We start from the raw sequence: 49,792 nt of genomic DNA, 5'->3' as shown, positions 1-49,792 counted from the left end.
CACCGGGCGGCGGCTGATGAACTCGCCGTCGGCGCGGCTGATGCGCAGCCCGCGCCCGGCCACCTGGGTGGTGCGCAGCTTGCTGAGCAGCTCGTCCGGGAGGTCGGCGGGCAGTTCGATCAGGGTGTGCTCGTTGCGGATGTCGATGTGCCCGATGTACTTGCTGGGCACCCCGCCCTCGTTTGCCAGCGCCCCGACCAGCGCGCGCGGGGTGACCCGGTTGCGGCGGCCGACCTCGACCCGGTAGGTCTCGGTGTCCGAGCTGCTCGGGTGGAACGACGGGCCCTCGCGGCGCGGCGGCTCCGGTTCGGCCTCCAGCAGCAGCGGGCGGTCGCCCTGGGCCATGGCGGCCAGCGCGGCGGCGATCTCCGCGGCCGGGACGTCGTGGGTCTGCTCGTACTCCCGCACCAGCTCCTGGAACACCTCCAGGCCACCCTTGGCCAGGGTGTCGGTGATGCTCTGCGCGAACTTGGCCAGCCGGCGGTCGTTGACCGCGTCGATGGTGGGCAGGTCCATCTGCTGGATCTGCTGGCGGGTGGCCCGCTCGATGGCGCGCAGCAGGTGCCGCTCGCGCGGCGAGACGAACAGGATCGCCTCCCCGCTGCGCCCGGCCCGACCGGTGCGGCCGACGCGGTGCACGTACGACTCGGTGTCGTGCGGGATGTCGTAGTTGAGCACGTGCGAGATGCGCTCGACGTCCAGGCCGCGGGCGGCGACGTCGGTGGCCACCAGGATGTCGATCTTGCCGTCCCGGAGGTGGCCGATGGTGCGCTCCCGCTGCGCCTGCGCGATGTCGCCGTTGATCGCCGCCGCGCTGAAGCCGCGGGCCTGCAGCTTCTCCGCAAGCTCCTCGGTGAGCTGCTTGGTGCGCACGAACACGATCATCGCGTCGAACGGCTCGACCTCGAGGATGCGGGTCAGCGCGTCCAGCTTGCTCGCGCCGCGCACCGGCACGTACCGCTGGTTGATGTTGGTGGCGGTGCTGGTCTTGGTCTTGACCGAGATCTCGGCGGGCTCGTTGAGGTAGTTCTGGCTGATCTTGCGGATCGCGCCGGGCATGGTGGCGGAGAACAGCGCCACCTGGCGGCTGGCCGGCACGGACTGCAGGATCCGCTCCACGTCCTCGATGAAGCCCATCCGCAGCATCTCGTCGGCCTCGTCGAGCACCAGGTTCTTCAGGCCGGACAGGTCCAGCGAGCCCTTCTCCAGGTGGTCGATCAACCGGCCGGGGGTGCCGACGACCACGTGCGCGCCGCGGCGCAGCCCGGCCAGCTGCGGGCCGTAGCCGGTGCCGCCGTAGATCGGCAGGACGTGGAAGCCGGGCAGGTGCGCGGCGTAGCGCTGGAACGCCTCGGAGACCTGGATGGCCAGCTCCCGGGTCGGCGCGAGCACCATGGCCTGCGGGCCCTTGGCGTCGAGGTCCAGGCGGGACAGGATGGGCAGCGCGAACGCCGCGGTCTTGCCGGTGCCGGTCTGCGCCAGGCCGAGCACGTCGCGCCCCTCCAGCAGCAGCGGGATGGTCTGCGCCTGGATCGGGGACGGGGTTTCGTAGCCGATCTCGGTGAGCGCCTGGCGGACGCGCGGGTCGAGGTCGAGCTCGTCGAAGGTCTGCATGCTGATAGCGGGTCTCCTAGGTGGGGTCGACAGGGGGCTGATGGATCGCGGAAACGGCCCGGAACTGCCCGCCAGGTGCGGGCTAGGGGTCGGCGCGGTGGTTCGCCCGACCACGGGGCTGTCGCTTGCGCTTGTCGAACCGCGCGCTCCGCTGGACGCACACCCTGTTGCCAGTCACCCGCAGCTCGATGATTCTCAGCCAGGTGCGGCGACCTCCAGGCCGCAGCACCAGCAATCCAGCCTAGCGATCGAGATCCGCGCCCGCCGCGCCGCCCCGCCTCAACGGGACGCACATCACGCCCGGACGGCCAGCCGGAGCCCGGCGGCGACGTCCTCGCGGGTCAGCAGGTGCACCTGCTGCCAGCCGCGCGGCACCACGCCGTCGAGCAGCCTGCGGTACATCCGGTCCGAGCGCTGCACGTGCCGCTGGAACGACGTGCCGCGGATCAACCGGCCGCGCTGCTGCTGCCCGGCCAGCGCGTCGCGCGGGTCGGCGTGCAGCCACACCAGGACCAGCTGCCGCCCGCTCAGCCAGCCGAAGGCCACCAGCAGGGCGCGGGTGGTGGCGCGGGTGGCGGGTTCGTGCGCGACGACCGGCCCGGGCTCGGTCAGGCAGTACCAGGCGATGCGGGTCCGGTGCGCCAGGTGCACCAGCGGTCGGTAGTAGCGGTAGTCGAGCCGGTCCGGCAGGACCTCGCGCAGGCGCGCGCGGACCTGCTCGGAGTCCAGCGTCGAGGTGGCGGCGTCGGAGCGCAGCTTGGCCAGCGCCGTGCTCTTGCCGGCGCCGGGCAGCCCGGCCAGGACGACGAGGGATCGGCGGTCGACGCGCACCGTCGGCGGGGGGTTGGCGGCCACTGGTGATGAGTCCGTTATGTCCACGACGGGGACCAGATTACGCGTCGGTGGATCTTGTCCAGCGGGGTCCGGACCGCTTCCGTCGCTGTTGAGCGGGGTTTTGATGAAGGCGTTCTCATGATGGCTGGTGGCCGCCGATGTGGCGAAGGGAGGCGGCTCGCCCTCCCCCGCGCGAGCCGCCTCCGCACCAACCCCCTGGTGCACTTCGCAGTCCGCCCGGGTGGCCCTTCCCCTGCCACCCGCGCGGGTTCCCCCCGTTGCGACCGCCAGGCCCGGAATCACCCGCCCGACCCCCAGTGCGGGCGGGTGCCCCCTCCGGTTCCCCCTGTTGTCCGCGTCGCACCTAGGAGTCTGCCGCCCGGCGGGCTCCGGCGAGACCGTGAAGCCCCCTGAGTGCGGCTGCGTAGTGCTACTCAACTCGCCCCCGCTTCCGGTCCGGAAACCACTCACGAACGCCGCGAGGGCGCCCCCGACCAGCGGCCGGGGACGCCCTCGCGGGAACTCAGGTCGTCAGATCGCTGCGGGACCGGTCTCGCCGGTGCGGACGCGGACCACCGTGTCCACCGCGGTGACCCACACCTTGCCGTCGCCGACCTGGCCGGTGCGCACGGCGTGCACGACGCCGTCCACCACCCGGTCCACGTTGGACTCCTCGACCAGCACCTCGACGCGCAGCTTCTCGATGAAGTCCACCGGGTACTCGGCCCCCCGGTAGACCTCGGTGCGGCCCTTCTGGCGACCGTAGCCCTGGGCCTGGCTGACCGTCATGCCCAGCACCCCGAGCCGCCCCAGCGCCTCCTTCAGATCGTCCAACTTGGACGGTTGCACGATCGCGGTCACCAGCTTCATGCCCGGCTGCCCTCCAGCTCGCGCGCCACCTCGTCGGCCGCCGGGGCGCGGCGCGTGGAGCCGCTGTCCCCGAAGTGGTAGGCCGCCTCGGCGTGCTCGGTCTCGTCGATGCCCACGGCCTCGTCCTCGGCGCTGGCCCGGAAGCCCACGACGGCCTTGACCAGCAGCGCCAGCACCAGGCTGAGCACGAACGAGTACACCAGCACCGCGACCGCGCCGACAGCCTGCCGCCACAGCTGGTCCAGCCCGCCGCCGTAGAACAGGCCGTCGACCCCGGCTGGGGCGGCCGAGGACGCGAACAGCCCGACCAGCAGGGTGCCCAGCAGCCCGCCGACCAGGTGCACGCCCACCACGTCGAGGGAGTCGTCGTAGCCGAACCGGAACTTGAGGCTGACCGACAGCGCGCAGACCGCCCCGGTGATGGCGCCGACCGCGATGGCGCCCAGCGGGGTCACCGAGGAGCAGGCCGGGGTGATCGCGACCAGCCCGGCGACGATGCCCGAGGCCGCGCCGAGGGTGGTGGCGTGGCCGTCGCGGATGCGCTCCACCAGCAGCCAGCCGAGCATCGCGGCGCTGGTCGCCACCAGCGTGTTGACCAGCACGACCGCGGCGGTGGTGTCGGCGGCCAGCGCCGAACCGGCGTTGAACCCGAACCAGCCGAACCACAGCAGCCCGGCGCCGAGCACCACGAACGGCAGGTTGTGCGGCTTGCCCGGGTCCTTCGGCCAGCTCGCCCGCCTGCCCAGCACCAGCGCGAGCGCCAGCGCCGCGGCACCGGCGTTGATGTGCACCGCGGTGCCGCCGGCGAAGTCGATCGCGGCGATCCGGTTGGCGATCCAGCCACCGACCGCGGTCACGGTGCCCGCCTCGTCGGTCGAGTCGAAGGCGAACACCCAGTGCGCGACCGGGAAGTACACCACGACCGCCCACAGCGCGGCGAACAGCAGCCAGGGGCCGAAGCGCGCGCGGTCGGCGATCGCACCGGAGATCAGGGCCACCGTGAGGATCGCGAACATGGCCTGGAAGCCGACGAACGCCAGGGTGGGGATCGAGCCGGAGAGCTGGTCCTCCCCGAGCAGCGAGCTGAGCCCGAAGAACTCGGCGGGGTTGCCGAGCAGGCCGACGCCTCCCACGTCGGAGCCGAACGCCGTGGAGTAGCCGACCAGCACCCACAGCACACCCACCACACCGATGCTGCCGAGGCTCATCATCAGCATGTTGAGCACGCCGCGGGAGCGGACCATGCCACCGTAGAAGAACGCCAGACCGGGGGTCATGAGCAGGACCAGGGCCGCGCTCACGAGCACCCACGCGGTGTCGCCTGAATTCACATCGCCTCCCGTGCGGACCGAGTTGCGCCGCATCATCGGGAATGCCTGTTTCAGCCGACCCGTCCTGCTGTTTCACCGCGGTGAAATTGAGCTCACCGGGTGTTAAGACCGCGTTGTGAGGTCACCACCGCGTTGCACGGACGGCACCTGGCGGTGGCGGCCGGCGAGCAGCCCGGCGACCAACCAGGCGGCGCAGCAGGCCATCAGCAGGACCAGCGGGACGGACCAGCCGCCCGACAGGTCGTGCAGGAGCCCGATCAGCAGCGGACCGGTCGCGGCGATGAGGTACCCGCCGCCCTGCGCCATCCCGGACAGCGCGGCCGTGGTGTCGCTGTCCGGCGAGCGGAGCCCGATCACGGTCAGCGCCAGGCCGAACGCCGCGCCCTGCGCGACACCGAGCAGGACCACCGCGGGCCACACGCCCGAGACCGGCCCGACCAGGATCCCGGCGAAGCCCAGCGCGATGCACACCGCCAGCGCGGTGGAGATCGGCCGCTGGTCGCGGAACCGGCGGCACAGCACCGGCACCGTGAGCGATCCGACGGCCTGCACCGCCGCCTGCACGCCGAGTGCCAGCCCGGCCAGTTCGGCGCTCATGCCCCGGCCCTGCAGCATGGTCGGCAACCAGCCGAACACGACGTAGGCCATCGCCGACTGCAAGCCCATGAACGCGGTGACCTGCCAGGCCAGCGGGCTGCGCCACAGCGCCCCGGGCCGCGACGGCTGCGGCGGCTCGCTGGCACCGCGGCGCAGCACGAAGGCGCTGATCACCAGGGCCACCAGCACCGGAACCGCGAGCAGCCCGAGCGGGGCCTGCCAGGCAGAGCCCAGCGCGGCGCCGACCGGCACCACGACGCTGGCCGCGAAGGCGCCGCCCAGCGTCAGGCAGACCGTGTACACGGCGGTGATCACCGGGATGTTGTGCGGGAAGTCGCGCTTGATCAGCCCGGGCAGCGCGACGTTCGCCACCGCGATGGCGGCCCCGACCACGACCGTCCCGGCCAGCAGGGTCCAGGTCGACCCCACGGCCCGCAGCGAGTTGCCGACCAGCAGCACGACCAGGCAGCCGACGACCACCTTCTCGTCGCCGAACCGCTGCCGCAGCACCGGCGCGACGAACGCGAACACGCCCAGGCACACCACCGGCAACGTGGTCAGCACCCCGCCGAAGGTGCCCGACACCCCGAGGTCCTGCTGGATCCGCTCCAGCAACGGTGCCACCGCGGTGAACGGCGGCCGCAGCGCCAGCGCGACCAGCACGATCAGGACCATGGTGGCCACCGCGGCCCTGCCCGCAGCACGCGTCGGCGCTTGCTGGACTCCGGTGCTCACTGCGCAGTTCCCCCCTCGGCGACGACGCCCTGCAGCGACGTCAGACACGGTTCGATCACGGCCTGAGCGGCCTTCGCGGCGGCTTCGGGATCGCGGTTGGCGATCGCGTCGAACAGCGCCCGGTGGGCTTCCGGACCGCCTTCGGCCAGCGCGCTGTCCGCGCGCAGCGCCACCAGGCTCTCCCGCAGCCGTTCGCTCAGGTAGCGGTACATCTCGGTGAGCAGCGGGTTGCGCGCGGCGTCGACCACGGCGGAGTGGAACTCGACGTCGGTGGCGCCGAACTCCTCCGGCGAGGCAGCCCGGTCACGCCGGTCCAGCAGGTCCCGCAACCGCTCGACGTCGGCGTCCTCGCGCCGCTGCGCGGCCAACCGCGCGGCCTGCACGTCGTGGGCCAGCTGCACCTCGAAGACGTCCCGCAGCTCGGCCAACCGCAGCTGCCGCAGCATCGGCGTCGGGTCGGCCGCGGACACCACGAAGGTCCCGGCACCCTGCCGGGCCTCCAAGCATCCGAGCTGCACCAAAGCGCGAACGGCCTCCCGGACCACGGCCCGGCTCACACCGAGCTCAGCAACCAACTCCTGCTCGGTGGGTATCCGCTCGCCCGGTGCCCAAGCTCCCTGCGCCAACTGCTCGTTCAACGCAGCGATGACCTCGTCGACGGAAGACCGCCGCCCCACAACCCGCATCCCGAAACCTCCCACCAGACGCTATGCGACAGGTCAGTCGTCAGACAAATTCTGCCCCGGTGAGAACCACCACTACCGCGATCCGCCGGGCTCGTGATGGCGCTTCGCGCAAACCGGGAGTCCTGCCTCCCCAACCGAAGTTAGTCGCCGACCGGAGTGCCCGGATTCGGGGCAGAACCGGTGGGCGCGTGATCGTTGCCGATCAATGGGAGTGCAGTCATCTCGTCGTGAGCAGTCGCTGGTCTCCTTCCGACACGCCCGGGCGCAGTGGCGGTTTTCGGTTCCATGGAAGTCGGACGTCTGATTTCCATGGGAACCGCGTGCGAACGGCCGGAGTGGCAGACGCGGATGAGGAACCAGCGTGGGCGGGGTGCGGGAAGCAGCAGGCCCCCGCACCGAGGTGCGGGGGCCTGCTGGGGTGGTGTCAGTCGAGGAGGGCGTCCACGAAGGCGCCTGGTTCGAAGGGGGCCAGGTCGTCGGAGCCCTCGCCGAGGCCGACCAGCTTGACCGGGACGCCGAGTTCCCGCTGGACCTGGAAGACGATGCCGCCCTTGGCCGTGCCGTCGAGCTTGGTCAGGACGATGCCCGTCACGTCCACCACCTCGGAGAAGACGCGGGCCTGGATCAGACCGTTCTGGCCCGTGGTGGCGTCCAGGACCAGCAGGACCTCGTCCACCTGGGCCTTCTTCTCCACCACGCGCTTGACCTTGCCCAGCTCGTCCATCAGGCCCGTCTTGGTGTGCAGGCGGCCCGCCGTGTCGACCAGGACCGCGTCCACCGCGGTGTCCGAGCCTCGACTGACCGCCTCGAACGCCACGCTCGCCGGGTCCGCGCCCTCCTTGCCGCGGACGACCTCGGCGCCCACCCGGTGGCCCCAGGTGGCCAGCTGCTCGACCGCCGCCGCGCGGAAGGTGTCCGCCGCGCCGAGCAGGACGGTCCGGCCGTCGGCGACCAGGACCCGGGCCAGCTTGCCGGTCGTCGTGGTCTTGCCGGTGCCGTTGACGCCGACCACCAGCACCACGGCGGGCTTGCCACCGTCGGCCGGGTCGCCGTGCGGCAGCGCGCGCACCGCGCGCTCCATGTCCGGGCCGAGGGCGTCCACCAGCACCTCGCGCAGCAGGGCGCGCGCCTGCTCCGGGGTGCGGACGCCCCGCGAGGCGATCTCGGTGCGCAGGCGTTCGGTGATCTCGGTGGTGGTGGCCGCACCCAGGTCGGCCAGCAGCAGGGTGTCCTCGATCTCCTCCCAGGAGTCCTCGTCGAGGTCACCCGCGCCGAGCAGTCCCAGCAAGCCCTGGCCGAAGGTCGACCGGGAGCGAGACAGGCGACCGCGCAGCCGCTCCAGGCGGCCCGCCGTCGGCTCGATCTCCTCGATCTCCTCGGCCGCCGCCAGCTCCGCCGGGGTCGGCTCGGGTACCGGCTCGACGCGCTCCTGCACCGGCACCTCGGGCTCGGCCGGGGCTTCGGGCGCGGCAGGCTTCTCGGGAGCCGAGGGCGCCTCGGGTTCCTCCGGGGCCTCAGGCGCCGAAGGCTTCTCCGGCGCGGCGGGCTCCTCCGGCTCCTCCGGGGCCTCGGGCTTCGGGGGAGCTGGCGGCTCCTCGGTCGTCGTGCCGCCGTCCGGGAGCGGGACGTCGACGATGCCTCGGCGCTCGGTGTCGCGCGGCACCGCCGCGTCGTCACCGACCCCGGGCTGGCCCTCCACCTCGGTGCGCTCGCCCGCGGGGTGTTCCGGCGGGGCGGCCGTGGTGGGGCCACCGCTGGAGAGGCTGATGCCGCCGCCCGCGCGGTAGCCGCCGCCCTTGACGGGCTCGGTCGGCGCGGCGCTGTCGTCCCGTTCGCTCAGGCTGATCCGGCGCCGACGGTTCAGCACCACACCGGCGATCACGGCGATCGCCAGCACCAGCACCACGGCGACGATGATCAAGATCACGGTAGAGGTGGTCACCCGCCCATCCTCCCACCTGCTGATTCCGGCACCGGCACGCGCCCCGGGCCACCTCACCCCACCCGCTCGTGCACTGAAGCGATGTAGTGAGCAAATAACCAACAAAAGGAGTTCGACGCTTGCATTTGTCGACTGTTGTGCAATAGACCACATACGTGGACTGGTGGCGGGTGCTCGGGCTGATCTCCGGCACGTCGATGGACGGCGTCGACGTGGCGGCGGCCGAGCTGCGGTTGGACGGCGAGGTGCTCGAGCTGCGCGCGCTCGGCAGCACGACGGTGCCCTACCCCGCGGAGCTGCACCGGGACCTGCTGGCCGCGCTGCCGCCCGGCGGGTGCAGCGCCGCGGAGCTGTGCCGCCTGGACACCCTGGTCGGCCAGCACTTCGCCACCGCTGCGGGCGTCGGCCTGGACCTCGCGGACGGCCGCGCGGACCTCGTCGCCTCGCTGGGCCAGACGCTCTACCACTGGGTCGAGGACGGCCGGGCGCGCGGCACGCTGCAGATCGGTCAGCCCGCGTGGATCGCCGAGGCGACCGGCCTGCCCGTGGTGTCCGACCTGCGCGCCCGCGACGTCGCGGCCGGTGGGCACGGCGCGCCGCTGGCCGGGGTGCTGGACGCGCTCTGGCTGGCCGACGAACCCGGCCCGGGCGTCGCGCTGAACATCGGCGGCATCGCCAACATCACCGTGGTCGGCGGTGAGCGCCCGCTGGCCTACGACACCGGTCCCGGCAACGCGCTGATCGACCTCGCCGCCGCCCGCGTGACCGGGCGACCGCAGGACACCGACGGCGCGATCGCCGCCAGCGGCACCGTGCGGCCGGACCTGCTCGGTGTCCTGCTCGTCGACGACCACTACCGGCAGGCCCCACCGAAGTCGACCGGCAAGGAGCGGTTCAACGCCGCCTACCTGGACCGCGCGCTGGCCCAGCTCGGCACCGACGTCGCCGACGCCGACCTGCTCGCCACGCTGACCGAGCTCACCGCGCGCACCGTCGCCGACGCCTGCCGCGCGGAGGGGGCCGTGCGGGTCGTCGCCTCCGGCGGGGGCGTGCGCAACCCCGTCCTGCTCGCTGCGCTGCGCCGCCAACTGGATGATGTCCCAGTGCTGGTCAGCGACGAGCTCGGGCTCCCGGCCGACAGCAAGGAAGCACTGCTCACCGCACTGCTCGGGTTCCTCACCTGGCACGGGGCATCCGGCAACACGCCGGGCACCACAGGTGCCGCCGGACCCCGGTTGTTGGGCAGCATCACACCTGGCGCCGGACCGCTGCGGATGCCCGCACCGGCCGACCGCCAGCCGACCCGGCTGCGCGTGCAGCCCGGCAACACCGCGTAGGAGGCAGCATGCGATCGCTCGACCTGGCCGTGATCGGTCTGTACCTGGTCGCCATGCCGGTGCTGGGGCTGCTGCTGAGCGGTCGGCAGCGCAGTTCCCAGGACTACTTCGTCGGCAGCCGCCAGCTGCCCTGGTGGGCGGTGTGCTTCTCGGTGGTGGCCACCGAGACCTCCACGCTGACCGTGATCAGCGTGCCGACGGTGGCCTACCTCGGCAGCTTCACCTACCTGCAGCTGGCCATCGGCTACCTGATCGGCCGCGTCGTGGTGGCGTTCGTGCTGCTGCCGAAGTACTACGCCGGGAACCTGGTCAGCGCCTACGAGTTCCTCGGGAAGCGGTTCGGGCCCGGGTTGCAGGGCACCGCGTCGGTGACGTTCCTGGTGACCCGGCTGCTGGCCGACGGGCTGCGGCTGTTCGCCACCGCGATCCCGGTCAAGGTGATGCTGGCGGCCTTCGGCATCGACCTGGCGTACTGGCAGATCGTGCTGGTCCTGGCGGCGCTGACGGTGGTCTACACCTACCTGGGCGGGATCAAGGCGGTGGTGTGGGTCGACGCGATCCAGATGGTCGTCTACGTCGGCGGCGCGATCCTGGCCGCGGTGGTGCTGGCCGGGCAGCTGCCGTCGGACTGGTTCAGCACCGCGCTGGAGGCCGGCAAGCTCGAGGTGCTGGACTTCTCCTCGTCGATCGTCACCGACCAGTACGCCTTCCTCACCGCGGTGCTCGGCGGTGCGGTGTTCGCGATGGCCTCGCACGGTGCCGACCAGCTCATGGTGCAGCGGCTGCTGGCCTGCCGGAACGTGCGGGACAGCCAGAAGGCGCTGATCGCCAGCGGGGTCGTGGTGGCCCTGCAGTTCGCGCTGTTCCTGCTGATCGGCGCCATGCTGTGGTCGTTCTTCCGCGGCGCGGACCCGACCGACATGGGCATGGCCAGCAACGACGAGCTGTTCCCGACGTTCATCGTGAACGATCTGCCGCCGGGGCTGTCCGGGTTGCTCATCGCCGGGATCCTGGCCGCCGCGATGAGCACCCTGGCCTCGTCGCTGAACTCGCTGTCCACCTCCACCGTCAGCGACCTGGTCCAGCGGTTCGGCAAGCGGAAGCTGGACGACGCTGCGGTGCTGCGGATGGGCAAGCTCTGGACGCTGGTCTGGGCCGTGGTGTTCGTGGTGTTCGCGTCGATGTTCAGCAGCACCGACAACCCGGTGGTGGAGGTCGGGCTCAGCATCGCCAGCTACACCTACGGGGCGCTGCTCGGCGCGTTCCTGCTGGGACTGCTGAACAAGCGGGCCCGGCAGGCCGACGCCACGATCGCCTTCTGCGCCACGATCGGCGTGGTGCTCGCCTTCGTGCTCTGGGTGCAGTTCCCGGACGGCGAGGGCGGCGAGGCGTCCTTGGCGTTCCCCTGGTACACCCCGCTGGGCGTGGTCGTGACGCTGGTGGTGGGCGGTCTGCTGTCGCTGCGGCAGAGCCGGTCGGCCACCGAGCAGCCGGTCGAGCGCGCCGACGACAACGCCTGAGCCGCGGGGTCGGTCCGGCCGGAACCGACCCCCGGCCGGGGCGTCACAGGGTGGCGAGCGTGATGATCGTGATCAGCAGCGCCAGCACGGACAGGCCGATGCTGCCGAAGAAGAGGCCCAGGCCGATGCCCAGCCCTGGCGGGTCCTGCGGCACCGGGCCGATCGCACCTTCCACGAAGGGGAACGCCGGCGCCTTGTAGTAGACGTCCAGCTGCTGGCCCGCCGACACCGGGATCACCGCGGTCGCGTGGCCGAGCTTCCACAGGTAGTTGACGTGCACCGAGATCTGGTGCTGGCCGGGCGGCAGGTCGACGGGGTTCTTGCCCCACACCAGCTTCGCCCCCGGGTAGCCGTTGATGGTGACCTGCGGCTTGAAGAGCATCAGGATCCAGACCACCCAGTGGTGCGAGCAGTCGATCAGCACGCGGGCCATGCCGGGCGGGGGCGGCGCCATCGGCTGCGGCATCGGCGCCTGCGGGTAGCCCTGCTGCTGCGGATATCCCTGCGGTGCCACCGGCATCGGGCCGGACTGGGGGTAGCCCTGCGGGACCGGGGGCTGCTGCGCCGGCATCGGGCCGGACTGCGGGTAGCCCTGCTGCGGATACCCCTGCGGGGGGTACGGCTGCTGGCCTGGCGGCGGGCCGTAGGGGTTGGTCATGGTCTCCTCCTGGTTTCCGGTGGACGCCGCGCGCGGTGCCGGTCCGTCGAACATCCTCCCGTACGGGGATGTCCACCCCGAAACCGACCGGCCCACCCCTTCAGCTGCCGTGCCACCAGGACGATGATCCACAGGTGAAGCACTGGGGACGGGGGTCATTCGGGTGCACGAGGTCGATCACGCGGAATTCCGCGCCATGCTCAACTCGTACTCGGCGGGCGGACTCGACGACGTCGAGTGGCTCGTGATGCGCACGCACCTGGCGGAGTGCGAGCTCTGCCGCGACGAGCTCGGCCGACCGGAGCCGGTGAATCGCGCCGCACCGCGGCGGATCCCACCCGCGCCGCGGCGGCGGGAGCGCCCCGGCTGGCCGGTGGTGGTCGGCGCGTCCGCGGTGGCGGCGCTGATCGCCTTCGGCGTCGGCTACGCCCTGGGCATCACCGGCTGAGTGCTCAGTCCAGCACCGCGGCGACGTCGCCTTCGGCCGGGGCGTCCGGGGCCGGGTCCTTCTCCGATTCGCCGCGCAGGCGCTGGGAGATCACCTGCGTGATGCCGTCGCCGCGCATGGTCACGCCGTAGAGCGCGTCGGCGATCTCCATGGTCGGCTTCTGGTGCGTGATGATGATCAGCTGCGAGGTGGTGCGCAGCTGGTCGAGCAGGGTGATCAGGCGGCGCAGGTTGGTGTCGTCCAGAGCCGCTTCGACCTCGTCCATCACGTAGAACGGCGAGGGGCGGGCGCGGAAGATCGACACCAGCATGGCCACCGCGGTCAGCGACTTCTCGCCACCGGACAGCAGCGACAGCCGCTTGACCTTCTTGCCCGGCGGGCGCGCTTCGACCTCGACACCGGTGGTCAGCATGTCCTCGGCGTCGGTGAGCGTCAGCCGCCCCTCGCCGCCCGGGAACAGGACCTTGAAGACGGTTTCGAACTCCCGCGCCACGTCCTCGAAGGCCGAGGAGAACACCTCGAGGATCTTCTCGTCGACCTCCTTGACCACGCTGAGCAGGTCGCGGCGGCTGTCCTTGAGGTCCTCCAGCTGCGTGGACAGGAACTTGTAGCGCTCCTCCAGGGCGGCGAACTCCTCCAGCGCGAGCGGGTTCACCTTGCCCAGCAGGGAGAGGTCCTTCTCCGCGCGCTTGGCGCGGCGCTCCTGGGTGGCGCGGTCGAACGGCACCGGCGGCGGGGCGCTGACGTCCTCGCCGCGCTCCTTCGCCGCCTCGTACTCGGCGAGCTCGGCCGGTCCGGGCGGGATCGGCACGGTGGGCCCGTACTCGTCCACCAGGTCGTCCAGGCCGATCCCGAAGTCCTCGATGATCTTGGTCTCGAGCTGCTCGATCCGCAACCGCTGCTCGGCGCGCACGACCTCGTCGCGGTGCACCGCGTCGGTCAGCTTCTCCAGCTCGCCGCTGAGCTCCCGCACCCGCGCCCGGATCGCGCCGAGCGCCTGCTCGTGCTCGCTCTGCTTGGCCTGCGCGACATCCCGCTCCTCCGTCGCGGCGCGCAGCGACAGCGCGATGCGCTCCAACGCCGTCTCGCAGCCCTCGACCACGGCCTGCGTCACGCGCGCTGCGCGCTCCCGCGCCTTGCGCGCCGCCTCCGCGCGGGCCCGCGCTTCGCGCTCGTGCCGCGCTGCGCGGCGCAACTGGTCCGCGCGCCCTTGCACGGCGCGGGCGCGTTCTTCGGCCGTGCGCTGGGTGAGGCGGGCGTCCATCTCCTGCTGGCGGATGGTGGTGAGCTCGGCGCTGAGCCGGTCGCGCTCGCCGGTGTCGGGTTCGGCGGCTTCGTCCTGCTCGGTCTTGACGATGCGCAGCCGCTCTTCGAGTTCGGCGAGCTTGACCAGGGACTGCTCGCGGGACTGCTCGACCTTCACCCGCTGGTCGCGGGCGCGGTCGACGTCGGCCGCGGCGGTGCGGGCCGCGCGCTGGAGGCTGGAGAGCCGTTCCGTGCTGCGGGCGCGCTGGACCTTCGCGTCGTTGATCTCCTCCTGGATGGCGCGGACCTCGGCGCGGCGGGATTCCTCTTCCGCCCTGGCGCCTTCCAGCGCGGCGGAGTGCTGTTCGGCGCGGCGCTGCGCGGCGGCGAGCTCGCGTTCGGCTTCGTCGACCGCGGCCTGCACCTCGATGGCGCTCTGGCGGTCGTCGGAACCGCCGATCGCCCAGTGCGCGCCGAGCACGTCGCCGTCCCTGGTGACCGCGCGGACTTCCGGGTGGCGCTGGACGACTTCCCGCGCCTCGCCGAGCGAACCGACCACGGCGACCCGGTCGAGCGCCCTGGTCACCGCGGCGCGGAGGCCGTCCGGCGCGCTGACCAGGTCGGCGGCCCAGCGCGCCGAACCGGGCAGCTGCGGCCAACCGGACCGGTCGAGGTCCACCTGGGTCCCGATGAGCAGGCCCGCCTGGCCCGCTTCGTCAGCGCGGAGCAGTTCCAGCGCGGTCACCGCGTCGGTCACGCCGCGCACCGCGACCGCGTCCGCCACCGCGCCCAGCGCCGCCGCCAGCGCGGCTTCCGCACCGGGTTCGACGCTCAGCAGCGCCGCGACCGAGCCGAGCAGCCCGGGCACCCGGTCCCCGGCCGCCATGAGCGCGCCCGCGCCGTCCTTGCGCTGCAAGCCCATCGACAGGGCTTCGACGCGGGCCTTCCACGACGCGATCTCGCGCTCGGCGGTGCGTTCCGCCTTGACCAGCTCCTCCACCCGCGCCCGCGCGGCGTCGCGCGCTTCGGCGGCGGACTCGCGCCGCTCCTGCAGGCCCGCGTCGTCGGAGTCGTAGCCGCCGCTCTCCTCCTCGGCGTCGGCCAGCGCGCGCTCGGCCTCCTCGGCGCGGGCGGTGGCCTCCTCCAGCGCCTCGGACAGCCGCTCGATCTCGTCGGAAGTGTCGTTGACCTTGCTGCGCAGCGACTCGACCTGACCGGACAGCCGCGCCGCACCCTCCCGGCGGTCGGCGATCGCCCGCACCGCGGCCAGGTGCGCCTGCTCGGCCTGCTTGAGCTCCGATTCCAGCTCGGAGCGGCGCTGCACCACCTCGTGCAGGGCTTCGCGCGCCTCCTCCAGCTGCTCGCGCAGCTCGATCTCCTGCTCGGCGGCCTCCTCGGCCTCCGCCTCCAGCTCCTCGGGGTCGCGGCCCGACCGCTGCTCGTCGGTCTGCGTGGTCAGGTGCCGGTGCCGCTCGGCGGCCAGCCGCAGCGTGCCGCGCAACCGCTCTTCCAGCGCGGACAGGCGGTACCAGGTGTCCTGCGCGCGGTTGAGCCGCGGCGCGTCCGCGGCGACCTGCTCCTCAAGGGTCTTCTCCTCGGACTGCGCGAACTGCAGCGCCCGCTCCACCTCGGCGCGCTTGGCCCGGGCGGCTTCCTGGTCGGCCTCGTCGCGGGCCAGGTCGGCGCGCGCGGTGACCAGGTCGTCGGCGATGAGGCGCAGCCGGGCGTCGCGCAGGTCGGCCTGCACGGTCTGGGCCTTGCGGGCGATCTCGGCCTGCTTGCCCAGCGGCTTGAGCTGACGGCGCAGCTCGCCGGTGAGGTCGGTCAACCGGGTCAGGTTGGCCTGCATCGCGTCGAGCTTGCGCAGCGCCTTCTCCTTGCGCTTGCGGTGCTTGAGCACGCCCGCCGCCTCTTCGATGAGCCGCCGGTTCTCCTCCGGCTTGGCCTGCAGGATGGAGGCCAGCTGCCCCTGCCCGACGATGACGTGCATCTCGCGGCCGATGCCGGAGTCCGACAGCAGTTCCTGCACGTCCATCAACCGGCACGAGTTGCCGTTGATCTCGTACTCGCTGGCCCCGTCGCGGAACATCCGGCGGGTGATGGAGACCTCGGTGTAGTCGATCGGCAGCGCGCCGTCGGTGTTGTCGATGGTCAGCGTGACCTCGGCGCGGCCGAGCGGGGCGCGGCCCGCGGTGCCCGCGAAGATCACGTCCTCCATCTTGCCGCCGCGCAGGTCCTTGGCGCCCTGCTCGCCCATCACCCAGCGCAGCGCGTCGAGCACGTTGGACTTGCCGGATCCGTTCGGCCCGACGACGCAGGTGATGCCGGGCTCGAAGCGCAGCGTGGTGGCCGAGGCGAAGGACTTGAACCCCTTCAGCGTCAGGCTCTTCAGGTGCACGGCTGCGAACGACCTTCCCGTGGTTGGCTACCCCTGGTCACGTCCGGCCGAGCCTACCTCCGCCGACTCCCCCGACCGCGCAGAACCGCGGATCGCACCGGGGCTCAGCGCTCGACGAAGCCGGTGAGCCCGCCCTTGGCATCGGACCACTGCTCGGCGACGAAGTCGACCCGGCCCGGCGTCCCGCCCGAGCGCAGGGCCGCCAACAGCTTCTCGCAGTCCTCGCGGGGCCCTTCGGCCACCACCTCCACCCGGTTGGCCGGGAGGTTCGTGGCACTGCCGACCAGCCCCAGTTCCAACGCCCGAGATCGCGTCCACCAGCGAAAACCCACGCCCTGCACGTGTCCGTGCACCCAGGCGGTCAACCGCGCAGCTCCGGAATCCGTCACGCCCGGCATGATGCCGCACCCGCCCCGGCACCGCCCCAGCACGTCCACCGGGTCGGTGCGGGCCGGTATGATCCGCCGCGATTCGGCGGGGGCCGGGTGTTCCGCGCATCCCGCGCACGACCGCGCGAAGCGCCGACGAGTGGGGCACCGATGGACCCGTTGCAGGTGGAAGACCCGGATGCGCGGCCGAAGCGCCTGGTGGTGCTGGCCGCAGCGGGCATCGTGGTGGCCACCGCGTTCGCCACGACGGCCGCGGTGGTCGCTGGCACCCAGCAGCAGACCGAGGCCACCCCGGACTTCTCGCTGAAACCGACCGCCACCTCCCGCCCGGCGACCACCACGACCTCCGTGCCATCGCTGCTGCCTCCCCCACCGCCCACCAGCGGGGAGTCCTCGGCGGAGACCACCACCAGCAGCGCCACCACGGAAACGACCTCGTCCAGCGACGGGGCGCCGACGCCGACGTGGTCCCCGCCGCCGCTGCCGCCGGACCCGGGTCCGGACCCGACGCCCGACCCGACCCCGACGCACACCTCCACGCCGACCAGCCGGCCGACGACACCGACGAAGCCCCCGACGACCAGCCTCCCCACCCCGACCACCGACACCACCGACTGGGCGACCTCGGAGGACCCGGAATGACGCTGGCCGTGCACGCCTGCCGGTCGCTGTGCTCCTGGCACCGGACCCGCAAGCAGCTCAACGGCCTGCCGCTGCTGGCCTGCCGGGGTTGCGGGTCGCAGTGGGTGCGCAGCGAACCGTGGACGCCGATCGACCACACCGGGCGCATCCCGGACGACGTGCGCGCCGAGCTCGCCGAGCGGGCCTGACTCAGCGCGGGTCGCCGAAGACGACCAGGTCGGCGCGGGCGCGGGTGGGTGCGATGCGGGCCGCGTTGGCCTCGTCGCTGCGCCGCACCCACTCCGCCGCCTCCGCCGGTGTCCGGCCGTGCGCGACGTGCCGGTCGATGAGCCGCCGCACCCGTGCTTCGTCGTCGGGGGCGAGGAACCAGCACTCGTCCAGCAGGTCCCGGACCGCCGACCACGGCGGGGTGTCCAGCAGCAGGTAGTTGCCCTCGGTGATGACCAGCGGGACGTCCGGTGGCACGGCGATCTCCGCGGCGTAGGACTCCTCGACCTCGCGGTGGAACTCCGGCGCGTACACCGTCTCCTCGGCGGCCCGGATGCGGCGCAGCAGCGCCACGTACCCGGCGGCGTCGAAGGTGTCGGGCGCGCCCTTGCGGTCCTGCCGCCCCAAGCGGCGCAGCTGCGCGTTGGCCAGGTGGAACCCGTCCATCGGCACCACCACGGCGGCGTCGCCGATTTCCTGGAGGACCTTCGCGGCGACGGTCCCCTTCCCCGCCCCGGGCGCACCGGTGATCCCCAGGACCCGGCGCTGCCCGCTGCCGGCCAGCGCTCGTGCGCGCTCCACCAGCTCCCCGTACCCGACCAAGCTGACACCTCCCGTGACCGCCGCCAGGCTACGAGGGGAGCGCCTAGTCCGCCCAGACCTCGGTGAGCAGTTCCCGGGTGTACTCGGCGATCCGGGCGTTGTCCGCCGGGGCGATGGTGCTCCAGCGGCGGCCGTCCCCGCTGGGCCGGACCACGTGCAGGTAGCGGCCCTGGTCGGTGTCGTGGAAGGCCACCACCCGGTCGGCCCGCTCCGGGCGGCCGCGGTTCCGGCTGGCCTCCACGCCGAACTGGCCACGGATGCCCATGCCGTTGGCCATGTGGGCGACGTCGGCCGCGTCGTCCGGCGGGATGCCCAGCACGCGCAGCTCGTCGCTGAACCCCAGCGGGTTGTTCGGGCCCGCGTGGTCGCTGGCCTCGCGCAGGACGTCGTTGGGCAGGCTCACCGCCCGCCCGGTCCCGGCGGGCATGTCCCCGGCGACGGACACCGCCGCCTCGGCCAGCGCACCGCCCCGGATCGGGGTCAGCTCCACCACGTCGGCGTCGACGATGGTCAGCAGCCCAGTCGAACCGTTCGCCGAGGCCAGCGCGCGGATCGACCGGTCGGCCCAGATTCGCACGTCCACGCTGCGCTGCGGGCGGTCGAGCAGGCCGACCAGGTCGGCGAAGTCGACGTCCAGCCGGTCGCGGTTGGGCTCGGCGAGGCGCTTGGCACGCAGCGACGCCCACACCTCGGCCACCAGCTCGGCGCGCTCGGTGTAGGTCGCCCCCGGGCTGGGCACGTCCAGCACGATGTGCCGGTGCTCGGTGAGCTTCTCCGCCTCGCAGACCACATCGAACTCCAATGTGGACAGCACGATCGGGTCGGCTTCGGCTCCAGGTCGCACGTCAGTCCTGCTTCTTCGGCTCGGCCTCGGCGGGCGGCTCGTCCTCGCGCTCGGCGGCACCGCCCAGCACCGGGGGTGCCACCAGCCGCTCGTCGTCGAAGGGGGTTTCCTCCGCGACGTACTTGTTCTCGTGCTCGGCGTCCTCGCTGCGCTTCTCGCCGCGGGTCGCGGCCGGTCCCATCATCGAACCCGCCGCCGGGCGGCTGCCCGGGGAGTTGCCCGCGGCCTTGCCCGCGGTGGTGTCACCGGGGCCACCGCCCACGGTCCCGCCGCGCGCAACCGATCCACCGGGTGCCGGGCCGCCCGCGGGCGCCGGAGCAGCCCGCCCGCCCAGCACGCGGCTCGCCGCGTACGCGCCGACACCCACGACAGCCGCACCACCGGCGGCGATCCCGAGCACAGTCCCGGCGCTGATGCCACCGCTGTCGCCGGTCGCCTCCGGCGTCGGGTCCGCCTCGCCGCCCAGGTCGACCTCGGCCTTCTTCTTGTCGGCCGGGCGGTCGCCGGGCCGCGGCGCGACCCCGCGCTCACCGGGACGCCCGTCACCGTCACCAGGCACCGACCCGCCACCGGGCACGAACCCGCCACCGGGCACCGCCGTGCCCAGCGAACCCCCGCCCGGGGTGCCGACACCGGGCTGCGCCGAACCGCCGATGGTGCCCGCCCCGGCGACCCCCGAGCCGATCCCGGAACTGGCCATACCGCTGGACGAAGCCGACTGCGCCGACACGGTCGCGGGCGGCATCTCCGGCAGCGGCTGGTAGGTCTCCGCCTGGTTCACCGAGGTGTCGCGGTAGCCCGCCAGCGCGGCCTGGGCGGCCTTCTTGTTGGCGTCGATCTGCTTGGCTTCCTGGTCGTAGTCGCTCTCGTAGCCGAACGCGCCACCGGACCACTCGAGCACGTTCTCCGACTGCTTGTGCCGCAGCTCGTCGGAGTTCGGCAAGGTGTGGCGCGCGGACTCGTAACCGCGGCCCTGCGCGTCGACGCTCTGCGCGGAGGCCTTCAGCGGGTCCGGGGCGTCGGCCATGAACACCGAGTGCTGCTTGGTCGCGGCGGCGGCGAGCTCGCCCGCGTTGCCCTCCCAGGCGATCTGCAGCTTGCCGAGCTCCCGGCGCAGCGTCTCGTCCAGCTCGACGACGACCTTCACGCACTCGTCCAGCGCCCGCACCGCGGACTGCATCGACTCCGTGCCGCGCCCCTGCTTGACCTGCGTGATCCACTCCTGCAGCTGGGGGATGTCCATCCCCTCGAACCGGATGTCGCGGATCGGATCGATGCTCGTCACAAGGTCCCCCTAGCCCTGGGCCTGCAAGGTCGTCACCGCCGCGGTGGCAGCCTGCCCGGCCTTCTCGCACATCTGCTGGTCGTCCATGGCGCCCGGCGTGGTGAGGGTCAGGTCGACGTAGAGCGTCTGCCCCTCAGCGGCGTCGACGAACACCGCGCACCCGAGGCCCTCGGCGCCCGGCACCTGGCTGCGCACCGCCCCGAAACCGCCGACCTGGTCCTGCTCCGGCGCGGAGTCGGCGAGCTTCTGGGCGAAGGCGTCGAGCCCTTCCGGCACGACCCGCAGCGAGATCCCGTACTGCGCGGGACCGGACTGGCCGAGGAAGGTGCAACCGTTGTAGTTGTTCCCGCTCTTGACCACCGGACGGCCGCCGCCGACCTCCAGCTGCTGCTTCTGCTCCGAGGCCAGCCAGGTGCACGCGTCCGCGTCCTGCTTGCCCGCGATGGGGAGTTCGGCGGGGCGCGCCGGGAAGTCGAACGACGCCGCTCCCGCGCTCGATGTCGGTGTCGTGCCACCAGGTTCGGGTGCGGGGTCGGGTCCGTTGACCGTGCACCCGGTCAGCGGGACCGCCGCCGCGGCCACCATGACCAACCCGCACCGGAGTCGCGCTCGCAACAGGGCCCCCTCACACCTGGTTCTGCTGCACGGAGAACGATGCAGCGATCTCGTCGTCGGAGTAGCCGTACTGCTTGGCGGCCTCTTCCAGCTGCATCCCGAGGTCGAAGACGTTGGACACGTACTGCATGAGGCGCGCGTAGTGGGAGTCCTCGTTGCCGACCAGGTTCCCGGTCCACACCTCGGCCGCGGTCCTGCTGACCTCGTCCTCGCCCGGGGACCGGACGACCAGGTTCGGTGCCAGGCTCGACAGCTTGATCCGGGCGTCCTCGGCCGCGGCGAGGATGACCTTGCGCACCTCGAGGACGTTGTCCTTGTTGACGGTGAGGGTCTGGCCGCCACCCGGAGCGGGCGGCGGTGGCGGCGGTGCTGGCGTCGTCATCGCGGAGAACCCCCCAGTCAGCGGCTTCTGATCACCAAGTCGTCCGCGACCTTAGCAGCGGCGTTCACCGCACGTCAGCAACTCGCGTGAACTTCACAGCAATCCCACGGCACTGTGCGCGATCGCGAATGCGGCACTTCGGCGAACCACCCGCGACAGCGGAATCCGGAAACCGGCAAAAACCCCGCCGGGACCGCTTCGCTCCAGCTCGCCGGGGGTTCGGGCAGCTCGCTTTCCCGGTTCGACCAGTTTCCGCCCGGCGGCTCCCCGGCCTTCCGCCAGTGGTGCGGAGAACCCGTTCCCACCGACGAGTTCTCGAATCCTGGAAACCGGTGCCGAGCTCCCGCAATTGATTCCACGGCGGCGGAACCCGCGCGATCCCGAAAATGAGGAGGAGTTCATTCCCACCGCTCCTTCACCGCCAGAAGGAGCAATAAGCGCGGTGATTCAACCGACACGGGGAGCAAGTTCAATCCCAGCGCCGCCGATGGGTCCACTCGATACGGTTCTGCCCCGGTTGATCTTCCTCGTCCACGCTGTGGAGGCGTGACACCATGACGCTCGCACAACCACGCCCGGGTACCGGGTTCCCGCGCTCCCAAAGGGTTTTACGCCTCAGCGGGGTGCTGCCCAGCCCACCCGGTCCGACCGCCGACCTGGTCGAAGCCCTGCTCCTGTTCCGCACCGACCGGTGCGCGCTCGACCAGCTGGCCGGAACCCTCCGCGCCACCGCTCTGGTCGTTCCGGTGTCCGATGAGGACAGTGGCGTGGCGCTGCTCACCGCTCGCGGCGGTGCACTGGCCTGGCTGGGGGTGTTCACCTCGCTGGCCCGGATGGCCGAGTTCCACCGCGGTTCCGGGCGCGGCGCGGACGAGGTGCGCTACGCCGAGTTGACCGGGGCCGAACTGCTCGACCAGTGCCTGCCCGCCCTGCCCAGGGGCACCGGCCTGGTCATCGACCCCGGCACCGGGCACAGCACCGCGCTGGGCCCGGTCGCCGGGCTGGTACCCGACCGATTCGCACTCACCGAAAGCGGGAATTGATGGCGCACGACGGTTTTCGCGTCGACCTTGAGGCGCTGCGCAGCGCCGAGGAAGGTGTTCGGGACGCGGTCTCCGAGCTCGGCCAGATGGCCGGTTGGGGCATGGCCGCGGCCGGCGCGCAGGGCATGGGCCTGCAGGAGCTCACGATGGACTCGGTGCCGCACGTCGGGCACGACAAGCTCGGCGGCGCGCTGCTGGCGTTCGGCGAAGCCTGGGAGTGGGGACTGCGCTACCTGGTCGAGGACGGCCAGGCCGCGGTCGGAGCGCTCGGCGAGGCGCGTGCCTCCTACCACGCGATGGACGCCGACGCGGTGCAGGAGCTGCAGCGGGGAGTGGGTGGCTGAGGTGGTCAGCAACAGCAGCACCTTCGACCAGGACCTGGACTGGGCGGGCAGCGAGCTGCACAAGCTCGGCCAGTTGACCGGTGTCGGGCCGCAGGACGTCATCCCCGGCGTTCCCGCCACCGCCGCCGAGGTCGGCGAGCACCTGAGCAAGCTCGGTTCGGCGCTGGAACGCGCGGGCCAGGGCATCAAGTCGATCGACTCCGGCGGGTGGACCGGCCAGGCCGGGGACGCCTTCCGCGCCAACTTCCTGGACAAGGCACCGGCGGAGTGGCTCAAGGCCGCCGACGCGCTGACCGACGCTGGCCAGGCGGTGCGCGACTACGAGCAGGTCCTGGCCACCGAGAAACCCCGCGCGCAGCGGGCGAAGGAGGAGCTGGACCAGGCGAACGAAGCCTCACGAGCAGCCCTCGCCAAGCACAACGCCGCCGTCGCGGGTGGCTCGGGCACTGGGCCGGGCGAGTTCGTGGACCCCGGCGCGGAAGCCCGCGCCCGCGCGCAGCAGGAGATCGCCGCGGCCAAGGCGGCGGTGCAGGCGGCCGGTGACCGGGCAGCTGACGTCGTGCTCAAGGCCTGCCAGGGCGCCCCGGACAAGCCCGGCCCGCTGGCCCAGATCGCCGCGAACATCGCCGACGGCGCGCAGGTCCTCGGTGCCGTGGCGTACGACTTCGGGTCCGGCGTGGTCGAGGGCGTGGTCGGCATGGCCGAAGGTGCGCTCGGCCTGGGCATTGGCCTGGGCAAGGCGTTCTACTACAGCCAGCCCGGCATGCAGTTCACCGACCCCGAGGGCTACCGGCAGTTCAACGAAGCCGCGGCCACCACGGTCCAGTCGGTCGTGGAGAACCCCTGGCAGGCCGTCAAGACCGTGGTCGACGTGGACGGCTGGAAGGAGAACCCGGCCAAGGCGCTGGGCTCGATGGTCCCCGACGCCGCGGCCGGGCTCACCGGCGCCGGCCTGGCCAGCCGCGTGCTCAGGTCCACCGACCACATCACCGACGCCGCCGACACCGCCAGCGACATCTCCCGCACCACCGACCGCGTCAGCGAGCTCGGCCGCCCCGACGGCACCCCGCCCTGGGCGGACCTCGACTCCGCACCTCCACCGCGGGCCCCGGAAGCACCCGCGAACCCGTGGGACGGGCACGAGTTCGGACCGAAGGGCTCGGATCCGCTCCCCGACCCGGAACCGCCGCAGGCCCCGGTCCCGGAACCCCGCAACCGCCACGAACTGCCCGACTGGTTCGACGACGACAACACCCCGGACAGCTGGCTCGACGACGGCAAGGGCGCGCCCGAACCCGCACCGGACCCGACACCCGACCCGGCTCCGGGAGCGAGCAACCCGCCTCCTGAAGCACCACCGACGCACCACGAACCGCCAGGCCCCGCGACCGCCCGGCTGGACGATTCTTGGCGCGGGCACGTGGACCCGGCGGACATCCGGAACGAGCGCAAGACGATCGAGGACCTGCAGCGCAGGTACGGCCCGGGAGAGGGATGAGAAGGCTGTGGAACAGAGCGCTTACGTACGCGTGATCACCGAACTGCGCGGTCACCAAGGACCGATGGTCGCGACCGCCCAGTTCACGTGGCGAGAGGTCAACGGCGTGGTGCACACGCGCGCGACCGTCCCCGAGAAGGAACCGGCCACCGCCAGGGGCCCGTCGCTGTGCGGTTGCCTGATGAGGATCCGCGACAAGATGCCGCGGGTGGTCTTCATGGCCCAGGGGGCTCGCCGGGACGCCTGGTGGGGGACGCCGGAGCACCCCTGCGCGGTCAATGCGGTGCGCATCTACCCCACCTTCGGGCAACCGCCGTCGCCGGTGCAGGTGCACGCGCTGGACCTGGTCCCGGAGCGGGATCTGCACTACCTCGCCACCAGCTCGTTCGAGCAGATGCTCTACCACGCGGAGTGGGAGGGGCAGGTGCCTCCCGACGCTGATCCGTGGAGCGTGTCCTTCGCCCACCGCCTGCGGAAGACGCGGGAGGCCCTGCAGTTCGGAGGTTGACCCCCCGCCGGGCTGAGGAACTGCGGCGCGGGTTCCGCCCTGGTCATGGCACGTGACCAGGGCGGGACCCGCGCCGCTCCACGTCTGGCGCGTCCTCGATGCCCCGGTTTGCGGCGGTTCCTGCCGATGCGCACGGATTGTGCGTGGCCGACTTCACCCGGTCATCTAGTTTCATCGACGCAACGATCTCGTTAGTCTGGGTAAACACCGGCCGGTGCGCATCGCGGGCCTCGACCCGCGCGGAATCCGAACATCGAAGGAGAACGGCCATGTGCGGCATCTCCGGCTGGATCGACTTCCAGCGAGACCTCACCCGCGAACAACACGCGATCGACGCGATGTGCGACACCATGTCCTGCCGCGGCCCGGACGCCCGCGGCACCTGGGTGGCCCCGCACGCCGCGCTCGGCCACCGCCGACTGGCCATCATCGACCTGCCCGGCGGCACCCAGCCGATGGCCACCCCCGACGGAGACGTGGCGATCGTCTACAGCGGCGAGGCCTACAACTTCACCGAGCTGCGCGACGAGCTGCGCCGCCGCGGCCACCGCTTCACCACCGACAGCGACACCGAAGTCGTCCTGCACGGGTACCTGGAGTGGGGCCCCGAGGTCGCCGAGCACCTCAACGGCATGTTCGCCTTCGCCATCTGGGACACCCGCACCGAGCAGCTCCTGCTGATCCGCGACCGGATGGGCATCAAGCCGCTCTACTACTACCCCACCGAGCACGGCGTGCTGTTCGGCTCCGAGCCCAAGGCGGTGCTGGCCAACCCGCTGGCTGAGAAGGTCGTCGACGCCAACGGGCTGCGCGAGCTGTTCGCCCCAGTCAAGACCCCGCGGCACGCGGTGTGGGCGGGCATGCGCGAGGTCGAGCCCGGCACCATCGTCACCGTCGACCGCACCGGCCTGCACGAGCACACCTACTGGCAGCTGGGCGCCGTCGAGCACACCGACGACCAGCAGGCCACCGTGCAGCGCGTGCGGGAACTGCTCGACGACATCGTGGCGCGGCAGCTGATCTCCGACGTGCCGCGCTGCGTGCTGCTCTCCGGCGGACTGGACTCCAGCGCCATCACCGCGCTGGCCGGGCTGGAGCTGAGCCGCAGCGGCGAGCAGGTGCGCAGCTTCGCGGTGGACTTCCTCGGCCAGGCCGAGAACTTCGTGCCGGACGAGATGCGCGGCACCCCGGACACGCCCTACGTGCACGACGTCGCCAAGCACGTCGGCTCCCAGCACCAGGACATCGTGCTCGACCCCGAGACGCTGGCCGACCCGGCAGTGCGCCGCGCCGCCGTGCAGGCCCGCGACTTCCCGATGGGGCTGGGCGACATGGACCAGTCGCTCTACCTGCTGTTCAAGGCGATCCGCGAGCACTCCACGGTCGCGCTGTCCGGGGAGTCCGCGGACGAGGTCTTCGGCGGCTACAAGTGGTTCCACGACCCGGAGGTGCGCGCGGCCGACACCTTCCCGTGGCTGGCGGCGGTGCGCTCCCAGCAGGGCCAGCAACCGAGCCTGCTGGAGCCGGGCGTGCGCGACGCGCTGGACCTGGAGACCTACGTGGCCGACGGCTACCGCGACGCGATCGCCTCGGTGCCCACGCTGGACGGCGAAGGCGACTTCGACCGGCGGATGCGGGAGATCAGCTACCTGCACCTCACCCGGTTCGTCCGGATTCTGCTGGACCGCAAGGACCGGATGAGCATGGCAGTCGGCCTGGAAGTCCGGGTGCCGTTCTGCGACCACCGGCTGGTCGAGTACGTCTTCAACGCCCCGTGGGCGTTGAAGACCTTCGACGGCCGGGAGAAGAGCCTGCTGCGCCACGCCACCGCGGACACCCTGCCCCAGTCGGTGGTGGACCGGGTGAAGAGCCCGTACCCCTCCACCCAGGACCCGAAGTACGCGGCGGCCCTGCAGCGGCAGGTGGCGGAGCTGGCCTCGACCGGCAGCGAGGCGTTGTCGCTGCTGGACGGGGAGTGGTTGCGCGGGGCGCTGAGGCAGGATGCTGGCCGCATCGACACGCCCACCCGGTACGCCTTCGAACGGGCGTTGGACATGGCGGCGTGGTTCGAGATCCACCGGCCGACGGTGAAGTTGTGAGCCAGGGGGTGCGCGGCCCTCGGGGGTCGCGCGCCCCTGGGGGTTCGGGGTGTTGGGTCGGGGCCGCTCAGAGGTGGGCGTTCCGGGGTCTTGGTTGGCAGACCGGGCAGGTGTAGGAGGAGCGGTTCATGAAGGCGTCGCGGCGGATCGGGGCACCGCAGCGCGGGCACGGCCGGTCGAGCTGGCCGTATACCGCCAGGGACCGGTCGAAGTAGCCGGACTCCCCGTTGACGTTGACGTAGAGGGCGTCGAACGAGGTGCCCCCGGCGTGCAGCGCGTCCTGCATGACGTCGATGACGCCGTCGAACAGCTCGCGGACCTTGGGCCGGGTCAGCGTCGCCGTGGGCCGAGCCCAGTGCAGCTTCGCGCGCCACAGCGCCTCGTCCGCGTAGATGTTGCCGATGCCGGACACCAAGCTCTGGTCCAGCAGCGCCCGCTTGATCCCGGTGCGCCGCGCCCGCAACCGCGCCGCCAGCCGGTCCACGTCGAAGGACTCCTCCAGCGGATCGGGCGCGATGTGCTCGACCGGCTTGGGCAGCGCGACGCCGTCCACCTCGACCAGGTCGGCCAGGTGCAGGCCACCGAACGTGCGCTGGTCGACGAACCGCAGCTCCGGACCGCCGTCGGCGAACTCGAAGCGGACCCGCAGGTGCTTCTCGTCCGGGGCACCGGTGGGCTGCACGAGCAGTTGGCCGCTCATCCCGAGGTGCACCACCAGTGCCTCACCGCCGGTGAGCGCCGCCCCGCCCGGTCCGCCCAGCTCCAGCCACAGGTATTTGCCGCGGCGCCGTGCCGCGCTCAGCACCCGACCGGTCAGCCGACCGGCGAGATCATCCGGTCCGGGCACGTGGCGGCGCACCGCCCGCGGGTGCAGGACCTCGACGCTGGACACGGTCCGGCCGACCGCGTGTTCGGCGACACCGCGCCGGACGACCTCGACTTCAGGCAACTCGGGCACGCGAACATCTTCGACCACGCCCGGTGGCGCACGAGAAGCGGCCCCGCGGAAAAACCCGCGGGGCCGTTGGTCCTCAGCGATCGCCTGGCCGGGACAGCCCAGGGATGCCCCGGTCAGGCGGACGCTGAGGTGCGCCGCTCAGGCGGACGTCTCGGCGCCCTCGCCAGCCTGCTGCGACAGCTGGCGCCAAGCCGCCTCGGCGGCCTTCTGCTCGGCTTCCTTCTTGGTCCGACCGTCACCGCGACCGTAGGTCTGCCCGCCCACGGCCACGTAGGCGCTGAACTCCTTGCGGTGGTCCGGCCCCTGCTCCTCGACCCGGTACTCCGGAACGCCCAGGCTCGCCGACGCGGTCAGCTCCTGCAGGCTGGTCTTCCAGTCCAGGCCCGCGCCCCGCTGCGGCGCCTCGGCCAGCAGCGGTGCGAACAGCCGGTGCACCACGTCGCGCGCGACGTCGATGCCCTTGGCCAGGTACACGGCGCCGAGCACGGCTTCCAGGCCGTCCGCGAGGATGCTCGCCTTGTCCCGGCCCCCCGTGAGCTCCTCGCCCCGGCCCAGCAGCAGGTACTCACCCAGGCCGCCCTCACCGAGACCGCGCGCGACACCGGCCAGCGCGTGCATGTTGACCACGCTGGCGCGCAGCTTCGCGAGCTGCCCCTCCGCGAGTTCCGGGTGGTCGTTGTACAGGCGATCGGTGATCACCAGTCCGAGCACCGCGTCACCCAGGAACTCCAGCCGCTCGTTCGGCGGCAGGCCACCGTTCTCGTACGCGTACGAGCGGTGGGTGAGAGCAAGGGTGAGCAGCTCGGCGTCGAGCTCGACGCCGAGCGCTGCCAACAGCGGAGCCCGGTCGATCTTCCGGGCCCGCGACTGCTTTCCCCCCACTGCGCGGCTGCCGATCAGGCGGGCTGGACGACCTGGCGGCCGTCGTACTGGCCGCAGGCCGGGCAGACCACGTGCGGCAGCTTCTGCTCGCGGCAGGAGCGGTTGGAGCACTGCACCAGCGTCGGCGCCGAGGTCTTCCACTGCGACCGGCGGTGACGGGTGTTGGCCCGGGACATCTTGCGCTTCGGGACGGCCACGACTACTTCTCCTCCTCGGTCCCGCCGAACCGCTCTTGCAGCGCGGCCCAGCGAGGGTCAATGGTCTCATGCGTGTGATCGGGGGCGAGTTCGGCCCACTTCACGCCGCACCCGGAGCACAGCCCCTGGCAGTCCGGCGAGCACAACGGCGCCGAGGGCAGCGACAGCAGCATCGCGTCCCGCACCACCGGTTCGAGGTCGACCAGGTCGTCCACGACCCGCTCCACCTCGTCATCATCGCTGGTGGCGTCCGTGGCGCTGTCCGGGTAGGCGAACAGCTCCCGCACCTCGACCTCGAGCTCGTCGGAGATCGGGTCCAGGCACCGGACGCACTCACCGGCCAGCTGGGCCACGGCGGTACCCGACACCAGCACGCCCTCGACCACCGACTCGGCCAGTAGGTCGAGCTCGACCGGCTCGCCCTCGGGCACCTTGATCATGTCCAGCCCGAACCCGGCCGGAGCCGGGGCGCTGCGCTGGTAGGCATGGCTGCTCCCGGCGCGGTGACCGATCTGCCGGGTGTCGATCACCCAGGGTCCGGCCTGCGCGGCACGTGCATCGTGGTTCTGAGACATCACAAAGTTTCGGTGGTGAAATCAAGCGGGCAGTTTCGCGGCATCGGCGGACGACGCGAGGACCGGTACCAACCGGCACGTCGCCCGAAGCCAGCTCTCCCAGGGTACGCGACCCGACCCCGACGACGACACCAGGCCCTGCGGCGAGCTCAGTTCGCCGCCGCGCCGCTCCCCGAACCCCACTCCTCGTAGTCGAAGGGGGCGCCGACCGGGCTGCGCAGCTGCTGGCGTCCTTTGCCGACGGTGCGCAGGGTCCGGCCGAGCAGGTCCTCGAAGTCCGCGAGGCGGGAGTCCACGTAGGCGTCGCACTCGCTGCGCAGGCGCTCGGCGTCCTCGTTGGCCTCGTCGACGATGCGCTTGGCCTCGGCGTTGGCCGCCTGTACCACCTCGGTGTCGGCCACCAGCCTGGCCTGCTCCGCCTTGCCCTCGTGCAGCGACTGCTCGTAGGCAGCCCGCCCGGCCTGCACCATCCGGTCGGCCTCCGACTGGGCGCGCCCGACGTAGTCCTCGTACTCACGGCGGCCAGCGGTCACCGCCTGCTCGGCCTGGCCGCGCGCCTCGGCCAGCAGCTCGTCGGCCTGCTCGCGGGCGTCGGCGAGCAGCTGCTCGGCCTCCGCCCGGGCGGCGGCGAGGGTCCGCTCGGCCTCGGTGCGGGCGTCGGTGACGGCCTTGTCCGCCTTCGCCTCGGCGGTGGAGACCACCTCGTCGCGGTGGTCGAGCACGTCCTGAGCGTCGTCCAGTTCCTGGGGGATCGCGTCCCGGACGTCGTCGAGCAGCTCCAGCACGTCACCGCGGGGCACCACGCACCCCGAGGTCATGGGAACGCCACGCGCCTCTTCCACGATCGTGACCAGCTCGTCGAGGGCCTCGAACACCCGGTACACCTTGATCTCCCCACCGTCGTAGCCGCCGCAGCAGCAAGCATCTCAGAACTGCCCGGACCGGTGATCACGGGCCGCTCCGGTCCCCAGTCTGCCCGCGCCGGGCACCAGGGCCGGGGAATTCCGGCGCCCGCGTGTCAAGGCCCCGGGCGCGGATCACCCGCACCGGTGAAACGTGGAACGCCTCCCCGGCAGTTCCCGGGGAGGCGTTCCGACAGGGTCGTCAGGCGTCGACGTTGGTCAGCTTGAAGCTCTCGTAGTGGTCCTCGGTGTAGAAGTACTCGCCGCCCTCGCCGACCACGAAGCGGCGGGCGCCGCGGTCGTCGCTGCCGGGGGTCTCCACGGTGTACTCGTGGTAGTAGCCGCTCTCGCAGTCCGGGAGGATGCCCTCGCGGTTCTGGAACACCGTGCCGTCCTGCGGGTACGGGAACGGGCCGCCCTTCTTGATCAGGTCCACCGTCTCGGTGGCCTCCGGCGGCAGCTCGGAGAGGTTGACCTGCTGGAACTCGGACGTGTCGCCGCACGGCGCCTGCACGGCGACCGGCGCGGAGACGGCACTCGTCTGGAAGCCGACCAGACCCGCTACGGCGAGCAGGCCGACCAGCAGCAGCTGCACTGTCTTCGACGTGATCCGCATCATGCGCCGCACGCTAGGCGGCGACCGTGATCACCTGCTTGCCCTGACGTGAACCCGAAGTGTCCCCGCCACCATCGTGCGACGAGCCCTACTCCTGATGGCCCAACCGGGCCGCCCGATCAGGCCCGCTCGGCGAGCCGCTCGCGGAGGCGCTGCTCGATCTTCGGCGGCACCAGCTCGGAGACGTCACCGCCGTAGGTGGCGACCTCCTTGACCAGCGAGCTGGCCAGGAAGCTGTACTGCGGGTTGGTGGACATGAACATCGTCTCCACCCCGGACAGCTGCTGGTTCATCTGCGCCATCTGCAGCTCGTAGTCGAAGTCGCTGACCGCGCGCAGGCCCTTGACGATGGCGCCGATGCCGTTGGTCTGGCAGTAGTCCACCAGCAGGCCGTGCCAGGCGTCGATGCGCACGTTCGGCCACGGCTCGGTAACCTCGCGCAGCATCTCCAGCCGCTCCTCGACGGAGAACAGGCTCTTCTTGCTCTTGTTGATGAGCACGGCGACGACGACCTCGTCGAACAGCTTCGACGCTCGCTCGATGATGTCCAGATGACCATTGGTGACGGGGTCGTAGGAGCCTGGACACACGGCACGCCTCATGGCACCGGACGTTAGCAGCCACCAGCGGATTCCCCACGACGACGTGGTGCGCCTCACCGGGCCGGGGCTAGGCCTCCGCGGGCTCGGTCCCCTCCGCGTGCTCGGCCCAGTGCACCGCGGTGTCGCCGTAGCGCCTGGTGCGCAGCGGCCGCAGCCGCGACGGCCAGTCCGGTTCACCGCTGCGGACCGCGCGCTCCACGACCACCAGGCTGCCCGGTGCTGTCCAGCCGTTGTCCACCAGCGCGGCCAGGACCTGCTGCAGCTTCTCCTGGGTCAGGTCGTAGGGCGGGTCGGCGAGCACCACGTCGAAGGGCTGGTCGGTCGGGGTGCTCAGCAGCGTCTCGGCCTTCGCCTGCGCCACGTGCACGTCGCGGAAGCCCAGGGCGGCGGCGTTGCGGCGCAGCATGCCCGCGGCCCGGCGGTCTGATTCGACGAAGGTGGCGTGCTCGGCGCCGCGCGACAGCGCTTCGAGCCCGAGGGCCCCGGAGCCGCCGTAGAGGTCGAGCACCCGGGCACCGGGCAGCTCCACTGCCGACTCCAGCGCGCTGAACAGGGCTTCCCGCACCCGCTCCGAGGTGGGTCTGGTGCCTCTCGGGGGCACCTCGATGCGCCGCCCGCCCACGCTTCCGGCCACGATCCGCGTCACCCGTCCATCGTGGCGCACGGTCGGCGGGGAGCCCTGCGGTGGGGCTTGGTTGCGGCCATTTTACGCCCGTGCCCGCGCCTTCTCCGCTGCCGGGAGCAGCAGAGCGCGAGAGCGCCACAAGCGTAGGCTGATTGGTCTGCCCACTGCGCCAGACGGGGAGAAAGACACAGGTGTCCGAAGCGTCCATCAAGCAGGCCGAGATCGCGGTCGAGCAGCAGCACGTCGACCGGGTCTACGCCCGGCTCGAGGAGTTGCGCACCGAAGCCGAGGCGATGCGCGACAAGAGCTACGAGTACGGCCGGGAAGCGACGCCCGAAGCGCTCAACGAGCGCGACGTGATGCTCCACCACGCCAACCGGACGTTGCAGGCGCTCAACGCCGAGTCCGAGGGGCTGGTGTTCGGCCGCCTGGACTTCGCCACCGGCGACGCGGTGCACATCGGCCGGTTGGGCATCCGCGACCCGCAGTTCGAGAACCTGCTGGTGGACTGGCGCGCCCCGCTGGCCGCGGCCTTCTACCAGGCGACCCCCGAGCAGCCGCTGGACGTGGTGCGCCGCCGGGTGATCCGCTCCTCCCGCGAGCAGGTCGTGGACCTCTCCGACGACCTGCTGGACCCCGAGCGCGCGCCCGCCGACATGCGGGTGATCGGCGACGGCGCGCTGATGGCGGCGCTGACCCGCTCGCGCGGCGACTCGATGCGCAACATCGTGGCCACCATCCAGAAGGAGCAGGACGACGCGATCCGCGCCCCCGAGGGCGGCGTCACCGAGATCACCGGCGGCCCCGGCACCGGCAAGACCGCGGTCGCGCTGCACCGCGCCGCCTACCTGCTCTACCGCGACCAGCGGCGGCTCGGCGGACCGGGCGTGCTGGTGGTCGGCCCGTCGCCGGTGTTCATGTCCTACATCTCGCGGGTGCTGCCGTCGATGGGCGAGCACAACGTCGAGCTCCGCGCGCTCGGCGAGGTGCTGGACGGCATCAGCACGGCCAGGATCGACGACCCGCGCACGGCGGAGGTCAAGGGCTCGTCGCGGATGGTGAAGGTGCTGCGGCGCGCGCTGCGGCTGCCCCCGCCGGACGCCCCCGAGCGCCTGCAGATGTTCTACCGGGGCACCGTGCTGAAGCTGGAGGCCGACGAGCTCAAGCGGATTCGCCGCTCGCTGCACAACAAGGGCGCGCAGCCCAACAAGAACCGGATGCGGACCGCGGACGCGCTGCTGGAAGCCCTGTGGCAGAAGGCGAAGCAGGCCGCCGACGAGGACTTCCAGCCCGACCGGGAGCAGCTGATCACCGAGATCGGCGACCGCATCGAGTTCCACCGGTTCCTGGTCACCTGGTGGCCGCCGGTGTACCCGATGCAGGTGCTGCGCTGGTTGTCCGACCCGGCGCGGCTGTCGCAGGCGGCGCGGCGGCTGCTGTCGGCCGAGGAGGTCGGCCTGCTGGCCAAGTCGTGGACCGAGGTGACCGAGTGGACGGTCGCCGACATCGCCCTCATCGACGAGCTGCGGGTGCTGGCCGGACCGCCGCCGAAGCGGCGCCGCGTCGACGGCGAAGCCGAGCAGCCGCAGCGCGCGGCGAACTACGACGAGTACGCGCACGTGGTCATCGACGAGTCCCAGGACCTGTCGCCGATGCAGTGGCGGATGGTGGGTCGCCGCGGGCGGCACGCGAGCTGGACGATCGTCGGCGACCCGGTGCAGTCGTCCTGGCCGGACGCCGAGGAGGCGGCGGCCGCGCGGCGGGAGGCGCTGAGCGCGCAGCGCACGCACCGCCGGTTCACGCTGCGCACCAACTACCGGAACTCGGCGGAGATCTTCGCGCTGGCCGCGGACGCGGTTCGGGACCTGGTGCCCGCGGACGACCTGCCGGTGGCGGTGCGCACCACCGGCGTCGAGCCGGCGGTGCGCGAGGTGTCCAGCGAGCAGCTGCCGGAGGCGGTGCGCACGGCCGCGGCGGAGCTGGTCTCGGCCGCGGAGGGCACCATCGGCCTGATCACCACGATGGGCCGCCGCGACGAGGTCCGCGAATGGCTGTCCACTTCGGACATCGCTGGGGCGGACCGGGTGCGCGTGGTCGGCAGTCTGGAGGCCAAGGGCATGGAGTACGACGCGGTGGTGGTCATCGACCCGGACGGCCTGTCAGCGGAGTCCAGCACCGGCCGCCGAGCCCTCTACGTCGCGCTCAGCCGCGCCACCCAGCAGCTCACCGTGCTGAAGACCAGGTGACCGGGGTCGTGAGCGGCGATGGTGGTAAGGACGACCATCGCCGCTCACGACTCAAGCGTTGATGCGGACGAAGGCTTGGGCCGATTGGGCCCAGCGGTAGCGCTCGGTCCAGGCGCCGCCGGTGTCGAAGTCCTCGATCCGCACCGAGATCTCCCCTGCTCGCACGGTGAGGTCGGTGGGCAGCTGAGTCCACACCGGCGGGCTGACGACCGTGCCCAGCGGCCTCGGGCCTTCGGTCATCGCCACGAGTGCCCGCGAGTACTCGGAGTTCTGCGGCCCGCACTCCACGAGGATGAGCGCGTCCTCGACGCCCTCACCGGTGACGTCGGCGTACTCGACCTGTCGCTCCGGGGTGAACCGGTAGACCCAACCGCTCACCACGGCCGCGCCGTCGGAGAAGGGCACGGACTGCTGCGGGCACGGTCCGACCGGAGGCACGACGAACTCGGTGTCGCGCCAGTCGACGTCCCGCACGCCCTCCGCAGGCTCCGCGGTCGCCGAGCCGCCAGCCAGCACCAACCCGGCGGTGACCAGGACCGCCCACACCATCGGCAACTTCCGCATCGCCAACCCCCACCACATCGCGCTCACCTGTCAACACCACGGAGACGCCACCCATCCCGCCCCGGTTGCCCAGTTCACCCGAACGAGCAATCCCCTGCTTGAAGCGCCGGAGCGGGCCGCCCCTGGTGGGACGGCCCGCTCCGGTGCTGGGGTCAGCCGAGCTCGATGATCAGGTCGCCGCCCTCCACCTGCTGGACGGCGCCGATGGCCAGGCGCTTGACCTGGCCCGCGGCCGGGGCGGTGATCGCCGCCTCCATCTTCATCGCCTCGATGGTGGCGATGGTCTGCCCGGCCTCCACCGCGTCGCCCTCGCCGACCGACAGGGTCACCACACCGGCGAACGGGGCGGGCACGTGGCCCGGGTTGGACCGGTCGGCCTTCTCCGCGACCGGCAGGTCGGTGGCCACCGAACGGTCGCGGACCTGGATCGGCCGCAGCTGGCCGTTCAGCGTCGCCATCACGGTGCGCACGCCGCGCTCGTCCGGTTCGCTGATCGCCTCCAGGCCGATGAGCAGCCGCACGCCCGGTTCCAGGTCGACCGGGAACTCCTCCCCCGGCCGCAGGCCGTAGAAGAAGTCCTTGCTGCGCAGCAGCGACGTGTCGCCGTAGGCCTCGCGGTGCTCGGTGAACTCCTTGGTGGGCTTGGCGAACAGCAGCCGGTTCAGGGTGGCGCGGCGGTCGTCGCGCAGCCCCGCCCGGTCCTCCGCGGACAGCTCCGCGAGGCGGCGGACCGCGGTGCGGCCCTCCAACGCGCGGGTGCGGAACGGCTCCGGCCAGCCGGCGGGCGGCTCGCCGAGCTCGCCCTGCAGGAACCCGATCACCGAGTCCGGGATGTCGAACTTGCGCGGGTCGGCCTCGAAGTCCGCCGGGTCCACCCCGGCGCCGACCAGGTGCAGCGCCAGGTCACCCACCACCTTCGAGGACGGGGTGACCTTGACCAGCCGGCCCAGGATCCGGTCGGCCGCGGCGTACATCGCCTCGATCTCCTCGAACTTGTCGCCGAGGCCGAGCGCCACCGCCTGGGTGCGCAGGTTGGACAGCTGACCACCGGGGATCTCGTGGCGGTAGACCCGGCCGGTGGGCGAGGCCAGCCCCGCCTCGAACGGCTGGTAGATCTTGCGCACCGACTCCCAGTACGGCTCCATGTCGCACACCGCCTGCAGGTCCAGCCCGGTGGCCTGGTCGGTGTAGTCGGTGGCGGCGATCACCGAGGACAGCGCGGGCTGCGAGGTGGTCCCGGCCATCGACGCGGTCGCGGCGTCCACCGCGTCCGCCCCGGCCTGCACCGCCGCCAGGTAGGTGGCCAGCTGGCCGCCCGGCGTGTCGTGGGTGTGCAGGTGCACCGGCAGGTCGAACTCGCGGCGCAGCGCGGTCACCAGCTGCACCGCGGCCGGTGCGCGCAGCAGACCGGCCATGTCCTTGATGGCCAGCACGTGCGCCCCGGCGTCGACGATCTGCTCGGCCAGCCGCAGGTAGTAGTCCAGCGTGTACAGCTTCTCGTCCGGGTTGGACAGGTCGGCCGTGTAGCACAGCGCCACCTCGGCTACCGACTTCCCGGTGGCCCGCACCGCCTCGATGGCCGGGCGCATCTGCTCGACGTCGTTGAGCGCGTCGAAGATGCGGAAGATGTCGATGCCGGTGTCGGTGGCCTCCTGCACGAAGTGCTCGGTCACCTCGGTCGGGTAGGGCGTGTACCCGACGGTGTTGCGGCCGCGCAGCAGCATCTGCAGGCAGATGTTGGGCACCGCCTCGCGCAGCTTGGCCAGCCGCTCCCACGGGTCCTCGGCGAGGAACCGCAGCGCCACGTCGTAGGTCGCGCCGCCCCAGCACTCCAGGGACAGCAGCTCCGGTGTCATCCGCGCCACGTGCGGCGCGATGGCGAGCAGGTCCTTGCTGCGCACGCGGGTGGCCAGCAGCGACTGGTGGGCGTCGCGGAAGGTGGTGTCGGTGACGCCGAGGGCCTTGGACTCCCGCAGCCAGCGCGCGAAGCCCTCCGGGCCGAGCTCGACCAGCTTCTGCTTGGACCCGGCGGGTGGCTCCGCCGACAGGTCGGTGCTGGGGAGCTTGAACACCGGGTCCGGGGTGGTCGGGCGGGTGCCGTTGGGGTGGTTGACGGTGACGTCGGCGAGGTAGTTGAGCAGCCGGGTGCCGCGGTCGGCGGAGTGCCGGGCGGTCAGCAGGTGCGGGCGCTCGCCGATGAACGAGGTGGTGACCTTGCCCGCGGCGAAGTCCGGGTCGTCCAGCACGGCCTGCAGGAACGGGATGTTCGTGGACACCCCGCGGATGCGGAACTCGGCGACCGCGCGCCGCGCCCGCGCCACCGCGGTGGCGAAGTCCCGGCCCCGGCAGGACAGCTTGACCAGCATCGAGTCGAAGTGCGCGCTGACGCTGGTGCCCGCGAAGGCGGTGCCGCCGTCGAGCCGGATGCCCGCGCCGCCCGGCGAGCGGTAGGCGCTGATCATGCCGGTGTCCGGGCGGAACCCGTTGGCCGGGTCCTCGGTGGTGATGCGGCACTGCAGGGCCGCGCCGCGCAGCCGGACCGCGTCCTGGGTCATGCCGAGGTCCTCGAGCGTCTCCCCGGCGGCGATGCGCAGCTGCGACTGCACCAGGTCGGCGTCGGTGACCTCCTCGGTGACCGTGTGCTCGACCTGGATGCGCGGGTTCATCTCGATGAACACGTGGCGGCCCTGCTCGTCGACCAGGAACTCCACGGTGCCCGCGTTGACGTAGCCGATCTTGCGGGCGAAGGCGACCGCGTCGGCGCAGATCCGCTCGCGCAGCTGCGGGTCGAGGTTGGGGGCCGGGGCGATCTCGATGACCTTCTGGTGGCGGCGCTGCACCGAGCAGTCCCGCTCGTAGAGGTGGATCACGTTGCCCGCGGCGTCGGCGAGGATCTGCACCTCGATGTGCCGCGGGTTGATCACGGCCTGCTCCAGGAACACAGTGGGGTCGCCGAAGGCCGACTCGGCCTCGCGCATCGCGGCTTCCAGCGCCTCGCGCAGCGCCTCCAGCTGGTCGACGCGGCGCATGCCGCGCCCGCCACCACCGGCGACGGCCTTGACGAAAACCGGGAACGTCATCTCCTCGGCGGCGGCCAGCAGCTCGTCGATGTCGCGGGAGGGCGACGAGGAGTCCAGCACCGGTACCCCGGCCTCCCGGGCGGCGGCCACCGCGGTCGCCTTGTTCCCGGTCATCTGCAGGATCTCGTGGCTCGGGCCGACGAACGTGATCCCGGCTTCCCGGCAGGCCCGGGCCAGCTCGGGGTTCTCGGACAGGAAGCCGTAGCCGGGGTAGACGGCGTCGGCGCCCGCCAGCTGCGCGGCCTTGATGACCTCCTCGACGGAGAGGTAGGCGCGGACCGGGTGGCCGGGTTCGCCGATCTCGTAGGACTCATCGGCTTTCAAGCGGTGCAGCGAGTTGCGGTCTTCGTGCGGGAACACCGCCACGGTGCCCGCACCCAGCTCGTAGGCGGCGCGGAAGGCGCGAATCGCAATCTCACCGCGGTTGGCGACGAGAACCTTGCGGAACATACCGGCTCCTCGGTTGGCGGGTGTCGGTCAGTGCCAGCACAGTACCGCGAAAATTCCCCGTTCCGGGAGGACTTCTCGGGTGATGAGATCAGGTACACGCCTACTACCTGGTAAAACAACCCGGTTGGGCAAGGTCTGGACCAACAGAAATAGACGGATTCTTTCCTTGATCGGAAGTATGGGGGTCTTGCTCTCCGGTGGGGCTTGGCGGTCGGCTCGCCCCGGGGTGCGCGGTGGTACCCGGGGTGCCTGTTGGGTGGGGTTGGGTTTGGGTTCGAAGCGGTGGGGGTCGGCTTGGTGGGGTGCGATCCCAATCGAAACCGCTCGTTCTCGACGGAGCCTCCAGTGGCGAGGTGAAGCAGTTTCAATCGAAATCGCATTCGTCACCACCCCTCCGACCGCAGTGGTGAGGGCCCCGAGCAGCAGGCGGTGACCTGGGCAGGGGTGGTGGCGGGCCCTGGCCAGGGGATCACCGCCGGTCAGCAGCTGAGGTGTGGTTCAGCCGTGGTGTCAGGACTTCTCGAGGTATTCGGCCCGGTCTTCGTCGACCACCTCGGCGACCATGCGGGCCAGGCCCGGGTGGTCGTGGAGAGTGGGGTCGGCTTCGACGACTCGGGCCGCTTCTTCGCGGGCTCGGGCGATGACGTCCTCGTCGCGGAGGAGGGAGAGCATCTTCAGGCCGGACTTGCGGCCCGACTGGGCCGCGCCGAGGATGTCGCCCTCGCGGCGGAGTTCCAGGTCCAGTCGGGCCAGTTCGAAGCCGTCAGTGGTGGAGGCGACCGCGTCCAACCGCTCGCGGGTGGTGGTGCCGCCCATGGCCTCGGTGACCAGCAGGCACAGGCCCGGGGCGCTGCCCCGGCCGACCCGGCCGCGCAGCTGGTGGAGCTGGCTGACGCCGAAGCGGTCCGCGTCCATGATCACCATCACGGTGGCGTTCGGGACGTTGACGCCGACCTCGACCACCGTGGTCGCCACCAGCACGTCCACCTCGCCAGCGGCGAAGGCGCGCATCACCGCGTCCTTGTCGTCGGCGGGCAGGCGCCCGTGCAGCACGCCCAGCCGCAGGCCCTTGAGCGGGCCCGCGGCGAGCTGCTCGGCGACCTCGAGTACCGCCAGCGGCGGGCGGCGCTCCTCGCCGTCCTCCGGCGGCGGCTCCTCACCCTCGTCGCTGTCGTCCACCGCCGTCTTGCGGGACTTCTTCCCGCCCTTGCCCGCGTCCTCCTCGTCGTCACCGATCCGCGGGCACACCACGTAGACCTGGTGCCCGGCGGCGACCTCCTCGTGGATGCGCGCCCACGCCCGCTCCAGCCAGGCTGGCTTCTCCGCCACCGGCACCACGCTGGTGCTGATCGGTGAGCGCCCCTGCGGGAGCTCCCGCAGCGCCGAGGTCTCCAGGTCGCCGTAGACGGTCATCGCCACCGTGCGCGGGATGGGTGTCGCGGTCATCACCAGCACGTGCGGTGAGGTCTCCGCACTGCCGCGGGCGCGCAGCGCGTCGCGCTGCTCCACGCCGAACCGGTGCTGCTCGTCGACCACCACCAGGCCCAGGTCGGCGAAGGAGACCCGGTCCTGGATCAGCGCGTGCGTGCCGACCACGATCCCGGCCTCCCCGGAAGCCGCCTCCAGCAGGGCCTTCCTGCGCTGCGCCGCCCCCAGCGAACCGGTCAGCAGGGTCACCCGGGTCGCCTCCTCCGCGGCGCCGAGCTCACCCGCCATGGCCAGCTCGCCGAGCAGTTCCCGCAGCGAGCGGGCGTGCTGCGCGGCCAGGACCTCGGTGGGGGCGAGCATCGCCGCCTGCCGACCGGCGTCCACCGCCTGCAGCATCGCGCGCAGCGCCACCACCGTCTTGCCGCTGCCGACCTCGCCCTGCACCAGCCGGTTCATCGGGTGGTCGGTGGCCAGGTCGGCGGCGACCTGCTCGCCGATCTCCTGCTGCCCCCTGGTCAGCTCGAACGGCATGCGCTGGTCGAAGGCGGCCAGCACGCCGTCGTCGCGGCGCGGGCAGACCGGTGCCGGGTGCGACTTGGCCGACCCGCGCAGCTGGGCCAGCACCAGCTGCACCGACAGCGCCTCGTCCCACTTCAGCCGCTCCTGCGCGGTCGCCACGTCGGCGAAGCTCTGCGGGCGGTGGATCTTGCGCAGCGCCGACTCCAGGGTGGCCAGCCCGAGCCGGTCGCGCAGCTCCGCGGGCAGCGGGTCGTCGGTGCCGTCCCAGACGTCGAGCACCTGCGCCACGCACCGCGCGAGGGACCACGACGGCAGGCCCTGCGCCGACGGGTAGACCGGGATCAGCGCGGCGGCGAACTCCTCGGCGGCCGAGCCGATGTCGGTCGCCTCGTCGTCGAACAGCTGGTACTCGGGGTGCGCCAGCTGCAGCTGCTGCCGGTAGGAGGTGACCTTGCCGGCGAACATCCCGCGCCGCCCCGGCACCAGCTCCCGCTCCCGCCAGGCCTGGTTGAAGAACGTGCAGCTCAGCGAGCGGTGCCCGTCGGTGATACGGGCTTCGACGATGGTGCCCCGGCGGGACTTCATGGTGCGCTTGGCAACCCGCTCGACCTTCGCCAGCACGGTGGCGTGCTCGCCGATCTCCAACCCGGCGATGGCGGTCAGCTCGCCGCGCTCGGCGTAGCGGCGCGGGTAGTGGCGCAACAGGTCGCCCACGGTGACCAAGCCCAGCGCCGACTCGAGCGCCTTGCCGGACTTGGCGCCGAGCACCCGGTCGAGCTTCGCGTCCAATGTGGTCACAGCTGGTCCTCCGGTTAGAGCCTGGCCTCGAACCCGGTCGTGGTCGTCCGCTTCGGAAGCGGCGGAGCCGCTCAGCCCTCCCTGGTAGCTTGCACCGCCGCGGGTTCCCAGCGTGCGCCCACTGCCGTGCGCACCGGGTCGGGCACCCGCAGTCCAGGCGGGCGCTGAGCCCCCGCACCGGCACCGCCACGCGGAACGAGCTCGTCAGACGGGTTCTCCGGCACTTGGCAAGTTAGCGGACCGCACCGACGCCGCGATCAGTCGGTGGCAACTCCGGGCTGCGGCTCCCGAGCCGCCAACCCAGCCAGCCCGCCAGCGCGCCCGCCAGCAGCAGCCAGCCCGAGCCGGGCGGGTCGACGACGTCCCGGAAGCTCGGCGCGTCCAGGTTGGCCACGGTGGTCAGCACCACGGTGCCGAGCATCGCCGCCCCGAACGCGCCCAGCGCGGCCCCGGCCCAGGCCAGGCCGCGGCGCCGGAGCACGCCGCCGAGCCCGAACACGCTCCAGACCGCGGCGACCCCCAGCCACCAGATCAGCTTGTTCAGCAGGAAGTCCTGGAGCGGGCTGGAGTCCTCGGGCGCCCCGGAGAACGTCCACTCGACCGCGATCGGGTCGGGCAACCGGGAGCTCACCGACATCGGCACCGCGAGCATCAGCAGTGCGACGAGCAGCGTCCAGCCACCCACGAACCAGAGGTACCGCCTCCGCACACCGCCCTCCCGCGCGCACTCGACCGGTGTTGACAGTACCGGCTGCCCAGGTCAGGCGACCGCGACCGGCTCCGGTCGCGCCACCGGCAACCACCGCATCAGGGCCGCGCCCAGCAGCGCCATCAGGCCCCAGCCGACCAAGCCGGTCAGCCCCACGAGGGCCAGGTTCGGCGGTTCCGCGGCCGACCCCAGCAGCATCGGCAGCCCGGCGGCGGCGTTGAACGCGCCGTGCCCGACGACCGCGGGCCACACGCTGCCGGAACGCAGGCGCAGCCAGCCCAGCAGGATGCCGATGAGCACGCAGGCGCCGGTGAACAGCAGCGCCGCCCACGGGCCCAGGTTCGGGTAGTTGTAGCCGAGCAGGGTCAGCGGCGCGTGCCACACGCCCCAGACCACCCCGGAGATCAGCAGCGCGGGCCACGTGCCGCGCCCGGTCAGCGCCGGGAGCAGCCACCCGCGCCAGCCCCACTCCTCGCCGAAGGCCAGCACGGCGTTGATCAGCGGCGCCACCAGGAACATCGTCAGCAGCTGGATCAGCACCAGGGTGCCGACGTCGAGCGGTGGGTTCCCGCCCAGCGCCGAGGCGAACAGGCTGAACCCGCCCAGGTCCAGTGCGAGCAGCCCGAGCGCGGCGCTCACCGCGACGGCGAGCGCGCTGAGCAGGCCAGCGCCGAACCACGCGGCGAGCAGCAGCACCACGGTGCGGCCCGGTCGCGGCCCGAATGTCAGGCCGGTGTCCCGCGCCCACTGGCGCGCGGGCGTGCGGCGGTTCAGCAACCACACCGCGAGCACGCCCAGGGTCGGCGTGAACATCATCACGGAGGCGATCAGCGCCAGTGAGCTGGTGAGGCCGAGCCACAGCGGCGCGGCGACCAGCCACGCGCCACCCAGCGCCACGGCCGAGAACACCCAGAGGTCGCGGTTCACAGGTCTCCCCCTTCCAGGGCCGAACGTTCGGTGACGAGCGCGTTGACCAGTTCGGCACCGCGCTCCGCGTGGTCGACGCTGATGTAGAACCTGCGGCCGGTGGTCAGCTCGAGGGCGAGGCACTCACCGCCGCGGAGCATGATCGCGGTGCTGTGCGGCAGGACCCGGTAGCCCCAGCCGCCGACCTCCAGGGCACGCCGGGTCTCCACCCGCGCGTTGTCGATCTGCTCGATCCGGACCCGCCGCACCGGCCAGCGCAGCGGGCCGAAGGAGGTGCTCACGCCGCGCTCGTCGACCTGCACCCGCGCCGAGGAGAGGGCGAAGAGGACCACCCCGACCAGCGCGGGCGCCAGCGCCGCCACCCAGACCTGCGCCAGCAGCGGCACGACCGCGGACAGCACGGCTGCCGCGCCGATGACCTGCAGCGTCCGGCTCCGCACCGAGGACACCCACACCGCGCGCTGGCCCGCCTTCAGCACGAGCTGGGGGACCTCCGCGTCGTCCTCCGCCGGCCTGGCGTCCGGGCCGCGGTTGCCGACCCACCAGCCCAGCCAGCCGCCGAGCGCGGTCCCGGCCAGCACCGGGAGCACCTGCCAGACGGGCAGTGGGCTCGCCTGCCGCCAGTCGGCGGCGTCCAGGTTCGCCCACGTGGTCAGCGCCGACAAGCCGATGACGAACACCGCCCCGGCACCGAGGATCGCCGCGGTGGACGCCCGGAGCGCCCGCCGCTGCGCCCCGCGGGCCCCGACCGCCACCGCGACCAGCGCGATGACCAACCAGCTGATCAGCTGGACCGCCAGCAGACCGGCGAACGAGGTGGACCCGTCGGGCGCGCCGGAGAAACCCCAGTGCGAGGCGAGCGGATCCGGCACCCGGTCCCGCACGGCCAGGGTCCCGGCGAGCAGCGCCGCGGTCACGGCGAGCGCCCAGAGTCCCGACGCGGCGAGGAATCGGGTGCGGTAGGTCATCTCGGCCTCCTGTGCTGGTCCGGTCCTACTTCTCGGCTGCTATCCACTCGACGACGTCGTCCGGCCGGTAGCCGTGCCGCCCGGCCTCCGCCAGCAGCTCCCGGAGCTTCTGGCGCAACGCCGCCTCGGGGTCCGGGCGGCGCAGCACGGTGACGCCGCGGCCGCGCCGGAACTCCAGCAGCCCTTCCTCCCGCAGCTCTCGCAGCGCGCGGAGCACGGTGTTGGCGTTGATCCGCATCGCGACCGCGAGGTCCCGCGCAGGGGGCAGCCGGTCCCCCGGCTCCACCTCACCGGCCGCGATGGCGCGCCGGATGGCGTCCGCCGCCTGCTCGTGCAGCGGACGCTCGTCGTGCAAGTCCAACGAGAGCAACATGGTGCTAATGAGACTAGCACCATTGTTTTCCCACGCGTGCGCGCACCGGCCAGGACGTCCCTGACCAGCGAAGATGATGGATTCGGCCTACTCCACCCCGAGCAGCAGCAGCGCGCCGAGCTCGCCCGCCGGGTACTCGGCGAGCTCCACCTCCGGGTGGGAGCGGCGCAGGTGGTCGGCCAGCCCCGCCGCCAGGCCGGTCGGGGCACCGGCGTGGATCAGCGCCGTGACCAGCTCGCCACCGGTGCTGAGCAGGCGCGCCGCGAGGTCCTGGGCGGCCGTCGGCACGTCGTCGCCGATCAGCACCACCTCGCCGTCGATCAACCCGAGCACGTCACCCGGTCGGCAGCGCCCGACCCAGGTCAGCGCCTCGGCGTCGGCGATGCGCAGCTCCCCGCGCCGGGTCGCCGCGGCGGCTTCGGCCATCGCGACCTGGTCGTCGGCCCGGCGCCGCGTCGCGTCGTGCACCGCCAGCGCGGCGAGGCCCTGGACCGGGGACGCCGTGGGCACCACCACCACGTCCGGCCCGCCGTCGACCACCTCGGCCGCGGCCCGCTCCACCACGGCCGCCGTGGCCGGGTCGTTGGGCAGCACCACGACGTGCGCCGCCCCGGTCGCCCCGACCGCCTCGGTGAACCGCTCGGCCACCTGCTCCGGGCCGACGACGAGCACGTCGGCCCCCTCCGCCGCGAACAGCTCCCCCAGCTCCGCGCTGGGCACGCAGGCCAGCACCGCGGCGTCCCGCGCGAACGCGGCCCGCTGGTCGGCGAACCGGGTCACCTTGATGTTGCGCACCCGGCCGCTGTCGATGCCGGATTCGATCGCCGCACCGATGTCGTCGCAGTGCACGTGCACGGCCCACGCGTCCCCACCGTCCCCGACGACCGACACGCAGTCGCCCAGTTGGCACAGCGCCGCCCGCAACGCCGCCACCCGCTCCTGGTCGGTGCCGCCGAGCAGGTACATGACCTCGTACTCGTACTCCGACTCGTGCTCCAGCACACCCGCGTCGCCGGGCAGCGGCGCTTCGGGGGCGAGCCGCTCGCCGTCCCGGACGACCGCGTGCAGCGCGTCGAGCACCACCACGAACCCGCGCCCGCCAGCATCGACGACCCCGGCATCCGACAGCGCGGACAGCTGCGCGGGCGTCGCGGCCAAGGCGTCGACGGCCGCGCGGGTCGCTCCGCGCACCACCTCGTCCAACCGGTCCGACCCGGCCGCTCCGCGCGCCGCCGCGCGCAGGACCGACAGCACGGTGCCCTCGACCGGGTCGGCGAGCGCCTCGCGAGCGAGTTCGTCGGCCCGGGTCAGCGCCGCGCGCAGATCACGCCCATCCGCGGCGGTCACGTCGCGGAGCTGCTCGGCCACACCCCGCAAGGCCTGCGAGAACAGCACGCCGGAGTTCCCGCAGGCGCCGCCGAGCGCACCTCTGGCGAGGGCGCCGAGCACCCCGCCGAGAGTGTCCGGGACGGCCGCGTCCAGCTCGGCCACCGCGGCCCGCATCGTCTGCAGCAGGTTGGTGCCGGTGTCGCCGTCGGCGACCGGGTAGACGTTGATCCGGTCGATCGCGGCGCGCTCGGCGACGAGCGCCGCCAGGGCGAGGTCCGCCCAGCGCCGGGCCGCCGCCGCATCCAGCGTCCGCAACAACCGGACCTCCTCCTCCGATCGGAACCACCCGAGACTAGATGAGCGGCGCCGCTCGGCGACCCGGCCGCCACCGGCAGCAACCGCGCCCCCACCAGCACGACCGGCGTCGGCGGTGGGCTACACTGATCCGGTCCCAGGGTGGCGATGACCCAGGGCGACCGGATCCTCTCCGGGCTCAGGCCGCCGCCAACGGCGGTGAACAGCAAGCTCTCACGCAAGTGGGGGTCGCTTGCGTGGCTCTCATCGCTGTAACCGTCAAGCAAAGTAAGGGGTGTCTGACGTGGCTGCCGTCTGCGACGTCTGCGGCAAGGGACCAGGCTTCGGCAACTCGGTCTCGCACTCCCACCGGAAGACTCGGCGCCGGTGGAACCCGAACATTCAGACCGTGCACGCCAAGATCGGTGTCTCGCAGCGCAAGCGCATCAACGCGTGCACCTCGTGCCTGAAGGCCGGCAAGGTCGTTCGCGGCTGAACCGCACAGCGCACAAGAACCCCGAGGTCGAGCACCTCGGGGTTTTTGCTGCGCCCAGGCGCTACGAGGCGTGGTTGCGCCACTGGGGCTCGACCTCCGCCCACTCCTCCTCCCAGGCGACCAGCCGCCGGTGCTGTACCCAGGCGCGGGCGGCGAGCAGCGCCAAGGTGGTGCCCAGACCCGAGCCGAGCAGGACCCCCGCTCCGGCCAGACCGGCCGCTTGCGTCGCCGCACCCCTGGTGAGTGGCGGAACGGTCGGCTGACCGCGCTCGTCCAGCCACACCGGGAGCGTGCCGGACGCCTGGATCCGGGCGGGCAGGTCGAGCACCGCGAACCGCTCGTCGGGCGGTTGCCCCCAGCGCACCGCGACCGGGCGGTGCGTGGTCGTGCTGCTGGGCAGCTCGGCCACCACCGACGCCACCACCTGGTGCTTGCTCAGCTGCTCCCGCTCGACCTCGACGAGGCGGCGGTCGAGCTCGCCCTGCGCCACCGCGAAGGCCAGCACCGCGGAGGCCACCGCGATCAGCACCACGAGCACCAGGGCGATCGGTTCGAAGAGGTCGGTGCGCCGCCGCAGCGGGTTCGCCCCCGGGAACGCCCCGCGGACCAGGCACCGCAGACGACTGGTGTTCCGGTCGGCTCCCATGACGAGTCTTCTTCCGCCCGAGCCCAACTTCCGGCAAGGGCCAATGTACGACTGGGCGGAACCGACGTCCACACCGCGCGACCTGCGAAGACGGCCGCTAAGGGAGCTTCCAGTCGATGGGCTCGACGCCCTTGGCGGCCAGCAGCTCGTTGACCCGGCTGAACGGCCGCGACCCGAAGAAGCCGCGGTCGGCCGACATCGGGCTGGGGTGCGGCGACTCGACGCAGTCCACGCCCGGCATCAACGGGCGGAGGTCGCGCGCGTCACGACCCCACAGGATCGCCACCAGCGGGGTGTCGCGGGCGGCGAGCGCGCGGATGGCCTGCGCGGTGACCTGCTCCCAGCCCTTGCCGCGGTGCGATCCGGGCTTGCGGGGCTCGACCGTCAGGCTCCGGTTGAGCAGCAGGACCCCGCGCTCGGTCCAGGGCGTCAGGTCGCCGCTGGTGGGCAGCGGGTGCCCCAGGTCCTCGGAGTACTCGCGGTAGATGTTGACCAGGCTGCGCGGCGGCGCCACGCCGGGGGCGACCGAGAAGCTCAGGCCCACCGCGTGACCGGGCGTCGGGTACGGGTCCTGGCCGACGATGAGCACCCGCACCTCGTGGAACGGCTGCTGGAACGCCCGCAGGACGTGCTCCGGCGCGGGCAGGTACTGGCGTCCCGCGGCGACCTCGGCGCGCAGGAACTCGCCCATCGCCCTGACCTGATCGGCGACCGGGGCGAGCGCTTCGGCCCACCCGGCCTCGACGAGTTCGTGCAGTGGACGCGCGGTCATGCAGAGCACCCTAGCGAGCCACCGGGACCAACCACCGACACCCCCGCGATCTCGTCAATGTGACACACGTCACACACGATAGAGGTAACACCGGTTGCGATATTGCCCACGGACCGGAATCGACTGTCACCCGAAGGTGGCATTTTCGCCTGTCATCCGGCGATTTACGCTGTCAAATCCGCGGGCCTCCGGAGCACCGTTCCGGGCGCTGGAACGGCGCCGAGCCACATAAAGGAAATACCATCGGAATGCGCCAAGCACGGTCATTTGGTGGCCTGCAAGTGGCTACTCGGCTAGGTTCTGGCGAAGTTGTCGATCGACCACGGCCGTGGACGACATGACCCGGAGGTGGGCCGCAAACTCATGACTTCGCAGGAGAACGAAACATCACCCGAACAGCGGAAGCTGCTGCGCCGCGCGGTGGGCGCCGCCGCAATCGGGAACTGCACGGAGTGGTACGACTTCGGCGTATACGCCTACGTCGCGGTCTACATCGGTCACCAGTTCTTCCCCGGTCCGCTCGAGACGGTCTCCGCGTTCGGCGTCTTCGCCATCTCGTTCCTGTTCAGGCCGCTGGGCAGCCTGTTCTTCGGGCCGCTCGGCGACCGGATCGGGCGGCAGAAGGTACTGGCAATCACGATCTTGCTGATGTCGGGTTCCACATTCGTCATCGGATTGTTGCCGACATACGACGCCATCGGGATCTTCGCCCCGATGCTGTTGCTCCTGTGCCGGTTGTTGCAGGGCTTCTCCACCGGTGGTGAATACGGTGGCGCGGCGACCTACATCGCGGAGTTCGCCCCCAACCGCAAGCGCGGTTTCTGGGGCAGCTGGCTGGAATTCGGGACGCTGGCCGGATTCGGGCTCGGCGCGCTGGTGCCGACCATCCTGATCTTGACCATGGGCACCGAGGCGATGGAGGCCGGTGGCTGGCGCATTCCGTTCCTGATCGCCGGTCCGCTCGGCGGCGTCGGCCTCTACTTGCGGAGCAAGCTGGAGGACACCCCGGCGTTCAAGGAGCTGGAGGCCACCCACCAGGTCGCCAAGTCGCCGCTGAAGGACCTGGTCCGGGACTGGTGGCGGCAGCTGCTGATCCTGATGGGCATCGTGGTCCTGATCAACATCGCGAACTACACGATCCTGACCTACATGGAGACCTACCTGAAGGACGCCCTCCAGGTGCCGCCCGGTCAGGAGTACCAGGTCCTGGTCCCGCTGCTGCTCACCGTCGTGTTCATGATGGTGATCATCACGCCGGTCGGCGCGCTGTCGGACCGGATCGGCCGCAAGCCGCTGTTCCTGTCCGCGGCGATCTGCTTCCTGGTGCTGCCCATCCCGGCCTTCATGCTGATCAGCCAGGGCACCGTGCTGACCACGGTGTGCGGCCTGGGGCTGCTGGCGATCGGGCACGTGCAGCTGATCGGCCCACTGGCCGCGACGCTGCCCGCGATGTTCCCGACGAAGGTCCGCTACGCGGCCTTCTGCATCGGCTACAACATCTCCACCGCGGCCTTCGGCGGCACCGCGCCGCTGGTCAACGACGCGGTCGTCAAGGGCACCGGGAACACCTACTTCCCGGCGTACTACCTGATGGCCGCGGCGCTGGTGGCCCTGGTGCCGATCCTGCTGATGAAGGAAACCGCCGGAAAGCCGCTCATGCAGGACGCGCCGTCCCCGGCGAAGTCCTCGACGAGCTGACCGAACGGCAGGAGGGCCCCGGTGCGCTGCGGCGCGCCGGGGCCCTCCGCGTTCGCGCGGGCGGCTACCGCCAGTGCTCCCAGCCGCTGGGCCCCTGGTACTCCGCACCGTCCACCGTGACGCCCGAGCCCTCGGCGACCACGCCGATCTCGCGCCAGCCCTCCGGCAGCGGGTGACCGGCCGGGAACGTCGCGACCAGCGCCTGGTCCTCGCCGCCGGTGAGCACCCAGTGCCGGGCGTCGGCACCGAGCGCGGAGGCGACCTCGGTCAGCCGCTGCGGGACCTCCACCTGCTCAGTACGGACGTCGACGGCGACCTGCGAGGCCGCCGCGATGTGGCCGAGGTCGGCCAGCAGCCCGTCCGAGGTGTCCACCATGGCGGTCGCACCGGCCAGCGCCGCCTGCGGCCCGGCCGAGTACGGCGGCTCCGGCACGCGGTGCGCGCCGACGACCGCGACCGGCGAC

Annotated in this window: 47 protein-coding genes (1 of these 47 cut by a window edge); 13 read left to right on the top strand and 34 right to left on the bottom strand. The window is 72.1% G+C overall.

The window, feature by feature from the left end:
- From ABT324_RS01950 to ftsY, 7 genes are all read right to left on the bottom strand, one after another.
- On the bottom strand, nucleotides 1-1,614 hold a 1,614-nt coding region (locus tag ABT324_RS01950; RefSeq protein WP_351170010.1), incomplete at its 3' end, for a DEAD/DEAH box helicase.
- Nucleotides 1,615-1,908: 294 nt separating this feature from the next.
- Nucleotides 1,909-2,469 carry an AAA family ATPase gene (locus ABT324_RS01945; protein WP_351170007.1) on the bottom strand — a complete coding sequence of 187 codons (561 nt, stop codon included), beginning with the start codon at nucleotides 2,467-2,469 and terminating at the stop codon, nucleotides 1,909-1,911.
- A 510-nt stretch (nucleotides 2,470-2,979) separates the two neighbouring features.
- Nucleotides 2,980-3,318 carry a P-II family nitrogen regulator gene (locus tag ABT324_RS01940; protein WP_351170004.1) on the bottom strand — a complete coding sequence of 113 codons (339 nt, stop codon included), beginning with the start codon at nucleotides 3,316-3,318 and terminating at the stop codon, nucleotides 2,980-2,982.
- The gene (locus ABT324_RS01935) at nucleotides 3,315-4,649 is read right to left on the bottom strand and encodes an ammonium transporter (RefSeq protein WP_351170001.1); all 1,335 of its coding nucleotides are present in this window, start codon (nucleotides 4,647-4,649) and stop codon (nucleotides 3,315-3,317) included. Before ABT324_RS01935 ends, ABT324_RS01940 begins: the two co-directional genes overlap by 4 nt.
- Nucleotides 4,650-4,751: 102 nt before the next feature.
- On the bottom strand, nucleotides 4,752-5,981 hold the full coding sequence (locus ABT324_RS01930) for a CynX/NimT family MFS transporter (RefSeq protein WP_351169998.1): 1,230 nt from the start codon (nucleotides 5,979-5,981) through the stop codon (nucleotides 4,752-4,754).
- Nucleotides 5,978-6,667: a FadR/GntR family transcriptional regulator gene (locus ABT324_RS01925; RefSeq protein ID WP_351169995.1), complete on the bottom strand. Its 690-nt coding sequence runs from the start codon at nucleotides 6,665-6,667 to the stop codon at nucleotides 5,978-5,980. The genes ABT324_RS01930 and ABT324_RS01925 overlap by 4 nt, the downstream gene beginning before the upstream one ends.
- A 424-nt stretch (nucleotides 6,668-7,091) precedes the next feature.
- Nucleotides 7,092-8,609 (bottom strand): signal recognition particle-docking protein FtsY, encoded by a 1,518-nt coding sequence (gene ftsY / locus ABT324_RS01920; RefSeq protein ID WP_351169992.1) that lies wholly within the window; start codon nucleotides 8,607-8,609, stop codon nucleotides 7,092-7,094.
- A gap of 155 nt (nucleotides 8,610-8,764) precedes the next feature.
- On the opposite strand from ftsY, the gene ABT324_RS01915 reads away from it, so the two are divergent.
- Nucleotides 8,765-9,946, top strand: coding sequence for an anhydro-N-acetylmuramic acid kinase (locus ABT324_RS01915; RefSeq protein WP_351169989.1), 1,182 nt, complete (start codon nucleotides 8,765-8,767; stop codon nucleotides 9,944-9,946).
- An 8-nt stretch (nucleotides 9,947-9,954) separates the two neighbouring features.
- Complete coding sequence (locus ABT324_RS01910) at nucleotides 9,955-11,466, top strand: sodium:solute symporter (RefSeq protein ID WP_351169986.1); 1,512 nt, start codon at nucleotides 9,955-9,957, stop codon at nucleotides 11,464-11,466.
- A 43-nt stretch (nucleotides 11,467-11,509) separates the two neighbouring features.
- Here the strand turns inward: ABT324_RS01910 and ABT324_RS01905 are convergent, their stop codons facing one another.
- Nucleotides 11,510-12,124 carry a hypothetical protein gene (locus ABT324_RS01905; RefSeq protein WP_351169983.1) on the bottom strand — a complete coding sequence of 205 codons (615 nt, stop codon included), beginning with the start codon at nucleotides 12,122-12,124 and terminating at the stop codon, nucleotides 11,510-11,512.
- A gap of 163 nt (nucleotides 12,125-12,287) precedes the next feature.
- Here ABT324_RS01905 and ABT324_RS01900 point away from each other — a divergent pair, with 163 nt between their 5' ends.
- Nucleotides 12,288-12,572: a hypothetical protein gene (locus tag ABT324_RS01900; RefSeq protein WP_351169980.1), complete on the top strand. Its 285-nt coding sequence runs from the start codon at nucleotides 12,288-12,290 to the stop codon at nucleotides 12,570-12,572.
- Nucleotides 12,573-12,576: 4 nt separating this feature from the next.
- On the opposite strand, the gene smc is transcribed toward ABT324_RS01900, so the two are convergent.
- Nucleotides 12,577-16,215, bottom strand: a complete 3,639-nt coding sequence (gene smc, locus ABT324_RS01895; protein ID WP_351169977.1) for a chromosome segregation protein SMC — start codon at nucleotides 16,213-16,215, stop codon at nucleotides 12,577-12,579.
- A gap of 104 nt (nucleotides 16,216-16,319) precedes the next feature.
- Nucleotides 16,320-16,613 carry an acylphosphatase gene (locus ABT324_RS01890; RefSeq protein WP_351169974.1) on the bottom strand — a complete coding sequence of 98 codons (294 nt, stop codon included), beginning with the start codon at nucleotides 16,611-16,613 and terminating at the stop codon, nucleotides 16,320-16,322.
- 141 nt (nucleotides 16,614-16,754) lie between these two features.
- Here ABT324_RS01890 and ABT324_RS01885 point away from each other — a divergent pair, with 141 nt between their 5' ends.
- Nucleotides 16,755-17,246, top strand: coding sequence for a hypothetical protein (locus tag ABT324_RS01885; protein WP_351169971.1), 492 nt, complete (start codon nucleotides 16,755-16,757; stop codon nucleotides 17,244-17,246).
- Complete coding sequence (locus ABT324_RS01880) at nucleotides 17,243-17,434, top strand: hypothetical protein (RefSeq protein ID WP_351169969.1); 192 nt, start codon at nucleotides 17,243-17,245, stop codon at nucleotides 17,432-17,434. Before ABT324_RS01885 ends, ABT324_RS01880 begins: the two co-directional genes overlap by 4 nt.
- Nucleotide 17,435: 1 nt before the next feature.
- Here the strand turns inward: ABT324_RS01880 and ABT324_RS01875 are convergent, their stop codons facing one another.
- Genes ABT324_RS01875 through ABT324_RS01855 form a run of 5 tightly spaced genes read right to left on the bottom strand, consistent with a single transcriptional unit; the run spans nucleotide 17,436 to nucleotide 21,182 of the window.
- Nucleotides 17,436-18,056 (bottom strand): nucleoside/nucleotide kinase family protein, encoded by a 621-nt coding sequence (locus tag ABT324_RS01875; protein WP_351169966.1) that lies wholly within the window; start codon nucleotides 18,054-18,056, stop codon nucleotides 17,436-17,438.
- A 43-nt stretch (nucleotides 18,057-18,099) separates the two neighbouring features.
- The gene (locus tag ABT324_RS01870) at nucleotides 18,100-18,900 is read right to left on the bottom strand and encodes an ESX secretion-associated protein EspG (RefSeq protein ID WP_351169964.1); all 801 of its coding nucleotides are present in this window, start codon (nucleotides 18,898-18,900) and stop codon (nucleotides 18,100-18,102) included.
- Between the two features lies 1 nt (nucleotide 18,901).
- The gene (locus tag ABT324_RS01865; protein WP_351169961.1) at nucleotides 18,902-20,185 is read right to left on the bottom strand and encodes a PPE domain-containing protein; all 1,284 of its coding nucleotides are present in this window, start codon (nucleotides 20,183-20,185) and stop codon (nucleotides 18,902-18,904) included.
- Nucleotides 20,186-20,194: 9 nt separating this feature from the next.
- On the bottom strand, nucleotides 20,195-20,800 hold the full coding sequence (locus ABT324_RS01860; protein WP_351169958.1) for a DUF3558 domain-containing protein: 606 nt from the start codon (nucleotides 20,798-20,800) through the stop codon (nucleotides 20,195-20,197).
- A 10-nt stretch (nucleotides 20,801-20,810) separates the two neighbouring features.
- Nucleotides 20,811-21,182 (bottom strand): hypothetical protein, encoded by a 372-nt coding sequence (locus ABT324_RS01855; protein WP_351169955.1) that lies wholly within the window; start codon nucleotides 21,180-21,182, stop codon nucleotides 20,811-20,813.
- Between the two features lie 623 nt (nucleotides 21,183-21,805).
- On the opposite strand from ABT324_RS01855, the gene ABT324_RS01850 reads away from it, so the two are divergent.
- The 5 genes from ABT324_RS01850 (at nucleotide 21,806) to asnB (ending at nucleotide 26,674) form a co-directional block, all read left to right on the top strand.
- Complete coding sequence (locus tag ABT324_RS01850) at nucleotides 21,806-22,225, top strand: SseB family protein (RefSeq protein WP_351169952.1); 420 nt, start codon at nucleotides 21,806-21,808, stop codon at nucleotides 22,223-22,225.
- Nucleotides 22,225-22,569, top strand: coding sequence for a hypothetical protein (locus tag ABT324_RS01845; protein WP_351169949.1), 345 nt, complete (start codon nucleotides 22,225-22,227; stop codon nucleotides 22,567-22,569). Before ABT324_RS01850 ends, ABT324_RS01845 begins: the two co-directional genes overlap by 1 nt.
- A gap of 1 nt (nucleotide 22,570) precedes the next feature.
- A complete protein-coding gene (locus ABT324_RS01840; protein WP_351169946.1) occupies nucleotides 22,571-24,067 on the top strand; it encodes a putative T7SS-secreted protein in 1,497 nt (498 codons plus the stop codon).
- Nucleotides 24,068-24,131: 64 nt separating this feature from the next.
- Nucleotides 24,132-24,575, top strand: a complete 444-nt coding sequence (locus tag ABT324_RS01835) for a hypothetical protein (protein ID WP_351169943.1) — start codon at nucleotides 24,132-24,134, stop codon at nucleotides 24,573-24,575.
- A 269-nt stretch (nucleotides 24,576-24,844) separates the two neighbouring features.
- A complete protein-coding gene (gene asnB, locus ABT324_RS01830; protein ID WP_351169940.1) occupies nucleotides 24,845-26,674 on the top strand; it encodes an asparagine synthase (glutamine-hydrolyzing) in 1,830 nt (609 codons plus the stop codon).
- 67 nt (nucleotides 26,675-26,741) lie between these two features.
- Here the strand turns inward: asnB and mutM are convergent, their stop codons facing one another.
- From mutM to rsmD, 8 genes are all read right to left on the bottom strand, one after another.
- Entirely contained in the window at nucleotides 26,742-27,632 is an 891-nt protein-coding gene (gene mutM, locus ABT324_RS01825) for a bifunctional DNA-formamidopyrimidine glycosylase/DNA-(apurinic or apyrimidinic site) lyase (RefSeq protein WP_351169937.1), read from the bottom strand.
- 138 nt (nucleotides 27,633-27,770) lie between these two features.
- Entirely contained in the window at nucleotides 27,771-28,514 is a 744-nt protein-coding gene (rnc, locus tag ABT324_RS01820; RefSeq protein WP_351169934.1) for a ribonuclease III, read from the bottom strand.
- A 14-nt stretch (nucleotides 28,515-28,528) separates the two neighbouring features.
- Nucleotides 28,529-28,711 (bottom strand): 50S ribosomal protein L32, encoded by a 183-nt coding sequence (rpmF, locus tag ABT324_RS01815; RefSeq protein WP_150067595.1) that lies wholly within the window; start codon nucleotides 28,709-28,711, stop codon nucleotides 28,529-28,531.
- Nucleotides 28,712-28,713: 2 nt separating this feature from the next.
- Entirely contained in the window at nucleotides 28,714-29,286 is a 573-nt protein-coding gene (locus ABT324_RS01810; protein ID WP_351169931.1) for a YceD family protein, read from the bottom strand.
- A gap of 149 nt (nucleotides 29,287-29,435) precedes the next feature.
- On the bottom strand, nucleotides 29,436-30,170 hold the full coding sequence (locus ABT324_RS01805; protein WP_351169928.1) for a DivIVA domain-containing protein: 735 nt from the start codon (nucleotides 30,168-30,170) through the stop codon (nucleotides 29,436-29,438).
- Nucleotides 30,171-30,390: 220 nt separating this feature from the next.
- The gene (locus tag ABT324_RS01800; RefSeq protein WP_351169925.1) at nucleotides 30,391-30,807 is read right to left on the bottom strand and encodes a guanyl-specific ribonuclease; all 417 of its coding nucleotides are present in this window, start codon (nucleotides 30,805-30,807) and stop codon (nucleotides 30,391-30,393) included.
- A 116-nt stretch (nucleotides 30,808-30,923) separates the two neighbouring features.
- Nucleotides 30,924-31,406, bottom strand: coding sequence for a pantetheine-phosphate adenylyltransferase (gene coaD, locus ABT324_RS01795; RefSeq protein WP_351169922.1), 483 nt, complete (start codon nucleotides 31,404-31,406; stop codon nucleotides 30,924-30,926).
- A gap of 67 nt (nucleotides 31,407-31,473) precedes the next feature.
- Complete coding sequence (gene rsmD / locus ABT324_RS01790) at nucleotides 31,474-32,052, bottom strand: 16S rRNA (guanine(966)-N(2))-methyltransferase RsmD (RefSeq protein WP_351169919.1); 579 nt, start codon at nucleotides 32,050-32,052, stop codon at nucleotides 31,474-31,476.
- 170 nt (nucleotides 32,053-32,222) lie between these two features.
- Between rsmD and ABT324_RS01785 the strand changes: the two genes are divergently transcribed.
- Nucleotides 32,223-34,277, top strand: coding sequence for a HelD family protein (locus tag ABT324_RS01785; protein WP_351169916.1), 2,055 nt, complete (start codon nucleotides 32,223-32,225; stop codon nucleotides 34,275-34,277).
- A gap of 51 nt (nucleotides 34,278-34,328) precedes the next feature.
- On the opposite strand, the gene ABT324_RS01780 is transcribed toward ABT324_RS01785, so the two are convergent.
- From ABT324_RS01780 to ABT324_RS01745, 8 genes are all read right to left on the bottom strand, one after another.
- Entirely contained in the window at nucleotides 34,329-34,859 is a 531-nt protein-coding gene (locus ABT324_RS01780) for a hypothetical protein (protein WP_351170056.1), read from the bottom strand.
- Between the two features lie 134 nt (nucleotides 34,860-34,993).
- The gene (locus ABT324_RS01775; RefSeq protein WP_351169913.1) at nucleotides 34,994-38,371 is read right to left on the bottom strand and encodes a pyruvate carboxylase; all 3,378 of its coding nucleotides are present in this window, start codon (nucleotides 38,369-38,371) and stop codon (nucleotides 34,994-34,996) included.
- Nucleotides 38,372-38,881: 510 nt separating this feature from the next.
- Nucleotides 38,882-41,116: an ATP-dependent DNA helicase RecG gene (gene recG, locus ABT324_RS01770; RefSeq protein WP_351169910.1), complete on the bottom strand. Its 2,235-nt coding sequence runs from the start codon at nucleotides 41,114-41,116 to the stop codon at nucleotides 38,882-38,884.
- 232 nt (nucleotides 41,117-41,348) lie between these two features.
- Entirely contained in the window at nucleotides 41,349-41,825 is a 477-nt protein-coding gene (locus ABT324_RS01765; protein ID WP_351169907.1) for a hypothetical protein, read from the bottom strand.
- A 51-nt stretch (nucleotides 41,826-41,876) separates the two neighbouring features.
- Complete coding sequence (locus tag ABT324_RS01760; RefSeq protein ID WP_351169904.1) at nucleotides 41,877-42,752, bottom strand: CPBP family intramembrane glutamic endopeptidase; 876 nt, start codon at nucleotides 42,750-42,752, stop codon at nucleotides 41,877-41,879.
- A complete protein-coding gene (locus ABT324_RS01755; RefSeq protein ID WP_351169901.1) occupies nucleotides 42,749-43,720 on the bottom strand; it encodes an SdpI family protein in 972 nt (323 codons plus the stop codon). Before ABT324_RS01755 ends, ABT324_RS01760 begins: the two co-directional genes overlap by 4 nt.
- A gap of 25 nt (nucleotides 43,721-43,745) precedes the next feature.
- A complete protein-coding gene (locus tag ABT324_RS01750; RefSeq protein ID WP_351169898.1) occupies nucleotides 43,746-44,093 on the bottom strand; it encodes a GntR family transcriptional regulator in 348 nt (115 codons plus the stop codon).
- A gap of 87 nt (nucleotides 44,094-44,180) precedes the next feature.
- Complete coding sequence (locus ABT324_RS01745) at nucleotides 44,181-45,740, bottom strand: DAK2 domain-containing protein (protein WP_351169895.1); 1,560 nt, start codon at nucleotides 45,738-45,740, stop codon at nucleotides 44,181-44,183.
- 280 nt (nucleotides 45,741-46,020) lie between these two features.
- On the opposite strand from ABT324_RS01745, the gene rpmB reads away from it, so the two are divergent.
- On the top strand, nucleotides 46,021-46,212 hold the full coding sequence (rpmB, locus tag ABT324_RS01740; RefSeq protein WP_150067607.1) for a 50S ribosomal protein L28: 192 nt from the start codon (nucleotides 46,021-46,023) through the stop codon (nucleotides 46,210-46,212).
- Nucleotides 46,213-46,273: 61 nt separating this feature from the next.
- On the opposite strand, the gene ABT324_RS01735 is transcribed toward rpmB, so the two are convergent.
- Nucleotides 46,274-46,858 carry an Rv1733c family protein gene (locus ABT324_RS01735; protein ID WP_351169892.1) on the bottom strand — a complete coding sequence of 195 codons (585 nt, stop codon included), beginning with the start codon at nucleotides 46,856-46,858 and terminating at the stop codon, nucleotides 46,274-46,276.
- Between the two features lie 97 nt (nucleotides 46,859-46,955).
- Entirely contained in the window at nucleotides 46,956-47,630 is a 675-nt protein-coding gene (locus ABT324_RS01730; protein ID WP_351169889.1) for a uracil-DNA glycosylase, read from the bottom strand.
- A 363-nt stretch (nucleotides 47,631-47,993) separates the two neighbouring features.
- On the opposite strand from ABT324_RS01730, the gene ABT324_RS01725 reads away from it, so the two are divergent.
- Complete coding sequence (locus tag ABT324_RS01725; protein ID WP_351169886.1) at nucleotides 47,994-49,328, top strand: MFS transporter; 1,335 nt, start codon at nucleotides 47,994-47,996, stop codon at nucleotides 49,326-49,328.
- A gap of 64 nt (nucleotides 49,329-49,392) precedes the next feature.
- On the opposite strand, the gene ABT324_RS01720 is transcribed toward ABT324_RS01725, so the two are convergent.
- On the bottom strand, nucleotides 49,393-49,792 hold the 3' portion of the coding sequence (locus tag ABT324_RS01720) for a thiamine-phosphate kinase (protein WP_502949667.1). Its footprint extends 566 nt past the window's final position; the window shows 400 of its 966 coding nt (coding positions 567-966); its start codon lies beyond the right edge, outside the window; it ends in the stop codon at nucleotides 49,393-49,395.

The sequence above is a fragment of the Saccharopolyspora sp. NPDC000359 genome (assembly GCF_040300525.1).
In the GTDB taxonomy this organism is placed as follows: Bacteria; Actinomycetota; Actinomycetes; order Mycobacteriales; family Pseudonocardiaceae; genus Saccharopolyspora.
The sequence above is the reverse complement of the archived record's forward strand: the minus strand, read 5'-3'. Positions and strand labels throughout refer to the sequence as shown.

Coding starts and splice junctions, on each gene's coding strand:
- ABT324_RS01940 (WP_351170004.1), bottom strand. CDS start 3,318: ATGAAGCTGGTGACCGCGATCGTGCAACCGTCCAAGTTGGACGATCTG.
- ABT324_RS01925 (WP_351169995.1), bottom strand. CDS start 6,667: ATGCGGGTTGTGGGGCGGCGGTCTTCCGTCGACGAGGTCATCGCTGCG.
- ABT324_RS01910 (WP_351169986.1), top strand. CDS start 9,955: ATGCGATCGCTCGACCTGGCCGTGATCGGTCTGTACCTGGTCGCCATG.
- ABT324_RS01905 (WP_351169983.1), bottom strand. CDS start 12,124: ATGACCAACCCCTACGGCCCGCCGCCAGGCCAGCAGCCGTACCCCCCG.
- ABT324_RS01890 (WP_351169974.1), bottom strand. CDS start 16,613: ATGCCGGGCGTGACGGATTCCGGAGCTGCGCGGTTGACCGCCTGGGTG.
- ABT324_RS01885 (WP_351169971.1), top strand. CDS start 16,755: ATGGACCCGTTGCAGGTGGAAGACCCGGATGCGCGGCCGAAGCGCCTG.
- ABT324_RS01880 (WP_351169969.1), top strand. CDS start 17,243: ATGACGCTGGCCGTGCACGCCTGCCGGTCGCTGTGCTCCTGGCACCGG.
- ABT324_RS01855 (WP_351169955.1), bottom strand. CDS start 21,182: ATGACGACGCCAGCACCGCCGCCACCGCCGCCCGCTCCGGGTGGCGGC.
- ABT324_RS01845 (WP_351169949.1), top strand. CDS start 22,225: ATGGCGCACGACGGTTTTCGCGTCGACCTTGAGGCGCTGCGCAGCGCC.
- ABT324_RS01835 (WP_351169943.1), top strand. CDS start 24,132: ATGGTCGCGACCGCCCAGTTCACGTGGCGAGAGGTCAACGGCGTGGTG.
- asnB (WP_351169940.1), top strand. CDS start 24,845: ATGTGCGGCATCTCCGGCTGGATCGACTTCCAGCGAGACCTCACCCGC.
- ABT324_RS01810 (WP_351169931.1), bottom strand. CDS start 29,286: ATGTCTCAGAACCACGATGCACGTGCCGCGCAGGCCGGACCCTGGGTG.
- ABT324_RS01800 (WP_351169925.1), bottom strand. CDS start 30,807: ATGATGCGGATCACGTCGAAGACAGTGCAGCTGCTGCTGGTCGGCCTG.
- coaD (WP_351169922.1), bottom strand. CDS start 31,406: ATGAGGCGTGCCGTGTGTCCAGGCTCCTACGACCCCGTCACCAATGGT.
- ABT324_RS01780 (WP_351170056.1), bottom strand. CDS start 34,859: ATGTGGTGGGGGTTGGCGATGCGGAAGTTGCCGATGGTGTGGGCGGTC.
- ABT324_RS01775 (WP_351169913.1), bottom strand. CDS start 38,371: ATGTTCCGCAAGGTTCTCGTCGCCAACCGCGGTGAGATTGCGATTCGC.
- ABT324_RS01755 (WP_351169901.1), bottom strand. CDS start 43,720: ATGACCTACCGCACCCGATTCCTCGCCGCGTCGGGACTCTGGGCGCTC.
- ABT324_RS01750 (WP_351169898.1), bottom strand. CDS start 44,093: ATGTTGCTCTCGTTGGACTTGCACGACGAGCGTCCGCTGCACGAGCAG.
- ABT324_RS01735 (WP_351169892.1), bottom strand. CDS start 46,858: ATGGGAGCCGACCGGAACACCAGTCGTCTGCGGTGCCTGGTCCGCGGG.
- ABT324_RS01730 (WP_351169889.1), bottom strand. CDS start 47,630: ATGACCGCGCGTCCACTGCACGAACTCGTCGAGGCCGGGTGGGCCGAA.
- ABT324_RS01725 (WP_351169886.1), top strand. CDS start 47,994: ATGACTTCGCAGGAGAACGAAACATCACCCGAACAGCGGAAGCTGCTG.